Annotated in this window: 29 protein-coding genes (2 of these 29 only partly in view); 24 read left to right on the top strand and 5 right to left on the bottom strand. The window is 55.2% G+C overall.

Going from position 1 to position 57,671, the window contains the following annotated elements; genetic code table 11:
- From EC9_RS13835 to EC9_RS13805, 7 genes are all read left to right on the top strand, one after another.
- Positions 1 to 18,844, top strand: partial view of a dockerin type I domain-containing protein gene (locus tag EC9_RS13835; protein ID WP_145346112.1) — the 3' portion only. Its footprint begins 737 nt before the window's first position; only the last 18,844 of its 19,581 coding nucleotides appear in the window; the start codon falls outside the window, past its left edge; it ends in the stop codon at positions 18,842 to 18,844.
- Positions 18,845 to 19,299: 455 nt separating this feature from the next.
- On the top strand, positions 19,300 to 20,568 hold the full coding sequence (locus EC9_RS13830) for a hypothetical protein (RefSeq protein ID WP_145346110.1): 1,269 nt from the start codon (positions 19,300 to 19,302) through the stop codon (positions 20,566 to 20,568).
- A 104-nt stretch (positions 20,569 to 20,672) separates the two neighbouring features.
- Complete coding sequence (locus tag EC9_RS13825; protein ID WP_145346108.1) at positions 20,673 to 21,407, top strand: toll/interleukin-1 receptor domain-containing protein; 735 nt, start codon at positions 20,673 to 20,675, stop codon at positions 21,405 to 21,407.
- A gap of 278 nt (positions 21,408 to 21,685) precedes the next feature.
- Positions 21,686 to 22,633 carry a sialidase family protein gene (locus EC9_RS13820; RefSeq protein WP_145346106.1) on the top strand — a complete coding sequence of 316 codons (948 nt, stop codon included), beginning with the start codon at positions 21,686 to 21,688 and terminating at the stop codon, positions 22,631 to 22,633.
- Between the two features lie 355 nt (positions 22,634 to 22,988).
- Entirely contained in the window at positions 22,989 to 23,366 is a 378-nt protein-coding gene (locus EC9_RS13815; RefSeq protein WP_145346104.1) for a VOC family protein, read from the top strand.
- Between the two features lie 534 nt (positions 23,367 to 23,900).
- A complete protein-coding gene (locus EC9_RS13810) occupies positions 23,901 to 24,323 on the top strand; it encodes a hypothetical protein (protein ID WP_145346102.1) in 423 nt (140 codons plus the stop codon).
- 164 nt (positions 24,324 to 24,487) lie between these two features.
- Positions 24,488 to 25,648: a metallophosphoesterase gene (locus EC9_RS13805; RefSeq protein ID WP_218934125.1), complete on the top strand. Its 1,161-nt coding sequence runs from the start codon at positions 24,488 to 24,490 to the stop codon at positions 25,646 to 25,648.
- A 257-nt stretch (positions 25,649 to 25,905) separates the two neighbouring features.
- Here EC9_RS13805 and EC9_RS13800 read toward each other — a convergent pair whose 3' ends face one another.
- Entirely contained in the window at positions 25,906 to 27,462 is a 1,557-nt protein-coding gene (locus EC9_RS13800) for an IS1182 family transposase (protein ID WP_145346098.1), read from the bottom strand.
- 200 nt (positions 27,463 to 27,662) lie between these two features.
- On the opposite strand from EC9_RS13800, the gene EC9_RS13795 reads away from it, so the two are divergent.
- A complete protein-coding gene (locus tag EC9_RS13795) occupies positions 27,663 to 28,661 on the top strand; it encodes a hypothetical protein (protein ID WP_145346096.1) in 999 nt (332 codons plus the stop codon).
- Positions 28,662 to 28,890: 229 nt separating this feature from the next.
- Here the strand turns inward: EC9_RS13795 and EC9_RS13790 are convergent, their stop codons facing one another.
- Entirely contained in the window at positions 28,891 to 30,132 is a 1,242-nt protein-coding gene (locus EC9_RS13790) for an IS4 family transposase (protein WP_145346095.1), read from the bottom strand.
- 116 nt (positions 30,133 to 30,248) lie between these two features.
- Between EC9_RS13790 and EC9_RS13785 the strand changes: the two genes are divergently transcribed.
- The 14 genes from EC9_RS13785 to EC9_RS13725 all read left to right on the top strand — a co-directional run bounded on the left by EC9_RS13785 (position 30,249) and on the right by EC9_RS13725 (position 50,161).
- Positions 30,249 to 30,608 (top strand): hypothetical protein, encoded by a 360-nt coding sequence (locus tag EC9_RS13785; protein WP_145346093.1) that lies wholly within the window; start codon positions 30,249 to 30,251, stop codon positions 30,606 to 30,608.
- A gap of 716 nt (positions 30,609 to 31,324) precedes the next feature.
- Positions 31,325 to 32,488 (top strand): cysteine desulfurase family protein, encoded by a 1,164-nt coding sequence (locus EC9_RS13780; protein WP_145346090.1) that lies wholly within the window; start codon positions 31,325 to 31,327, stop codon positions 32,486 to 32,488.
- Between the two features lie 96 nt (positions 32,489 to 32,584).
- Positions 32,585 to 33,691, top strand: coding sequence for a DNA sulfur modification protein DndB (gene dndB / locus EC9_RS13775; RefSeq protein WP_145346088.1), 1,107 nt, complete (start codon positions 32,585 to 32,587; stop codon positions 33,689 to 33,691).
- Between the two features lie 52 nt (positions 33,692 to 33,743).
- Positions 33,744 to 35,225: a DNA phosphorothioation system sulfurtransferase DndC gene (dndC, locus tag EC9_RS13770; protein ID WP_145346086.1), complete on the top strand. Its 1,482-nt coding sequence runs from the start codon at positions 33,744 to 33,746 to the stop codon at positions 35,223 to 35,225.
- A complete protein-coding gene (dndD, locus tag EC9_RS13765) occupies positions 35,222 to 37,267 on the top strand; it encodes a DNA sulfur modification protein DndD (protein WP_145346084.1) in 2,046 nt (681 codons plus the stop codon). The genes dndC and dndD overlap by 4 nt, the downstream gene beginning before the upstream one ends.
- Positions 37,257 to 37,619: a DNA sulfur modification protein DndE gene (dndE, locus tag EC9_RS13760; protein ID WP_145346082.1), complete on the top strand. Its 363-nt coding sequence runs from the start codon at positions 37,257 to 37,259 to the stop codon at positions 37,617 to 37,619. Before dndD ends, dndE begins: the two co-directional genes overlap by 11 nt.
- A 109-nt stretch (positions 37,620 to 37,728) precedes the next feature.
- Positions 37,729 to 40,371: a hypothetical protein gene (locus tag EC9_RS13755; RefSeq protein WP_145346080.1), complete on the top strand. Its 2,643-nt coding sequence runs from the start codon at positions 37,729 to 37,731 to the stop codon at positions 40,369 to 40,371.
- Positions 40,371 to 42,605, top strand: coding sequence for a DEAD/DEAH box helicase family protein (locus tag EC9_RS13750; RefSeq protein ID WP_145346078.1), 2,235 nt, complete (start codon positions 40,371 to 40,373; stop codon positions 42,603 to 42,605). Before EC9_RS13755 ends, EC9_RS13750 begins: the two co-directional genes overlap by 1 nt.
- Positions 42,602 to 42,784, top strand: a complete 183-nt coding sequence (locus EC9_RS26545; RefSeq protein ID WP_218934124.1) for a hypothetical protein — start codon at positions 42,602 to 42,604, stop codon at positions 42,782 to 42,784. The genes EC9_RS13750 and EC9_RS26545 overlap by 4 nt, the downstream gene beginning before the upstream one ends.
- Entirely contained in the window at positions 42,781 to 44,913 is a 2,133-nt protein-coding gene (locus EC9_RS13745) for an AAA family ATPase (RefSeq protein WP_218934123.1), read from the top strand. The genes EC9_RS26545 and EC9_RS13745 overlap by 4 nt, the downstream gene beginning before the upstream one ends.
- A gap of 12 nt (positions 44,914 to 44,925) precedes the next feature.
- Positions 44,926 to 45,468: a hypothetical protein gene (locus EC9_RS13740; RefSeq protein WP_145346074.1), complete on the top strand. Its 543-nt coding sequence runs from the start codon at positions 44,926 to 44,928 to the stop codon at positions 45,466 to 45,468.
- A 58-nt stretch (positions 45,469 to 45,526) separates the two neighbouring features.
- A complete protein-coding gene (locus EC9_RS13735) occupies positions 45,527 to 46,414 on the top strand; it encodes a phosphorothioated DNA-binding restriction endonuclease (RefSeq protein WP_218934122.1) in 888 nt (295 codons plus the stop codon).
- A gap of 211 nt (positions 46,415 to 46,625) precedes the next feature.
- The gene (locus tag EC9_RS13730) at positions 46,626 to 48,005 is read left to right on the top strand and encodes an AIPR family protein (protein ID WP_218934121.1); all 1,380 of its coding nucleotides are present in this window, start codon (positions 46,626 to 46,628) and stop codon (positions 48,003 to 48,005) included.
- Positions 48,006 to 48,049: 44 nt separating this feature from the next.
- Complete coding sequence (locus tag EC9_RS13725; protein WP_145346068.1) at positions 48,050 to 50,161, top strand: DNA phosphorothioation-associated putative methyltransferase; 2,112 nt, start codon at positions 48,050 to 48,052, stop codon at positions 50,159 to 50,161.
- A gap of 711 nt (positions 50,162 to 50,872) precedes the next feature.
- On the opposite strand, the gene EC9_RS13720 is transcribed toward EC9_RS13725, so the two are convergent.
- Together EC9_RS13720 and EC9_RS13715 are read right to left on the bottom strand one after the other, a co-directional pair.
- Entirely contained in the window at positions 50,873 to 51,661 is a 789-nt protein-coding gene (locus tag EC9_RS13720; RefSeq protein ID WP_145346066.1) for an SDR family NAD(P)-dependent oxidoreductase, read from the bottom strand.
- Positions 51,662 to 51,915: 254 nt separating this feature from the next.
- Positions 51,916 to 52,575 (bottom strand): 3-keto-disaccharide hydrolase, encoded by a 660-nt coding sequence (locus EC9_RS13715; RefSeq protein WP_218934119.1) that lies wholly within the window; start codon positions 52,573 to 52,575, stop codon positions 51,916 to 51,918.
- Positions 52,576 to 54,415: 1,840 nt separating this feature from the next.
- On the opposite strand from EC9_RS13715, the gene pstS reads away from it, so the two are divergent.
- Positions 54,416 to 55,465: a phosphate ABC transporter substrate-binding protein PstS gene (pstS, locus tag EC9_RS13710; protein WP_145346064.1), complete on the top strand. Its 1,050-nt coding sequence runs from the start codon at positions 54,416 to 54,418 to the stop codon at positions 55,463 to 55,465.
- Positions 55,466 to 56,259: 794 nt separating this feature from the next.
- Here pstS and EC9_RS13705 read toward each other — a convergent pair.
- On the bottom strand, positions 56,260 to 56,796 hold the full coding sequence (locus EC9_RS13705; RefSeq protein ID WP_145346062.1) for a carboxymuconolactone decarboxylase family protein: 537 nt from the start codon (positions 56,794 to 56,796) through the stop codon (positions 56,260 to 56,262).
- 514 nt (positions 56,797 to 57,310) lie between these two features.
- On the opposite strand from EC9_RS13705, the gene EC9_RS13700 reads away from it, so the two are divergent.
- On the top strand, positions 57,311 to 57,671 hold the 5' portion of the coding sequence (locus EC9_RS13700) for a zf-HC2 domain-containing protein (protein WP_145346060.1). It continues 80 nt past the right edge of the window; the window shows 361 of its 441 coding nt (coding positions 1–361); the start codon lies at positions 57,311 to 57,313; its stop codon lies off the right edge, out of view.

Genomic DNA, 57,671 nt, shown 5'->3' with positions numbered 1-57,671 from the left:
GGGCCCGCTCGGACAGGACGTGCCGTTTCTCGACAGTGACACAGGCCAGACGATCGGCGGCTTCCTGGATCTAGCTGACATTCTGGATGTCTACGTCGTCGACAAGATCCGAAGCCAGTCCAGCGGCACCAAACTTCATTCGCTCGTAAAAACGCTCGATGTCACCGATTCTTCCGGTCCGTTGACGGGTGATGTTTCCGTCACGGGAACGCTGCTGGCCGGCGGCGGAATGAATCTCGATGTGACGCTGGATGTTAGCCGCGTCAGTCCCGTCGAGCTGAATGTTTTCGCAGGCGAACTACAGTCGCTGTTGACGCTGCCCGACGACACCAAATTGTTTGGCGATCTGACGACGCGGGTTCAATGGCAGTTCGAAATTGGTGTCGATGCAGCCGGCAACTATATCGGAAACTTTAATACTGCCGACATGATTGTCACCGCTACGGTCGACGAAAACTTGGACTTTGAGGCGCGAGCTGGTTTTCTAGGTGTTAACGCAGCGGGACCTCTGGATCTGGATATGCAGATCACGGTCGACACCAATAATCTTCCGTCGGTCGACGTGACGACGCTCGGCCAAACGATCCACACCGCTTCGGACGATTTGACGATGTCCTTGGATGTGACACCCTTGGTGGGAATCACGGGCGTTGGAAGTGCATCGCTGCAGTATGTCAATGCGCGCGCTTACGATTCGACAATCGAGCCAAGCATCACAAAAACGAACTTCGATGATATCGAACCGTTCTACAACACGGATGCCGGGACGTTGCGAACGTTACTTGTCGATGACTTCCACTCGCTGCTGCAGATCTTTGGCCCAGCCGCTCTGGCGGTTCCGGTTCCTTACACCGGCGCAATGTTCGCGGACGTCTTCGACCTAGCCGATCTGTATGATCAGCAGATCGTTGACAAATTGCCATTGATTCCCGATGTGGGAGCAAATTTTTCGACGATCCAACAGTTGACTGCGCTTACGGCGCCGGTTCTCAGCGGTGTGAACTACAGCGATCAGTCGATCCATTTCGTGCTGGGTATCAGCGAGACGCTACCCGACTCGCAATACGATCTGATGGTATCCGACTTTGGTTCCTTCACGGGGATTGAAAACGCCAACAAATTGAACGTCGCCAGCCCTGCGGTTGCGATGAGCTTTCCGTTCGAGATGGATCTGACGACCGTCGGTACTCCGTTGGACGCAGCGGCGCTGGTTACCAGCCTTAATGGTGGCGAAGGCGTTAACACAGTCGGATCGATTTCCGGGACGTCGTCTGGTCCAGTTATTGATTCTGCAGAGACGGCCGTCGATGAGTCGACTGTCATGCTGTTCGATGTCGATGCGGAATTTGGTGGCACCGACGCATTGGTGGGCCGCGTGATCGAGATCACTTCCGGGACCGGTGCCGGACAGTCGCGAACCATCGTCGCTAACTCGTTAGACACCATCACTGTCGACAGTCCTTGGGACGTAATCCCCGATGCGACGAGCGCATATGCGGTCGCCGCAGCCGACATGCAAGTGCAGCTGAGCAGCGGTACCTCGTTCACCGTCGATCTCGATTTCGACCCCAACACCGCGACCGTAGCATCATTGGTTGCGAAGATCTTCGACGCCGCCGAAACCGCTGGTGTTAGCACTCCCAGAACCGTTGGAGTGGCGGGCGATTGGGAGTTGGATGTTCAGGTCGAGACCGATGGTCTTGTCTTGAAGGATCGAACGACTTCAGGCTCATCGATTCTCGGCACCGTCGCCGCCGAAATCATTGTCGATTCGGGAAGTGATCCCGATCCCGCCGATAACAATACGCTGACCGGATCGGGCTTTATTGCCGGAGCTTTGGTTGGCCGAACCGTTGAACTACTCGATGGGCCTGGTGGTAATGTTGTCGACAGTCGACAGATCATTGGCAACAGCAACACCGTTTTGACACTGAACGGTCCTTGGGATGATGCCGTATCGGTTGGCACGCACTTTCGAATTCCGACAACCTTCATCCTAGCTGCGCTAAACGGTTCGTCGACGGTGACCGATTTAGGGCTTTCAGGTGCGGGAGCTCAATTGCCGTTTCGTACCACGACCGGCATCAACGTCGCTGGCGGTATGCCGGTTTCGTTGAGCGGTGATGCATCGTCCGATATCACGATCACGTTGGGTGGGAGCACGGGCAGCTTTGGCGTGAATCTCGATGGTGCATCAACCGGACAGGAGATCGTCGACCGGATCCGCGCCGCAATTCCGACTTCGCTGAAGGCCGCCGCGTCGGGCGATCCCGCGAAATTCGAAGTAATCCTTGCCGACTCCGGCGCGATCTATTTGGTCGATCGCGCGGCAGCTGGCACGCGCAGCAGCTTCCAAGTCAGCGGCGTTGCTGCGGGTGATTTGTTTGCAAAACCCGCCGAGATGTTGGATGCGGATCTCAATGACGATCCGGTCGCCGATGAACGTGTGATTGTAATGACGGCGCCTGCCAAAACCATCAGCGGCGACCCGCTTCATGGCGACACACCCGTCAAGCACTTTTACCTTGCCGAGAATGCGGGATCGTTGCCGCATGTTTCTACCAGCTTGAGCGTGAATGCCGCCGCTGCAACGGGGACGGCACAGTGGGGTGCACTTGGGGTAGCCTTCCAAGGCGGCACCGTCACGACGCTGACTCCATTCACCGCCGCCATCACGATCGATCCACGCGATCCAGAGCCGAGTCCAACGGGGACTCCGCTGCCATTGCCAGCGTCGCTGAGTTCGATCAAACAACTGCTCTCCGATCCGAATTTTTTGATCGCTGGTCGCGCTGCCGTCGTGGCCGGTCAGGCGCAGCTGGACCTCGATGTTGTTCCCGATCCTAGCGTTGTGATCACAAACTCTGTTGGCGCCGGTGCTGCGGAAATCCAGACGACGATCGATTTTTCGACCGATACGTCGACCGGTTCGAATCAAATCAGCGTCGTTTCCGCTGATCCGACGTTCCAAAACGTAACGGCCAACGATACGAAGACGCTGCTGGAAGCTGTTCAGGAACTGACGATCGACGATCTGATGTCGGCTCTTCGAGATGCCCGCGACTATCTCCTGGAACTGCAATCGCAATCCGAGCTCGCAGAGAATCTGCCAGGTCTGCCGATTAGCATCGGCGAATTGTTCGACTTTGGCACGAAGTTCCAGCTGCAAATCGATAAACTTGCCGAGGCGGACCCGCAGACGCTGCAAGAGCTTGCCAGTCAGTTAGATACATTGCTCGACGACGTGATCCCATTGACAGCCGCGATGAGTTTTGACGCGGCAGCGCAGGATCTTAAGTTGGCGCTGCGATTGGATCTCGATGCGATTTTGAACGCTCCGTATCCGTTGAACTTGAATATCTCCGACCTGGGAACCGATCTTTCCACGTTGGGGCTTTCAACCGTTGGATCGATCGTTGATGTCACATCCGCCAGCCCGTTGGACGTGACGGCCGATGGCACTATCAAGTTGGATGTCGGCATCGACCTTAGCAACGCTTCGGTTCCAGCCCCCTTCCTGTACGGCGACTCGGCGGCTAACTCGGGAACCGGCGCATCGTTCAGCATCTCCGCGAAGAACGAGAACCTGAGCTTCCCCGTGTTGTTCGGTAGCATGCAGGTCGATGTCGCCAGCGGAAGTTTTGTCCTCGATACAGATGGTTTCGGAGTCGCAACAGCGGGTGCTGAGTATAGCGTGGGCCTGATAAACGACGCGATTCTGGGGACGACGGCGCACGCCAAGGCGGCTGCTCTGCCTTCAAGGACGTCGGTGTCCATTGCTGGAGAGGCCGATTCCCAATTCACCCTGGAGTTTCCCAACTCGGTCATTCCAGCTTCTGCACCAACAGCGATCTTTCCTGTCATCAATGTCAACGTTGGAGATTTGAATGCTCCTGCGTCCCCATCGACTAGCAGCGTGACGACGAACCTTGTGGGAGGTGCCGGGAATTGGCCAAGGTTTGGTTCGCTCGCGCAAAACTTCTCGCTGTCCGATTCGATGAACGGATTCAAGTTAGGGTTTTCGGAACTGTTCACCAAGCTCGATGAGTCGCTTGACACTTCGTTGTTTGGCTTGGAAATCCCGATGGTCGGCACGCAACTGGCCGAAGCATCCGACTTCCTTTTGCAGATTCGCGATACGGTCACGGACAACTTGGGGCTGCTGTCCGATGTGCTGACTCCCGACTCGATTCGCCAATCTCTCTTTGATGCACTGGGGCCTGGCGGGTTGGGCTGGCTGCAGGACAGTGACGATGCGGATAGCGCGATCAATATCGAGGATGTTCAGACCACGTTCGAGAAGACGACTCCGAGCGGCGGTCGTGAACTGGTCGTTGGCGTTGAGTATGATCTCGATCTGATGATGCCGCCCGAATTGCTCGATTTCCCGGTTGCCTTGGACCTGCTGCTCCCTGGACTTGGGCTCGATATCGACGCGTTGGCCCAGGTGATGATCGGTTTCCATCTGCCGCTGAAAGTAGGCATTAGCACAGCGGACGGCGTCTACATCGACGTCAATCTCGCCAAAGATCTCGATGTCAGTCTCGACGTCTCGTTGCCATCGTCTATCGTTTCGATGGCTGGTGATCCGCAACTGACGTTTACTAGCGCGACTGTTTTAAATCCGGAGCCCACACTCTTTCGTGATCGCGGAAGTTGGATTCTCGATGGCTTCAAAGTTGGACAGATCATCAAGGTCGCCGATTCGGATGATGATTCGCAGGTCTTTAACGAAGGCGAATATGTCATCAAGTCGATCGACACCGCTGGAACCACACTGACGCTGTTTGCGAATCAACTGGATGCGGCAGAGATTCGGTCGCAAGGTCCGTTGGAAGATTTCCACGTCACCGTATCCAAGGTTTCGATGACGGGAGGATCGAACCTGACGTTCACTTCACCGCGCACGATCTCACGAGATACGGGAACCTGGTTCGACGACGGTTTTCGAATTGGCGACCACGTGCAGTTCAGTGGCACGGCGAACAACAATACCATCTACACGATCGCGGCGCTTGCTGCCGATGGTAAAACAATCCAGGTCGAACAGACGGTAGCGTCCGAGAGCAATGTCGCCAACGTCTTCGCCAGTATCGGCACGTTGAACTACGCAAGTTCCGGCGCACCGACAAGCTCGGGCAATCAGAGTAGCGAAGCCGATCCGATCGGCTATTTCCACGGCTTCGATGCCACCATGGGCATTCTGCCCTATCGTGTTTGGGATGCAACTCCGGGTGAATCGGAACTGACGGGGACGTTCCAATTTGATCTACTGGACCCGAATGTCATCGGCGGAAAGGAGCGATTGTCGGTCAACGATTTGCGAGGGATCAACACTAGGCAAAAGGCACCTCCAGGTGGCTTCGCAGCCGCACCGCTGTCGAACCTGATGACGATAACGACCGATCCCAACGATCCGGTGGACCTCCGCGACATCATATTGAACATCGAAACGGCGCTGCCCCCGGGATCTGCCTTCGCTCCCTATCGATCGGAGCTAACGATCTCGAATTGGAATTTCTACGTTAACAATTCCCTCTTGACCGAGAACAACCGCACCGAAGGCGAGATCCACTTTGACGATGTGCAGTTCGAATTCGTCAGCTTCATGCGGGATTTTGTCGGTCCAGGCCTACAACGCCTGGACGTTGCCTTCGAAGCCTTTGAACCGATCACCAACTTTCTCGAAAGCGAAGCGTTCCCGATCCTATCGCTGTTGTTTGGGCGATCCAACTATATTTCCGCGGCGGGAACGTTTGGTGGCGAGGCGGAGGTTGGTGATTATCTGGGAGCGTCGGTTGCGATCAAGCAGCTCGTTCATGGCGGAACGCCGTTCGAACGCGATGCGTTGATCGAGTTCTTCTCCGATATATTCAATTCGAATCCGTGGGACGATGTCGCGGTCCTGCCGATTGACCAATTGATCGGCAGTGCTTGGATCGACGTCGGCGGCTTCACCGTCGACTTCGAGAAGGCGCGCGACACTGCGCAGACAAAGCCGATAGCGCCCGTTTCCGATGCGGCGAACGTCGTCGCACCGGCGAACGAGTCGCTCGAAGAATATTATGCGCGGCGAGGTTGGGATGATACGCCCACAAGACTCTTCGGCGACATCGACGATAAACCACTTGCCTTAACTGGCGCCTCGACCTTAACGTTTGAAGCAGGTACCAGCCGCATCGGGCGTGCCAGCAACGGTGCGAAGACGGAGCTGGAAGTTCTCTTTTTGCCAAGCAATTGGAGCGAGGGACAGATTGTTCGCGCGAGCGGGAGTTGGTTGGCAGACGGGTTCCAGGAGCAAATGTATCTGACGTTTGATGCTCAGTTACCTCCTGGCGGTGCTGCCAGTGCTTACGACGGACAAGCATTTCGGATTATCGAGGCCACGGCGACACACCTGACGGTTGAATGGGGCGATGCAGCCGGGCTCACGACAGCCCCGACGGTGGAGTTCGGGACATTTTCAGGGAATTTCGCGACCTGGAAAACCGACGGTTTCGAGGTCGGGCAAACGATTGAAGTGAAAGGAACCGACGAGAATGATGGAACCGCAACCGTCACGGCCGTAACCGCCGCCTACATCACCATTACCAAGACCGGTGGCGTGGTTGACGAGACGATCGATTCACGAAACGGGGTGTCGATTACCGCGGCCAACCCCGACGGTACGAAAGGATCGATCTTCGGCCAAATCATGGCATTGGCTCGCGATCCGCAGCAAGCGAGTCTGGCTGGCGCTGCGGCGAATTCGTTTATCGTGACGCAACTGTTGCCGGGCCGCAACGCGATCGATGGCGTTCTCTCGGGTGCCGGTTTGGCGCTTACGACAAAAATCGATCCGATCGATTTTCCAATGCTCAAAGATGAACGGAATGCTTTTGGCGTTTTGTTAGGAGATACAACGTTCTATGGGGCCGAGGTGAAGGCAACCGGCGACATCCTTCCCGAAGAACGTGTCCTGATTCCCGATGGGTTTGGAAACTTAGACTTTCTCCTGGACGGTTACAATCTGGTCGAGGTGCAGTTGGCCGAGCACGACAGCATGTTGATGAACTACGGCACGCCCGAGCTGTATGTCGCCTTGTATCAAGACTTTCCCCTGAGCAAAGAAAAGTTCTTCTGCGAGGTTCCAGGACTCGGGTTTACGTGCGATGCGATTCCGCTGACAGAAATCGCGCCGACGCCTTTCATCTCGATCAACTTCGAAGCGCGGGCCGATTTTGCAATCGGTTGGGATGCAACAGGTCTCGGGTTGTTCGGCAAGACTGGCAATCCGCACGATTTGGTGGAGGGGTTCTACTTCGATGACAGCGAGGGAATTGCACCGACCCCGAGTTTGCTTGTCAACGATGATCGAAGCGGTGACGAGCGAACCAACTTTGGCAACTTCAGCTACAGTACCGGGCTGGGGGCTGCGAGCACGAGCAATGCCAATTCACTACTGAATGATGAGCCCCAGGCACGTGTTTTGGGAGGGATCGGCGGTGGAGTCTACATTGGATACTCGAAATTTGGACTCAACTTCAAACTCGGGACCGAGCTGACTTTTTTGGTCGGTTGGGACTGGAATCTCCACGACCCCGATAACTCGGACAGCCTGTATCGCGTACGGGCGAGCGAGTTCGATACGCTGACGGGATTTGGAACCGACGCGGGACACGTGGCGGCCGACGCCTACGACGAAGGATTCCGCTTCGAGGTGCGTTGGGATCTCTTCACGAAACTGAAAGTGTTTGTGACGATCGTCGATCTTCGCATCAATATCATAACCGTAGGACGTACCCTCCCTGTCGACATTCCAACGTTCATCGAGCCGAATCTTGGCAGCCTCGATGGTGCTTCCCTGTTAACGCTCGGCTTCTTGCCCACAGATAACGTGCTGTATGTCGGTGCCTATGGCGAATACAATCACGACACAGACCGTCAAGATATTGTCGTCTCCGGGCAGAACTATCACAAAATCTTCCGCAACGTTGCATCGATCTCGGGCGTCGCGGGCGCTGGTGATGACATCGTGATTGTCAGCCAGGACGTCTTGCTGCCGACCTCGCTTAGCGGTGGTTTGGGGAATGATATCCTGATCGCTGGTGGAGGAAGGTCGCTTCTGTACGGCAATGAAGGGAACGATTATCTGAAGGGCGGCCCCGTCGACGATATTCTGCGCGGCGGCGATGGCGATGACACGATCTTCGGTGGCGATGGAAATGACACGATCAGTGGAGGAATCGGACGCGACATCATCCGTGGTTGGCGCGACGACGACGATATCGATGGCGGAGATGACAACGACGCGATCGATGGTGGCACCGGAGCTGACACCATTACAGGCGGTTGGGGAGATGACATTATCCTGGGCGGTCTTGGCCGAGACACTATTTACGGTGGTGACGGCAGGGACACCATCGAAGGCGGCCGCGACGCAGACACCATTTATGGTGACGGTTCCACGACGGCAATCGATTTGGTGTTACATGGCGATGTGATCTACGGCGGCCTTGGCAACGACACGATCGACGGCGGTTCGGGCCCCGATCGGATCTTCGGCCAACAGCACAACGATCGACTGCTTGGTGGAGTTGGCAACGACCTGTTGGATGGTGGCGGTGCCAGCGATCGGATGTTTGGTGGCGACAATGACGACCTGCTTCAATCACGCGACGGCAATGATATCCTCAACGGGGAAGCGGGCGACGACACCTTCCATGTCAACTTCCAAGGGGGCAAAGCGAATTCGCTGATCCAAGTCCTTGAAAGTGGCCCAGCGTCCGATACCGATGTGTTCGTCGCGTTTGGTACGCTGTATGACGACCACTTTCTGCTGCGTGCAAGCGCCGATGGCTCAAACGCCTTTGTTGCGATGTTGAACGATCCCGATCACGACATCACCGATTTGGATTACGACCCCGCCGTGGAACGGATCAATTATCTGGGCGTCGAAAGGATTTTGATCAACGGCAGCCTTGGCGATGACCATTTTGCTGTCGACGATACGGCGGCGGAAATCACGATCAACGGCGAAGCGGGAGATGACACTTTCCAAATCGGTCAGTTGTTCCGCTCGGAACGGAACGAACAAGATGCAAACGTATCGGTCGGCGACGTCTTTGCCACCATCGAAACAACCCGTGGATTCCTGTCGAACGGCATCAGCAAACCGCTGACGGTCAACGGCGGTTTGGGAAGCGACCGGTTTATCGTCTTCCACAACCGTGCGGTCTTATCGCTGAACGGTGATGAAGGGGACGACAACTTTGAAGTCCGCGCGTTCGCTCTGGCGGGATCTCAAGAACCGCAGCGTGAACGGACCGACATCAGCGGCGGCGCAGGAGCCGACTTGGTTCAGTATGCCGTGAACGCGCCGGTAAACATCAATGGCGGCGATGGCTTTGACACGTTGATCGTAATCGGCACGGAATTCGGGGACGATTTTGTCGTGACCGATGGCGGAGTCTTCGGTGGCGGGTTGACGATTAACTTTACGAATATCGAATCGTTGCGTGTCGACGGCGCCGAAGGGAACGATCGCTTCTTCGTCGAGAGTACCGGCGAAACGTTCCTTACCGAACTGTTCGGCGGACTGGGCGAAGATACGTTCAACATGTCCGGCGATACGCCGCCCGTTGTCAGCAACGACTTGAAGGGACACAGCGGCATCATCGCCAACGACGTCACCTACTCGGACGACGTACGCTATAAGGAGCTCACCATTTATGGCGTTTCGGCGAACGTGGCGGACAATGACGAACCGTTTGTTGTGATTCGTGAGAGCAACGGATCGACGATCATCACGGAAGATTCGACATCCAACTTCCTGGACTACTATGATGTCGTTCTGTCCCGAGCACCGATGCCTGGTTTTGATGTCTTTGTAAAAGCGCTGGCACCTCTGTTAACGCCCGATCAGCGAGAAATGGGGGCTTTGGCGTTCCGGTTGCGCGGACCAGCCGGTTCCGACGAAAAGGCGGACGGATCGGCACTCACGTTGCGATTTACTGCGGAGAATTGGTACATCCCACAGCGTGTTGAGATCCTCGCCGACTCCGAGGTCCAAACCGATACAGGCCAATTGTTCACTCGCCCCGAAATCAAGCAGGCGGTTCCTTACGACGGCAGCTTTACCTACGACGATTCTGCATTCGAAGGTGTTCGTTCGGCAGTTATAAATCACTTGGTAACCTCCGTGGTCGCCACCCTCGAGGGCAAGCCGGTCGGTCTGGTGGGAAGCCCGACGTTCACGATCGATACCGACCGTCGGTTCTTCGAATTCCTGGGCGAAGATGTTACGGTGACCCTCGACGACGGTCGGATTCAGACTCGTCGAATCATCGATGCCACGCTTGTCGACGGCCGCATGAAGCTGACTGTCGACCGCGCTTGGCTCGCTGGCACCGGCGTGCCAAACACCACAAGTAACTTCTCGATCGATTTGGATGGGACGCTGCTGAGCGGAAATCCAGCGATCGACGCCACAAATCCAACCTTCACCATTACGAATCCGATCGCCGGAAATGCTGCACTCAGCAGCCCCGACGATTTGCTTGGACGCCAGGTCACGATCATCGATGGACTGGGGATCGGACAGAGTCGATTTATCACGGGTGTGACCGGTTCCGTCGGTGATGCAAACCTAACGCTGACACTCGATCGTGGGTGGTTGCTGAGCGATATGCCCGATACGGACAGCAGCTACCAAATCCGCATCGACGATGCGATCGTGGGCCGTGTCACAGCAATCGATGAATCTCCGACAGCATTGCCCGCCGACAAGAACTTCCTGCCGACGCTCGATAATCGAACGACGTTTAGCGACATCGACACGAACTTCCGACTGACCAGCAACGGCGTGGAAGGGCTGCGTGGTGCGGTGCTGCAAATCATCGGCGGCCCCGGGGCGGGACAAGAACGATTGATCCTTGGCACCGTTGACGACAACACGTTGATTCTTAACGGCTCTTGGCGGACAAATCCCGTCGCTGGCGAAACCCTTTATCGCATCACGCGTTACGATGGGCTTCCCACTGCCAGTGTTTCGGTCGAGATCAAAGACAACGACAAAGCGGGTTTGATCGTCGATGAAACGCGTGGCTATCAGAACGGTGATGTCGCCGATTCAGACACCGTCACCGCTGTCATCGAAGGTGGCGATGGCGACCACTTGGGTGAACAAGATGTCGTCCGAGTGCGGCTGACGCGAGCTCCCGTTGGCGTCGTGAACGTCAAGCTTGTCTATGAAGGAGCACAGCTAGAGCTGCAAAACCTCGACGGCACACCGATCTCGAACAACGAGCTCACGTTCGGAGCGAATTGGAGCGAGTTCCAAGATGTACGGGTTGTCGCCGAGGCGGATGGCCTGCGCGAAGGATTCCACACCAGCCAAATCGATTTTGTGATCAGCGATCTCGCCGGCGGCGGTATCAGCACCGCCAGTGACGCCGACAGAACGCTGGCAACGACCGATCAGTTCATCATTTCCAGCGACGCGCCGGTCGAATTTGTTGGGCTCATCCAACAGCCGATTGCCATTTCGAATGTAACGTACAACAGCCAAACCCTATCGATTTACGACCCGATCAATGCTCCCAAGGCTGGCTCGTCGGGAGCTCCTGTTTACGAAATCGTCAGCAACAAGATCGTCTTCCGCGCCAACGGCGAATATACGACGGTCGTGGGCAACGGATTGTCGGTCTCATACACCTACACTGATCCTGGCTTTGCCGGTGCGTTCACGCGTCCAATTGTTGCGAAGATCAATGATGTCGACGCACCGACGGTCTTGGTGCGTGAAACGGGTGGTTCCACCGACGTGATCGAAGTTACGAAAGTCGACGGCCCCACCAAGCCAAACGAAATCCCTGAATCCTTTCATACCGGCGATTCTCCGTTTGAAGACCTTTTCGAAGTGGTCTTAACCGCGATGCCAGACAATGGTGTTGGCGGCGGCAGCGTGCAGATTCTTGTAACGCCAGACATCACCAAGACAACGCGAACCGGCGGCATTCGCACCGATGATATTCAAGTCGAACTGTTCGATTATGATTTAGTCCTCGGCCCACGAATGGTCAGCGATGGCAACGGCAACTTCTACGTTACGTTTACTCAATCCAATTGGGATGTTCCGGTACGAATCGGCGTCCGTGCCAAGGACGATGCGGTCGTCGATGGTGGCGATACGAAGGTCTTTGCGGACGGTCCCAATACGCTCAGCCAGATCCTTGGGCCTGTCGTTGTCGATGGCGCCGGCGGCGAGGGATCGCTTGTCGGTATTAGTCCTCCGGTGACTTTGCCCAACGAGACGAACGTCAAAGAGAGCACCGGCAATGTCGATACCGTTGCGGGAACCAGCGTTCAGTTCACGTTAGATGCAGCTCAAAAAACAGAGTTAGGCCTACAGACCGATCTTAGCGACATCGGTGAATTGGTGGGCAAAACGATCGAGATCACCGGCGTCACCACGGGGGATCCTAACGATCCGGTTGTTGGACAGTTCCGCTTGATCTCGGCGGCAACCCGCTTGGACAACGTGGTGACTCTGACGACCAACGAAGCCTTTGATGTTAGCGACGACGATCTGATTCGAAGTTACGCGATCACGTCGGAGAGTCTCAATTTCTTCGTGAACGAAGCCGAGCTTGTCGACTTCATGTTCATCCACGACGAGGACAGCCCTGCAGATAGCGACGGTTTCCTGACCGCCAATCGCTTGTGGGGCCTGAACATGGGGCCGGATGTCACCATCGGAAACCGTCTGCGAGCCGGCGGGATCACGTATGGAAACCTTGAAGTTCTGCAAATCGATCTCGGCAGCGGCAACAATAATTTCCAAGTCCTGGGGACTCACACTCGTCCCGAGGATTTGGAGACACCAGAAGTCGAGTTTTTCCAAACTTGGACTTTTCTGAACACAGGAAACGACATTGTTTGGAACGGTGTTCAGGGAGATACGATCACGGTCGATGTCGATGCAGCCGACCAAATCGTCACCTCTGGCAACGTCTCCTCGTCGACAAACGCTACACAGTCTTCCTTCGCCACGCTGCGAGACGCCAGCGGATCGTTCGGCACGACGGACAGCTTGGTCGGCTACAAATTGCTGATCAATCCGGGAACCGGTACCGAGCAGGTCCGGACGATCCTCGGCAACAACGACGACACGTTGACGCTCGACGGCGTGTGGGAAAAGTTGCCCGATACGTCGGATACCTACGCGATCAAGAAACTCGCTGATGGTTCGTTGGCGATCAACGCACAAGACGGAAACGATATCGCCGACGCAAGCGGTTCGACGTTAGGCGTTGTCGTGTTTGGTGGACTTGGCAACGATACGATTACCGGCGGCAGTGGCGACGACATCCTGTTTGGCGATCAAGGCCGCGTCGACTTCTTCAGCGAAGAGGACCTCAACGGGAATTATTCCATCGTCACGCGTCTGGGGACCGCCCCGGCACCGATCACAGGCACGGTCGACGGTGACTTTAACATCTCGCAAAATTTGCGTGACTCGCAAGCCGACTTCCCCGAGGCCGATGGCTTCGACTCGGGACTTGTCGGTCTTTTTGTCGACATCAACAACGGAACCGGCTTCCTGCAACAGCCGCGGTTGATCACAGCCAATACGGACAAGTCGCTAACCATTTCGCCGAACTTCACCGAGACGCTCGACGCGACAAGCGCTTACCGCATTTCGACCTATCCCGAAGATCAAACCGATGGCGTTCGCCGCGAAGCGAACTTGATTCTGACGGTTAACGACGGCGAAGGGGGCAACGATGCGATCATCGGCGGTCTCGGTGGCGATCAGATCCTGGGCGGTGCCGGCAACGACGATATCGACGGCCAAGACGGCGACGACGTGATCTTGGGCGATAACGGTTCGATCGACCGCACTTCGGTCCCCGCCGTTGGAGCGGCAGGATTCAAGAGCCTGATCGCTCAGGTTCGCACGAAATCGCCGGCAATCGGCGGCAGCGATCGGATTTCAGGCGGCAACGACAACGACATCATTCTTGCCGGCACCGGGACCGACTACGTCAACTTCAGTCGCGATGCCAATCCGCTCACGCCCGAATCTGGGAACGATTTGATCGTCGGCGATAACGGCATGGCCGAATTCGATATCGCCAGCGGAGAATCGATCCTTGTCCGGATTGAAACCAATGCTGCCAACCGCGGTGACCAAGACTTCATCACCGCCGGCGCTGGTGAAAAGATCATCTTCGGTGGCGCAGGTGGCGACGAATTGTTGGCCGGTAGCGACAACGAACCAGACATTGTTGTCGGCGACGAAGGAGTGGCGATCTTCGACGACGTCACCGGCATCGTTTCAATTGTTTCGACCGCAACGCCAGCGATCGGTGGCGACGACATCATTGCGGCGGGTAACGCATTAAACATTCTGTTTGGCGGCAACGGAGCCGACGACATTCGTGGCGGCAGCTTGCGCGACATCATCATCGGCGATAACGGGGTTGCTAACTTCGATGCTGCTGGCATCCTCGTCGACATCACCACCAGCGATTCATCGGAAGGGGCTGGCGACAACATCGACTCGGGCGATGGCGACGACATCGTCTTCGGTGGAGCCGGCAGCGACTTCATCAACATCGATCGAACGACGCTCGCTCTACTGGGGCCTGATACCGGGAACGACCTGATCTTGGGTGATCACGGCAGGGCGACGTTTGTCGTCGCGGGTGTTACCAGTTCGCTAACGCTGTTTGAATCCATCGACCCGACCATCGGTGACGCCGACCATATCTTCAGCGGCGGCGGGGAAGACATCGTGCTGGGCGGCACCGGTGGAGACACGATTTTGGGTGGCGACGATCACGACATCTTGCTCGGCGATCATGGCCGCTTGGACAACACGCTTGTCATCAATCACGATCCGGCATCGTATTGCACAGCGATCGACATCGCGCCGCACTCGGCTAACCAACCGGTGCTGTCGATCTTCACTGGCGATTCGGATGGCGGTGGCAACGACACGATTCATGGCGACGCCGGCGATGACTTTATCTTGGGCCAGCAAGGCGACGACATCCTGTTTGGGGATGATGGCGACGACGATATCACCGGCGGTCACAATGTCCTTGGCGGCAAAGATGGCAATGACACGATCCATGGCGGCAACGATTCCGACGTGGTGCTTGGCGACAACGGCTTGATTCTGCGAACCGAGATCACCGTTTCGCCAACAACGTGGGACAGATATCCCGCGCCGCACGCCGACGCGATTCGCCAAGTGCAACGCTTCGATGATATCGATCTGATTTCTGGCGACGACACGATCTTCGGAGACGCCGGACGTGACATTCTTCACGGCCAGCGTGGCAACGATCAGATCGATGGCGGAGCGGACGACGATGAAATCATCGGCGGTCTGGGAGATGACACGTTGCGTGGCGGAGCGGGGCCCGACATCGTGCTGGGAGATGTTGGATACATCCATCGCACACTCAACGCCGATGGCACCGCACGTCTGAATCTCGATGGCACGCCGCATCGCGAAGTCTATCTGGAAGAGACGGCGACTTTGGTCGGAACGATCGATCTCGATACGACACCGCTCCGCTCGATCGATGCCGATCTGGCGGCGAAGATTTTGCAAGCGGACATGGTCGTGCTGGCCGGCAATTACAATTCCGACGGATCGCGAGCGCTGCAGCCGGACAACGACGCTTGGCGGACCTCGCTGCTGCTGTTGGACTTCGAGCCCGCCGGCCACGACACGATTTTTGGCGACGACGGCGATGATGTCTTGATCGGACAACGTGGCAACGACAACCTCAGCGGCAACGCGGGCAATGATTCGGTCTTTGGTGACGGCCTATCGAACCTGTCGCCGATGCAAACCGATCTGCCCCATGTCTTTAATGGCATCCGTTTATCGGGCCTGACAGCTCCGCAACATACTCTGACGACAGCCGATTCGTGCGGTTGGGCCTTCATGAATCCAGCGACTTTGTATCCCGAAGTGATGGATCTGAATTCGGCCTTCGATATCGATTTCAGCTCGGCCAATACTCTGCCCGACGTAACCGACGCCGTGCTGAATCAAGTCGGTGCGGGGCCATTAACATTGCCCGACGGCACCTCGATCAGCCCCATGTTGGCAATCGTTCCCGCTGTTGTGGGGCACGAGTCGGTGCTTCCGGGGAACGACACGATCGATGGTGGCGATGGCGATGATCTGTTGGTTGGCGACAACGGTAGCGTTTTCTCGCCACTGAAGTCGGGGCTATCGGAGATCGATGCCGCAGCTAGCGACGCTCAAGATGCTTTGGCCGCGGTCAAGCACACACTCAGCACCCTGGCGATCGATTTCGACCACGTTCAACACGCGATCCATCAAGTCGCCGTTACAAAGACGATTGAAATCGGTAGAGACAATATCGTTGGTGGCGATGGAGCGGACCAAATCATCGGTGACGATGGCCAAATCGTCGCTTCGTTTGTCACGGGCTTGCCCGTTGAAGAGTCGGACTTCGTCGATGCCGGTCTCGAAAAGCATCAGTCTCTACGCGATCTGCAGCATGCGGCAATCGACCTAGAGAACGTGCTGTTCGAAGCGCATTATCAAGTCCTCAATCAACTGATCGCAGCGAATATCAGTAGCGGCGCAGATCACGATCATCATGATTTGCTGATCGGAAACGATACCATCGACGGTCAGCAAGGCGATGACCTCGTGATCGGCGACCGGGGGACGATCCTAACGCCCGCGGTCAATGGTCAGCGGCTCGATCAAGTCGAGCTCGATTCACCGATCGATGCCTCGGTGTGGCAAGCGGCTCGCGATGCTCTGACCGCACAACAGGCGTTAGTGCACAGCGGCCTGACATCGCATATCGCGACGGATCACAATCGTGATTCACGGACGATTGCGGAATCGACACTGGCCAACATCATCGCAGATTATCGCTACGAATTGCAAATCGGCGACGATACGATTGCCGGCGATCTGGGCGACGATACCTTGATCGGCGACTTCGGCATCTTGATCAATCCCGTTGTTTTGCAGAACCCTTCGACTCCAGCCGAATCGAGTGAACTGGACAACAACCTGTCCGATCTACTGAATGACGTGCATGACTTCCTGGTCGAACGGCACCACGAATTCGACTTCGACGACCTGCACGCACGCTACACGCATCCAGAATTTGCCCACCGCGGTGGCACTTCGCAGGAAGTGAAGATACTGGCGGGCAACGACGTCATGCATGGCGACGCTGGCGACGACGTGATCTTGGGCGATAGCCTTGCGATTCTCACGATCCATTTATCCGAGACGCCCGACTTGCTCTATGATTATCCCGATCCTGGAGCTGTTGAATTTGACTATCTGTGGCGTGAGAACTTTGAACTCGCAACGCAATACCGTCGTGATGGCGGCATGTCGGAAATCAGCAACGATGTGATTTACGGTGGCTTGGGAGACGATTTGCTTTATGGACAACATCGCGACGACGATCTTTACGGCGAAGAGGGCGACGACTTAGTCTATGGCGGCGACGGTGGCGACGACACGGTCGATGGTGGTTCAGGCGTCAACGACGCGCGAGGACGTGGTGACGATCTACCCAAACAGGCTCCACTGCAACGACTTAAGCAACTGGTCTTTGCGACCGTAGGCAAAGTCTTCAGTCCGCTGCTGAAGAACGTGGCAGCTGACGCCGCGCGACAGGGCAACCCGTTGGCGATCGACAACGACCCTGACATTGTCTTCAACTCCATTCTTGCCGAAGGCGTCTGGTTCGAAGCATCCGGTCTCACCCCCAATAGCTCAATTATGTTCGCGTGGGGCTATGAACCGGGACTCACCTTGCTATCGGAATTCGGAGTCATTCTGAGCATTGCGGATCCTTCGGTCACGATCATTGCAACCAGTGATGCCAACGGCAACGCAACAGGAACCGTACCGATCCCGTTGTCAGCGATTGGGCAGGAGTACTTGTTTCAAGCCTTTGAGGTGGCTGCAACACCCACGGCATCAAATCTCGCCCGCCTGAATTTCGCTGGCGCACCGCTTGTCGTCTCAGAAAACAACGCGGCCCCTGAATTGGTCGACGAACTGCCAAGCTTTGTTGCAACCGTGGGCGAGCGGTTCACTTTTGATATTGCCGACGACCCATTTGTCGATAGCGATTCGGACCATTCATTGATCTACGAGACACGTTTGACCGATGGATCGCCATTGCCAAGCTGGCTATCGTTTAATCCACACGACCTTTCATTCGATGCGGCTCACATCCCCAGCGATGGTTCGTGGTCGATTATCGTGACCGCAATCGATCGAGGAACGCCCGTCAAATATTCGAGTACCACGTTTGCCCTGCGAGCCTACTCCGACAGAAGCATTTGGCAAAACGCGATCAATCAAACCGACGTCAATCAAGACGGCATGGTCACTGCGGTCGATGCCGACTTGATACTCGACGGCCTACGCTCTCGCACATTCCAGTCGCTGCCAGCGCAACGCACCGAATCCGAAGGGCTGCTCGACGTCAACGGCGACCAACGCTTAACGCCAATCGATGCCCTGCGAGTGCTAAACATTCTGAACGCGGAACAACTGCACAACAGCACAAGCGAGACAATCACGCCCCCCGTTGCCGACAGTAGCCAGCGGGATGCGTTTGAAGAGGCTGAATGGATCGATCAAGAATCGTCGGCCAGTTTCTTGCGAGTCGACAAAGCAACTCAGTTCCCAACCCCCACAGCAAACCGATATTCGGGATCGATCCCCGTCGATGCGGTGGATGCTGCATTAACCGACGATGAGCCGACATCGCAGGAAGAGTGGCATGAGTTGATCGACACGGCTCTGGGAGAATTTAACAACTAGGCGACCTTGAACGCTGCAACGCGAGGCACAGGAAATCTAATCACCGCGCAGCAAAGTCCCAGGACCAAGGCAAAAACACTGGTCTACTTTGGGCATTGATTGGTAACCCGATGCGTAAGCGAGTCCCCCGTGAATTCTTCGCCTACGCGTCGGGTTACCTTTGCCTCTGCCATGCCGGTTCGAATCACGGATTTGACCTGGACGTTGAACGCCGAATGTTGACACCGCCCCCAGAACGGGCAAGAATAGCCGCCAGAGAAGCAGCAAACGGCAAGTTGTTGCAAGTCACTCAGGCAGGTGGGGACAAACAGTTTCCTAACGCGCCGCATGGGGCTTAGTATCAGTTCGCAAGCGTCGCATTGATTCTCAGCCACGACCGGTGAAAACAGGTGGGAATCCGATATTCCCGCCCGGACGTGCAGATGAACAAGATAGTTATCCCACAGAAGCTTGACATGGATGAATCGCTTGCCGTTCAACTGTTCGCCAACGCGTTTCGGTGTGAACCGATTGAGACAGAACACAGCTATTCCTTTCCGGTTGGTTCCAGAACTCCGCACAGTGTTTCGATCACCAAATCGGACCTAGGAATCGTGATCCCGTCACTTTCTGAAAAATCTACGTTCGCTGACTTGTGGCTTACCGACGACAAGCACCTTGAAATCCTTGTTCGTGAAGAAGGATACGGCCCTTCCCGGTCGCTTCGTGGTGATCCGCTCGTCGTAAGAGACGATGACAACGGGGTCACATACACAGTGGCAAGTCCGTCAGATGGGTACGTCCTGTTCTTTCTGCATCAAATATCGCAACATTCCGACCCTCGGCTTTTCATGCGTGGCTTCCCTGCGCCAATGCTTGATCGCATGATGCAGGAGAGTGATTCCCAAGTCTCGATCTTCGAAATTCTTACGCGTGCGTACTTGCGAATCAAAACGGTTAACATTCAGTGCGACTCAAAAACAACAGTCAACCGCATGTCGACATTGGCGAATGCCTTCCTGTTTCAGCTTGCCTTTAACACTGATATTGCACTCGTCCCACAGCGAGAAATGGACGGGTACGCGCGGGCAGGTAGAATTTCTCGGATGCGCCGGAATCGTCCCGCCGAAATTGATCCACCTCGGCGTACATACAACCCAGATTTGATTCACCATTATCTTCTGGCGGTATCGACTGACAATCCAGTTGTAGAATATCTATCCCACTACCATACGCTGGAGCATTTCTACGAGGCGGTGTTTCACGACGATCTGATCTTGGCCGTTCAGAATCAAGTAACAACCCCTTCGTTTTCCTACCGCCGAAAGAAAGACATTCGCGACCTGATAAAGACCGTTCGGAAATCACTCAAGGTACAGAATGACACGGTGACCTTCTCAGAGGAACAAGCCTTACGGCTAACACTCAAGAAATTTGTCGAGCTTACGGCACTCGTCAATGATCTAGATGCCTACGACGATTCTTTGGTTCCGTACTACAAGGGCAACAAGGTTCGTTTTTCTAATGGCCCGGAGGTCGAGTTACATGATGCAGATCAGGACAAGGTTTTGAAAGCCCTTGCCCAAAGGATCTATTCAACTCGCAATGCGCTCGTGCACAGCAAGGATGGCGAAAAAGCAAAGTACACGCCGTTTGCGGACGACCACGAGCTGGCAAAAGAACTCCCGTTACTAAGGTTCATCGCAGAACGCACAATCCTCTCCAATTCGACCATGATTGAGTAGTTGGATAGCAAAGGCATCAACGCGGAGCCGCAGACAAAGCGTTTTCAAATAGTGCATCAACCGTGGCGGCACGGTAATGCCAAAAGTTATGCTTGAAGAATCCAATGACCGGCGTATTTCTTAGTCACTCATCACCCGACAAGCCGTTCGCACGCCGAATCGGAAACGACCTTCGTGCATTCGGAACAAAAGTATGGATCGACGAAGCAGAAATTCGTGTAGGCGATTCTCTGATACAAAAGATCTCTGAGGGAATTGACAATGTTGACTTCTTGATCGTCCTGTTAAGCCAAGCTTCCTGCAAATCAGCTTGGGTGGAAAAGGAAGTCAACATAGCCCTGACGCAGGAAATCGTTGGGCGGCGAGTGAAAGTGCTACCGTGTCTTCTTGACGATTGCAATATTCCTACATTTCTCACTGACAAAAGGTACGCTGACTTCCGCGACGCAGCAAACTACCTATCGCAACGGGACGAGCTCGCTTTGGCGATGGGCCTTGCAATCCCACCCGCGCAGCAAGAGTTCTTAAACAAGTTTGTGTATCACGACCTCACAGACCTAAATTCGGGATTTGACACCGCATCAATGAAAAATTTTTCCGCTGGAGACTTTTTAAAGGCCTTGAAACGATTTGAGACGTTTAACGGCAAAGTGTTCGGAATCGAGACGTGGCCGGATGGTAAGTTCGGCGATGTCAAGGTTTACGAGGAATATACAGACGACGCCGCAGACTCCAATTGGTACCTGAAGGCCTTTGAAGATTTCAAGCACGAGGGATTAACGTCGCATTTTACAGCAAGCGGTATGATTCCTGGCGATGTGGTTGACCGGTTCTTGTAGCACCCAAGCCATTACCCATGGATTGAACGCGGATCCGCCGGTCGCGTTTTTTCTAGTGGAGCACCACCTGCGGCGGGCCAGTTCTTCCACCCGTTGTTGTGTCAATGAGGCTTGCCAATTGAAGCTTGATACTTTCACCGGATTGATAATCGCTGCAGTGCCATTGATGGGCGGCTAGTCGGCGGTCGCGGGTGAGGGCAGTCCCACTCGGATCATGGTACCGGCACCCGAAGACGCCCGGTATTGTCACTTATCGTAGCCAAAAGTCATCAAAGCGGATGATGGCAGCATTGTCGTCGCCTACATCGCGGGGAGGAAACACGTCAATGGTGACGCTTGCCCGCCGTGTCGGTGTCCAACGATGGCGGTACAGTTTCACATCGCCTCACGGGCTGAAGACTTTTGACAACACAATGCGGTATCAGCATGCTGCCAACCTAGCTATTGGGAAAGCCGAGGATGGTGCCATCGTTCTGATGGCGATGGCTTTCACGGATGACCTTCGCAACCATATCTACGGTTGGCGATCCGAGGATCACGGCAGAACCTGGAAAAGTACCGACACGTCCGGGATTGGAGACAGCAAAACGGGATCGGTCTTCGGCCATCTATTTCAGGTTCCGGCAGAAGGTCTGGCGGCGTGCGGCCACTACCGAAAGCCACGCGGAGAGGGTCTGTGGATCGCTTATTCCAAAGACAATGGCAAGAACTGGGGGCCGGCGAAGACGATCTCCACAAGGAAATATTTTGAACCAACTTTCATCTTCTCGGGTGGGCGTCTGGTTGGGTTAGTTCGCGAAAACGCTGCCCATGCCTACCATCAATTCGTCAGCGATGACCAAGGCGCGAGTTGGCAATTTCGACCGAGTGTCATCCAAGGGAACGAAAAGGCGGTCCATCCGAGCCCTTTCATCGTTGCCGATCCGACGCAACCTGATCGGCTCTACGCGCTGCAGACCGAAAGAATTAGCGATAATCGGATCAACCTGTGGCAAGCCGAGAGAGATACGCTTCAATGGCAGGAGAACCGTGTCCTGACTACCTCTCCCGATGTTGAAGATTTCGGCTATCCCTGGATGACGCACCTCTCTGGCAACGATTGGTTTATGGTTCACTATGCGGGTGAAAAAGATGGCCCCAACTCGATCTACGGCCGTGTCATCACGATTGCGCCACGGGAAAAGGGAAATGATCTCAACACGCCAATACGGGCCACGCGGGATTGACTCCATTCAACAATCCTAGATGAATCAAAGGTGCCACGACTCTTTGAACGCCCCTGTTTATCACCGTGACCTGACAGTCTTGTCCTGGTTCGCCCTTCATCATTCGCTTCGACTGCTTCTAATGTTCACCAATTGTTGTGCCGATTTCTTTAACGCAGAGGCGCAGAGAGCGCAGAGCCCTGTCGCGTGCGCAACTCTGCGCCTCTGCGTTTCAAAACCGTCGCCCCCTTATGTCGCGTGGTTCGGACGAATCAAAGGCGACAGGATTCTTCCGGAGGCCTAAGGTATCACGGTGTGCAGGGACCATTGACCTTGCGCACGCTCCCTCGACTTCAAGTACTTTCGAAAGTTCACAATGCAAACGAATCCCGTCGGCTGGTTTGAGATCTACGTGCAAGACATTTGCCGTGCTACGAAGTTCTACGAGACAGTGCTTGGCATAAAGCTCAACAAGCTCGAAGCCCCTGTGCCGGCAATGGAAATGATGGCCTTTCCGCTCGACATTGAACGCCCCGGTGCGTCGGGAGCGCTGATGAAGATGGACGGGTTTGAATCGGGATCCGGCGGCACGATCGTCTACTTTGGCTGCGACGATTGCGCTGTCGAAGCTTCACGCGTCGAAGCGGCCGGCGGGAAGATCAAAAGCCCGAAGATGAGCATCGAGGAATTTGGGGCGTTTGCGCTTGCTATCGATACCGAAGGCAATATGTTTGGCCTCCATTCCATGCAATAGCATGCGGCGGACAACCATGCGGTAGATGTATCTGTGGTGTCAGGCCTCTTTTAACGGCCCCATTTCTGGAAAGTCCTGACACCTTAGACCTTCCCGTTACGCTACGAACCGCAAATTACTAGCGACGCTGTTGAATGGAACTTTGGCCGCCAAGCGTCTTCCGCGTCGATGGTGACCAACGTTTGCAAAATATTAACGCAGAGGACGCAGAGCCTTGTCGAGTTCCTGCTCTGCGCTCTCTGCGCCTCTGCGTTTCAAATCCGTCGGCATCCCCTTCGGTCTGGAAGTTCGAGCGGTTGACGTTTGCGAATTGATTGGGGCTAACTTCTCGTCTGTTTCGTCGTCAAATCGCGCGTCTTGCACGCGTCAATAGTTGCTCCGCCCAACTTCGGTCATCTACAATCCCTATGCAGTGTTAGACATGCTGGACAATCTGTTGGCACCGTTTCCAGGTGCCGTGATGTTACCACGGCATGCGCTGGAGCACGTCATCTGACGTATTTGACATGGACAACCAACCCACCGTGCCCAGTGATGGCCAACGTTAACCAGCGCAAGATCTTGACGAAATACCGACGGTTGATCTTCGCCGGATTCGCTATCGTTGCGATCGTGATCGCCTGCTTGATCGGGGGGCCACGTCTTAATCGTCGCATCGTTGGTGAACACCAACGCAACGTGATCCGTGAGTTGGACCGCTGGGCTGACGAATACGCGGTCGTGACGGATAGGGACTCCGCAATTCGTTCCGCCAACATGATCGGTTATATTTCGACCCATTACACTCCTTGCGATGGTTATCGTTCGGATGATGCAACGGAGCAACGATTGCAAGTCGCACGCCAGCGCTCCATGACACAGATCGCCGATGCACTTTCCGAGTACACAGGGATTGCGGTAGCGGATCCGTTGGATTGGCCGGCCGAGATGAGTGACAACGCTGCGGGGCCGCCATAAGTCGATCAACGAAGCGCTGAACGCCGTTGGGACGAGTAAGTGAGCATTGAACCCAAACCGTGCTGCGATAGCCGGGTCACGTCCGTCGTTACCTAGGTTGCCGCTCGCCCCGTGGACGATGAATTCCATGCACCGCGTTTTTCCCGGCGTGGGCCAACTTCCGTTTGTCGCCCTGGCACTTTGGGGCCAGCTGCTCGCTAGTAGAAAGGACTATTTTGAAACGCTCGATTTTGCTGGACTTGGCCCTACTGCTGCTTTCTTGTTGCACACCCGCTTCGGCAAAGGGGCAAGACCGTCCGATAGTCGCGATTCCTGGTCACGCCAGCGGATCGACGACTCCAGCGCACGAAGGCTCCGGACGCGATTCTGATTCCTTCACTCTGGTCGTGCTGCCCGACACGCAGGGCTACGCCGATGTCAGGCATAAGGAGACACAGAAGCACTGGCCCGACATTGGCGATCAACGCTCCTGTTTCTTTCAACAGACGGAGTGGATCAAGCAGAATCAGCAGAAGTTGAACATCGCGATGGTGGTGCATGTGGGAGACATCACGCAGACGGATCACGATGACGAATGGGAGATTGCGGATACGGCCTTCCGAGTGCTCGACGATCATGTTCCCTATGTCGTTTGTTCCGGGAATCACGACATGGGGTATTCGCCGCAACACCGAGGCACCAGTTATTCGCGTGACAGCCGGTTCAACGCCTATTTCGCTCCGTCGCGTTTCACAAACAATCCGTTGTATCGCCCACATTTCGGCGTGGATGCGAAGCAGCACTTTCGGGAAGAGGGGAAGATCGAGAACTATTACCTTTTTCTAAACGCCGGTGGAATGAAGTTTCTGATTGTCATTCTCGAATTCAAACCACGCGACGAGACCCTTGCATGGGCAAACAAGATTGTTTCGCAGCATCCGGATTGCCGCACCATCGTTGTCACCCATGCCTACCTCACGAGCAAAACCGGGCAGCGGTCGAGTGCTGACAATTACAAGGTGCAAGGCAATTCAGGCGAAGTCATCTGGAATAAATTTGTCAGCCAACACAGAAATATCTTTATGGTGCTATCGGGGCATGCCATGGAGAATCGATTGACTAGCAAGGGAAAGCATGGAAACCTTGTCCATCAGGTTCAGGCCGACTACTGGTACTGGGACATTCCCAAGATCAAGGCAGGGAGTGGATTCTTGCGGATCATGACTTTCTATCCCGACAGGAACAAGATTGAAGTCCAGACCTATTCGCCTGTACTGGATGAGTTCCTCGTACGTCCCCGAAGCACATTCTCGTTGGATTACACCATGTCTGATTCCGGAAATTAGAATGTTCGCTTGGCTGCAAGCGGAGGCATGTTTGCGGCGAAGAGAGGCGTGAACCAATGGACTGGCTGACGTCTTTGCGGGACCGGGGGGGCCGAAACTCTTGACGGCCTGTCGATATAAGTGGTCTAGGTTCGTTTTTTTCTTGGTTTCCTCCTTACCTCCGCTGGCGATGACGGCGTAGCGGTAGCTACAAGTCATCGAGAGCAGGTAGGAGGAGAGGCGGACAGGGAAAGGCACGGTGCCGGTGAAGTCGAACGTTATGGAACGCACGCTCGTGCAAGATGGGGAGCCAGACACAGCAAGCGATGAACATTGTGAGCGATGCACAACCATTGCCACTCGCAACGAACCTTCTCTAGGCCGCGCACAAGGAACTCACGAACACCAAAGTGATGCTTGATCAACGCGAAAGGACGTTCGGTTACCGCCGCTCGAAGAGCGTATTTTGTGCGTGAGCAGTCCCTCTGCATCCGACGCGTGTGCGAAGTCTTGGCTTGTTCGTGGACACCGCACTCGATCCGGCGACCATATTGATTGCGACTGTTCTTGAAACACTTCGTCCGAAGTGAACAACCCGAACAGTCTCGCTTGTCGGCTCGGTAAAGGAAACGCTCGGCACCGGTGTGATCTTTGCGCCGGCTCTTGCGCTCAAGTGTCTTGCCCATCGGGCAGTAGTAAACGTCCGCCTCGGCATCGTACAGGAATGCTGTCTTGTCAAGCGTACGCTCGTCCTGCTCACCCTTCTTCGGCTTCTTGCCGCGAACAGGAAGTCGGTCAATCTTTTCGGCTGCGATCGGTTGACTTGGATCTTTGCGGTACGCCGGGTTCTCCGGTCCCGCTGGCGTGTAGAAGTCGACGTGCTTGTCCTTGCAGGCAGCAATGTTCTCACCGGTTGCCATCAATCCGTCGGCCAGCACCTGGACCTCACGCTCGCGGTCGCCTTCCATGAAGTTCTCGCGAACCTGATCGATCGCCCCGTGCATGTGGCTCTGTTCATCAATGCCGCTGATCACATCGGCTGCGGCGATCAGCCCGCTATCGGCATCGACCGTGGCCGTTGGGTTATAGTTCGGTGCGAAGCCGCCTTCCTTGTTTTTGGCGATCCGGCTTTGCGGGTCGGTGATCGGCAAGCGATCGGGAACCTTCTTGCCTTCGCTTTGAATCCGTTCGAGCTCGGCAAGGGCCGAGTCAATCTGCTGGCTCTGGCGAGAGAGTTGCTCTTCTTTGTCGGCTGCCGCCGCAGCGTCGAAGATTTCGTCTTCGCTGTCCTGAGCCTGCTCAACGGCTTGGCGATGTTCTTCAAACTCGGCGGTGAGTTGCTTCTTGGCCTGGCGAAGTTCGTCCGGCGTCCGCGTGCCGATGCGGCGGTTGCTTGCTCGCAGGCGTGTGCCGTCATAGCCGAGTGACCGCAATGTGAGATGCCCCATCTGTTGAGCAATCAGGCCGATTTGAACAAACAGGTCGCCGATAGCCCCGGCGTTGGAGGTGCGAAAGCGGGCGATGGTGCTGTGGTCGATCGAGCGTCCTTCGGCCAGCCAGCGAAAGTCCAAGCGAAATTGCAAGGCTTCCTCCAGTGCCCGGGAGGTTCGCACGCGTTTGAGTAGCCCGTAGAGAATGACTCCGGCGATGACGCGAGGATGAATTGGCGGCTGTCCTTTGGTGAGGTCGTAGCTAGCCTCCCAGTTCGACCAATCGATCTTGCCGAGCATCGCATCGATGGTGCGAACCGGATGCTCGATAGGGACGGCGTCATCAAGTTTTTCAGCGAAAAGAACGAGCTGTTCGCGATTTTCTTTCGGTTGTGCCCAGCCCATCGCTCTTCTCCAAACTGACCGTACGATTGCCCCGTAAAGAGTTTAGCGCTATCCAGTTCCATGTCGACAGCGAATGACTAAATCGACAGGCCGTTGACGACTTCCGCTACGCCAGAGATTCCCTCACTCCCAGCACCTCCACTAAACTAGCGAAACGAAAACACCATCGCAGCTCCTGAAACGAAAACGGAAACGAACACATGTCGTGGTTTCAACAATTGACAGGGATCGACGAATCGACGCCGCAGCAGGTGCGGGCGCAGTTGAGTGTCGATGGCGAACAGCTCGTCTGTCCCGATGGCAGACGAATCGCCTGCGGGCGTTTGCAGACGCCGACGCTCGCTGAATTGCGTGCAACAGCGGATGCGACGAGCCCGGCAACCGGTCGTTTATCGCTGCGAGAGATCGTCGCTGACGTGCGGCAACTGCATGCCGACCCGAGCAACGCCGACGCGCTTTTCCAAGTCGCATCGCAATTTAATCTGCTGGAGATGGCCGCCCCCTCGGTGACTCCCGAACGAGGTGTGGGGATCTACGAACACGACCACACCCAGGGGCCGGCCTGCGCTGTCGCGTGTGGAGCTGGCACGATCTATCGCAACTATTTCGCTGCCGTGGGAGATCGCGTCGGCCAATCGCACGACCATCAGATCGATTGCAGCGCGGACCTCGGCCGGCTGTTGGGGAATCGAGCGAATCAGCTTTGGCGAATGCAAAACGGTTACCTCTTTCCGACCGATTCGGGGCTGCGGCAGATCGACCGGACGCTTGAATCTGCCACCGCCGGCGAACGCGACAGCTATCGCGACACGTTGCGTATCGGGCTGCAATGGAACACGGCGGTGACGCTTGCGGGATCCAGCCACCGCGTCTCGCAAGCCTATTGTTCGGCGCTGCCCGTCGCTTATGGAAGCCAACCCGCGGCGGAATGGACTGCGTTTGCGAAACTGGTTTTGGAAGCTGCCTACGAAGCGACCTTGGCCGCAGCGGTCGTCAACCTCGCCGAAACCGGATCGAACAAGCTCTACCTGACGCTGTTGGGAGGCGGAGTGTTTGGGAACCGGAACGAGTGGATCATTGCAGCCATCGAGCGCGCGGTCGCCAGCTACCGCGAAACCCCGTTGGATATCGCGATCGTCTCCTACGGCGCATCCCATCCCGCCGTCGCCGATCTCGTCAAGAAGTTCACTGCACCGTAGTGGACGAGGTCACAAGCTGTCGATTACCCACAAGTCATTGGTCTGGTCCGAAGGCTTGCCAGCAGAGGGCGAAGTCGAGCATTCGCCGCGTGCCTCGCCAGATCACTTCGGCTCCCGGCGGACCGTCGCCTTCGCGGTGATTGTAGCCGCCAAGGGTCGCAATGAGTCGAGACAGCTCAGGAGCCTGCTTTGGGGGAGCCGTCTTTTCCACCACTTTCCAGACCGACTTCTATTCCGCTTCGCTGAAGACGACATCACAGGGAAGCTCTGGACACTCGCGGCCTAAGAAGGTCACAAACATGATCCGCCATGCGATCACTTTGTAAAACATCAACGCGCGGATCAGTCGGTCTCTCGCTTCGAGTTGAATCTCTTCGACCCGGCAGCCAGTTTTGAAAACTCGAAAGAATACTTCGATTGGCCAACGAGCCACATACAAATCCACAATCCGCAGCGTCTGGGCAATCGTGTCGACCGGCAGAGAACTCAAAAACAGCCAGTCGACTTCGGTTCCGTCGCCTGGGCCATCGATCTCGCTCACCCAAACGACACTGATCTCGACCGGCGGCATCGAAGACTGCTTGTTGTGTGGCGCACGAAGAGTCATCCGCTTCGCTCGAATTTCTAACTTCGCAGTGCGTGCTTCACGGCCGGGGTGTTGTTTGTTTCCTGATCCTTTGGTTCGCTCGGGCGTTTGGGGAAGCTGGACTTCGCGGTAAGCGACCGGCTGGGCGGATGCGATTTCGGCACGCATTTTCTTATAAGCCGCAGGCCCGCCATCGGGGTCTTTCTCCGGCAACGAGCGTTTTCGCTGCGAGCGAATGACGAACTGAGCCGGTGTTTCATGCTGATCGGCTTCGACGAAAATGTCGTAGATGTCTCCTTCGCGATCGGCCAGCGAAACGATCTGAGTTTCAGGACATTTTCCGGCGATCTCGCAGGCCTTGCGGTAACCATCGAGCCATCGTTGCCCTTCGCCGGTGTGTAGGGGTTGGCCTTCTCGCTTCTTGCTGGTGCCGAGCGCTTCTTTGTCGCGATCGTAGAACTTAACACCGACCACCCCGAGACAAAGTTTCTCCGGCGTGAAGGCGATGTGGGAATGATCGTAAAGTCCACGGCGGCCTAAGCGATCGAGATTGCGGACGCCTTCGGGCGGATGCGCGGTGTAGTCCAGTTCGGTGGTATCTTGTGCGATGCAAACGGTGTCTTGGGCTTTGATTCGTTGGAGTGTCTTTTCAGCGTGAGCCCCGAGAATGGCTTCGGGATCGACGTTGGGGTTATCCAATAGACGGTAGGCGGCTTTGGTTTCGTCCCAGCCACTGCAAGCTTCGTTGATACTGGCCGAAGGGTTGGCCGCCAGCGAGGCGAGCAACGCTTCGGCTCGATCGTTGAGACGTTTGTCTCCAAGTTGAATATCTTGAAATTCGTATGCGATACTGGTCGGTTGCATGCTTTCACCTTGAGATTTCATTGTGCAAAATGAAATACTACAAGCGCAAATACCGTGCCAGAACGAGCTGTTTTTGCGGCGACTTGTGGGTAATCAACAGGAGGTCACAAGTCCCCAACAAAACAAAGGAACGATCCGTGAACCTTTCGCAGCCGTTGATTTATTCGGTAGGGACCCAAGTCGTGGCGCAGCGGGATGTGATCGCGGCCAACGATCGGATCGCAAATCCGGCCAGCGCGGCCAGCGTGATCGTTTGCGCTCCGCAGGACCGCAGTCATAGTTATCGCGTCCGTTTTTCCAACGGTTTCGAAACGCAGCTCCGCCACGACCAACTCGTCCGCTTGGCGGAATTTAAAGCCGCTTCGATCCACGGTGGGGCTGTGACGGTGATGAGCGGCGATCTATACGATCCCGTAACTGATACGAGTGATTCATTGGTCCCGACGCTTACGTGTTCCCAATGTTCCGCGGCGGCACTCCCCCTCGCAATCAAGTAAGAAACGCAGAACGCCAGGCCTCAAAGCCATGTCCCAGCAGCGAAAAACATCCAGCAGCTTTACCGGACGATCCGCCAAGCGTTTTCGCAACGCGTCATCGACAATGGCCTGATTACCACTTCGATCGGCCTTAGCCTGGTGAGCCGGGGCACCCGCCACGCCAACCATCTCGAATTCGTCATCGATGACGAAATCTACTCAAATGGTTTTCGTTTGACGCGGCTCGTCTTATTTGTCGAAGGTTTCTTGGGCCAATGCGTCGGTTGTGCGTAGGCTTGCCCATTGCTGGTTTTTCGTGGGCTGAGGCTGCTCGGCCTTAATTTTCTTTTGACGCGGGCCGCCTGGACTTTCCGAGTCGGTTCGATTTTCGCAAGTCGTTTTGAGAGCTTCTTCTCCTGTTGGGGCTGCTGTTAAGAATCGTCTTGTTCCTGCAACGGAGAGGAGCAGGCTTGAACCGCGTAGGACGCAGTGTCGCCGACACATCAACATTCTTTGGCCACACCAGTTGTTGGACGCTAAGAAAAAGTGTGGTCGAATGCTATGGCCTTTTTGTGTTTTAAGAGTTTCAGCAAACGCTTCGCTATTATTTTTTTCTCTGGGCGATTTGCGTTTGGGGAGGCGTGTTTTGCGAAGGTGGGTGTCAGACCGCTTCCAGCGCTTCCGGCCAGGGGTAAAATGCGGATAAACCGCCAGTGAGACTTGAACTGAGTAAGAACATGACTGCAAAGCCCATTTATCTGGACAATAATGCGACAACACGAACTGACCCCGTTGTTGTTGCAAAGATGTTGCCCTACTTGACGGAACACTTCGGGAATGCATCTAGCGTTACGCATGAGTACGGGCTGGTTGCGGGAGCTGCAGTGAGTGAGGCGCGTGAAGCTGTCGCAAATTTGCTTGGTTGTGACGAAAAAGCGATTGTCTTCACGAGTGGAGCGACCGAGGCCAATAACCTTGCTTTGTTTGGCGTAATGCGAGCTGCAGCAAACGGGAAGCATTTGATTGTCAGCGCAGCTGAACATAAGACTATTTTAGATCCTGCCCATAGGCTCGAACGTGAGGGCTACGATATCACCGTTTTGCCGGTGGATGAGTACGGAATGGTTTCCCCGAGTACTGTACGGGCTGCAATTCGCAAAGACACCGCGCTTGTGTCGGTTATGCACGCCAACAACGAAGTTGGGTCAATCAATTCGATTTGCAAAATTGGCGAGACGTGCAGACGGGCGGGTGTGTTATTTCATACGGACGCAACGCAGACCGTTGGAACGGTGAGGTTTGATCTTTCCAGGATGCCCGTTGACCTACTGAGCTTGTCTGCTCACAAAATGTATGGACCAAAAGGAATCGGAGCACTCTATGTTCGCCGAGGAACGCCCCGTATTAGGGTTGAGCCTCTATTCGAAGGCGGAGGGCATGAGAGGCGAATGCGAAGCGGGACGTTGCCAGTGCATCAAATTGTCGGGCTTGGGGAAGCGTGCCGGCTTTGTAAAGCAAACCGCGAAGTTGAATCAAAGCGTCTGGCAGAGATTCGCGATCAACTTCGCCACGGTCTTGCGGCATCGGTCGTCGACATTCAATTCAACGGGCATCAAACGGAACGCATGCCAGGTAGTCTCCATGTCTCGATACCTGGGGTGAACAGTAATGCGCTGATGCTAAATCTGCGAAACGACCTGGCGGTGAGTTCAGGATCGGCTTGCACGACGCTTGCGCCGGAGCCGAGCCACGTACTTATCGCGATGGGAATTGAACCCAGCCTGATTCCATCAAGCCTGCGTTTCGGCATCGGGCGATTCAACACGATGGAAGAAATCGAACGAGTTATCACACTCGTTTCGGTTGCTGCGAAAAAACTTCGCAAACTTAGCGTTCGTTGAACGAACTTGGAAGCCGAAGATCGCTGTGCAGTTGACTTCCAGTTCAGGTTGGTTTAACTTCCGGTGCTTGGGGTTTAACTTCCGCGGAGGTGAGGCATGGGATCTGAAGACAATGTGTTGACGTTTTCCGCGATTCGTGGTGTTCAAGCTGGTCGCGAGTATTACGGCGCGATGTGTCCGCTACGTGTGGTCGCAAAATTTTTCGTGTTTGATGAAGAAGAAGTCGGAGCTGAGCTGCGCGCGCAGAGATCAATTAATCGTTCTCGTGTGCCGGAATTAACGAGATATATCGTCGAAAATCCTAAAGACTACATCTTCTCGTCCATTACCGCATCCATTGATGGCAATGTTGAATTCAAGCCATTTGAGGCGAATGGGGCTGGTAAAAACCTTGGGAAATTGAGCGTTCCAATGACGTCACGCTTTCTGGTGAATGACGGGCAGCATCGAAGGGCGGCTATTGAGGAAGCTGTTAAGGAACGTCCTGAGTTAGGGGATGAAACAATTTCCGTCGTGTTCTTCCACGATGCAGGGCTAAGACGCAGTCAGCAGATGTTTTCAGATTTGAATCGGCATGCAATACGGCCGACTAAGTCTTTGGGCATATTGTACGATCATCGCGACCCACTGTCTCAACTTGCCCGTCACGTTGTCGACGAGGTAAGTTTCTTTGCGGTTCTTACAGAAACAGAAAAGACGACAATTTCTAACCGAACTAACAAGCTTCACACTCTAAGCAGTATTTACCAAGCAACGCGAACGCTGTTAGGAAAATCCAAGCGTTCAAAGGTTGCTGCTCACGAAAAAGACCTGGCAGTTAGCTTTTGGGAAGAAACGGGTAAGCTGATTCCGGATTGGGGGCTTGCCGTCGATAAAAAGGTCGCGTGCGCCGAACTTCGTCGCGATTTTATTCATGCGCACGGGATTGCATTGCAAGCGCTTGGCGGTATGGGAGCGTCGTTGCTCGCAGATGACCCCAGCGGTTGGAAGCGGCGATTGAAGCCGATCGCGAAAATCGATTGGTCGCGTAAGAACGGCGAAGTTTGGGAAGGTAGGGCACTGGTTCGCGGTAAGATAAGCAAGGCGCTGACGAATGTAGTGCTAACCACTAATTATTTGAAGCAGCAGCTCGGACTTTCTCTATCCGCAGCCGAACAGCAACAAGAAGCGAAGCTCCAGCAATACAAACCTTCCGAACGATAAGTCGCTAACAAATTTGGCCGAGACTCGCTACAAGCTTGGCCTCCAATCCATTATGGCAAAGATCAAGATCCCCGCAGTCGCAAATGAGCGAAACTCGATTTTCGATTTAAAACCGATTGACGCATTCATCGCAGAAGTGCAAGACGTTTACTTGGCTGACAACGCCCCTTGGGTACTGGGCTACAGCGGTGGCAAGGACTCGACGGCGACACTGCAGTTGGTTTGGATGGCGATTAAGGCCCTCCCACTCGAGAAACGTCAAAAGACTGTTTACGTCATTTCATCGGACACATTCGTCGAAACACCGGTCATCGTTGGGCACATCGACACTAACCTCGATGCAATTAATTCAGCCGCCAAAGCCGAAGGCTTGCCTTTCGAGGCGCACAAAGTTGTTCCTGAAGTCTCCGATACCTTCTGGGTTTGCCTGCTAGGAAAAGGTTACCCCGCACCGACGACACGTTTCAGGTGGTGTACCGCACGAATGAAGATCAGCCCGGCCGATAAGTTTATTCTTGGCCGCGTTGCTGAATTCGGCGAAGTTGTGATGGTTTTGGGGGCACGTCGTGGCGAGAGTGCAACGCGTGACCAGGTGATGAAGAACCGCGAGATTCATGGTTCCCGTCTGCGGAAGCACTCCACGCTTTTAAACGCATTCGTTTACGCACCGATTGAAGAGTTTTCAACCAACGACGTTTGGACGTATATCCTCCAAGGTGACAATGGACGATCACCATGGGGGGCTGACAACAGCGAGCTCGTCGGAATGTACAAGAGTGCGGCTGGCGGTGAGTGTCCACTCGTCGTAGACAACAGCACGCCGTCATGCGGCAACAGCCGCTTTGGATGCTGGGTTTGCACTGTCGTCGAGAAAGACCACTCGATGGAGTCGCTCGTAGACAACGGCGAAGAGTGGATGGAACCGCTGCTGGACTTCCGCAACAAGTTGGCAACGCATCGCCTTCCCGAGGTAAAAAGGAAAATTCGATCAATCAAACGACGCGACGGGCGAGTATGGCGTAAGAAGAACGAAGATGGATCGGAGGGAACGCCAATTCCTGGTCCATATCTATTCGAGTTCCGTTGCGAGATGCTCCGCGAGCTATTGGAGATCGAACAACGTATCCGTCGCGAAGGGCCAGACCCCAATGCACGATTGATCCGCGAGGATGAACTTGGTGAGATTCGCAAAATCTGGCGAACCGAGGAACAAGATTGGCGAGACTCGGTTCCGAAGATATATCGCGAAGTCACCGGCGAGGAACTTCCTGGCGTTATTGATGATGTCACAAGCCTGACCAGCGCCGACGCATCTTTGCTGCAGGAGGTTTGTTCAAGGCATGACGTACCGACTCGGTTGGTTGGCAAGTTGCTAGATCTTGAACGTGACATGCAAGGGATGAGTCGCCGTGCTGGCATCTTTAAGCAGATCGACAGAGTGTTTCGCGAAGACTGGAAAGAAGAGATACGGGCGCGAGCGGAGGTGGATGCATTGATTGCAGCATCTGAGGCCGATGACGAGGACAACGAGTGAGAATTCATACCCTACGACTGAATAACTTTGGCCTCTTTCGAGGTGTGACCGAATTTGATTTGCTACCCAAGGTCAAATACAACAAAGAGCGTCCTGTTATACTGGTCGGTGGCAAGAACGGCGCCGGCAAAACAACGATCCTCGAAGCCGTGCGGCTCTGCCTATACGGGCCATTGCTGCTAGGCTCCCGCGTATCGGCACGCGAATACGAAGAGTACCTTAGATCTCGCGTTCACCGCAACGACGACGCTCTGGTGATGAATACAACCGCTTCGGTTGCGTTAGAGTTTGAACATTCCGAGCTCGGCAAAAGCCATCGCTACACGGTCGAACGAAGTTGGGACATCGGTACCAAGAAGATTAAGACGCATCTGCTGGTTCAACGCGATGGGGACCCGATTGACGATCTCGATCACGCACACGCCGACGATTTTTTGCGTGATCTGATTCCGCCCGGTGTGTCTCAGCTCTACTTCTTCGATGGTGAAAAAATCCAAGAACTTGCCGAATCCGATGACGACGACGCTGCGCTGTCCGACGCTATTCGTAGTTTGCTTGGTCTTGATTTGGTGGAACGTTTGAGTGGCGACTTGCAAATTTATGCTAACCGACTACAGAAGCTCGACAATATCGACACGCTGCAAAAAGAGCTCGACAACGTCGAGAAGGAGATTCAAGACAAACAAGACCGTCACTTGAAATCCCGAATTGCCCTCGATGAAGCTCAGTCGCGTGTTGACGACATTGCCAAGCAAATCGCAGCCACTGAAGCCCGCATCGCGAAAGAAGGCGGTGCGTTCGCCGATGTTCGTGGGAAGCTTGAGTCAGATCGGAAGCGATTGCGGACCGCGATCGAAGATGCCGAAAATCAACTGCGACAGCTAGCGGAAGGCTTGCTACCATTTTCGCTCGCTAAATCTCTTTGCCGAGACCTCACGAACCAACTCAAGAACGAAGACCGCGTCCAAGGCTGGCGCTCGCATCGAACACTTCTGCAAGAACGCATAGAGCGACTTCACATAGCGACCCGAAAAGAACTTGCTGGAATCGACGGCCTGACCGATGAAACGCGTGGCGTGCTTGCCGACCGAATCACACAGATGGTTGGCAAGTTGGGCGAACCACCCGAAGGCTTGCCTGATGTGAAGTTGGTCCATCGTTTGTCCAGCGATCTTAAAGAGTCATTGTTTGAAGGCATAAGAGGTGCAACGGAGTACGTACCTGATAGGGCAAAGAAGGTGATCGGCCAACTCGAAACCGACACTCGCGATTTGCAAAAAACTGAGGCGGCCTTAAAGAAGGCTCCGAAGGAGGACCAATTGCGGCCACTTGTTGAGCGGGTAAACGACTTGAACCGCGAGATTGGCGGCGCGGATGCTGATCTAAAAAGAGCATTAGCTGAGTACAGCAGTGCCGAATTTTCCCTGAAGGAAGAACGTAGTCGCAAGGCGAAACTGACAGACAAAAAGAGCGAAGCCGAGAAACAAGGCGAACGCGAACAAATGGTGGAAAGCGTGAACGCGGCACTTGAGGAATACGTCAGGGAGCTCACCGCCGACAAGTCCCGCGAGCTCGCGCAGTGTGTCCGCCGCCGCTTTCAACAACTTTGGCGAAAGGGCGATATCGTTCGTCGCATCGAAATCGACCCGATCTCATTCATTGTCAAGCTCTACGATCGTCACGATCGCGTAGTCCCCAAGACCCAGCTATCGGCCGGCGAAAAACAGATGTATGCCATTTCTATGCTTTGGGGACTGGCCGAAGTGTCACGACGCCCCTTGCCGATGGTGATCGATACGCCCCTGGGCCGGCTCGATGGCGAGCACCGCTCGCACTTAGTCGAGCACTATTTTCCCGAGGCGAGCCACCAAGTCATCATCCTCAGCACCGACACGGAAATCGACGAAACATACTTCAACGACCTCAAGCCTCACCTCAGCCACGTTTACCACCTCAGCTACGAGCAGTCCCAAGGGCGAACCGTCGTGAGCGAAGGTTACTTCTGGAACCATCGCAACCAGGAACTGACGAATGCATCTTAACAAAATCAAACTGACCAAAGATGCGTCCGATCGTTTGAAGCAACTTAAGGCAAGAACTGGGCTGACGCCAAACATCCTAAGCCGCATCGGTTTTTGTATGTCGCTAAGCGATCCAGCCATTCCCGATCCAGGCGAGTACCCAGAAGAGGATCGCGAGTTCAATCGCTACACCTTGCTTGGTGAGTGGGACGCGTTGTACGTCGCAATGCTTCGGCAAAGGATGCTCAACGACGAACTGCCCGATGACGCCGTTGAAGTTGACTACTTTCGCGCTCACTTGAATCGGGGTGTGATTGCATTGAGCCGGCAAGTAAAGTCAATTGCTGACCTGGCTTCTCTGGCCATCACTTAGGTCGCCGCGTGCCGCTGAACTAGGTGGCACATGGACATTCGGTCGCGTAAACTGTTGCCTGTCTTAATCTTCAAATCCCAGGACCTTGATCTTGCCCAGCGATGGAACCATGATTCGATTGCTCTGCGCTTGCGGCAAAAAGCTGCGTGTACCGAGAGAAGCGTCGGCTCGATCCAGCAAAGGTAGGTGCCCGGCGTGCAAGGCTCCCTTCCGCTTTGTGAACGACAAATGGGTCTGCGTGACATCAGAACCGAAAGATCCGAAGCCCTCGCCGCAGGACGCAGTCGTCAGCCGTGTCGTTATGACACAAAAACGAGAAGACGACCGACGGGAAGCTCCAACAGCTAACCAAGCCGTTGCCGAACCTGAACTACGCCCGGCCGTTCCTCCTTCAACGGTGAGTGATGAGCAACGAACGCTTGGGGCATCTAGCTCCACCGGTAGTGGGGACAGCGAGATTGCATCAGCCCATGGCTCGAGTGAAGTAGGTTCAAACCTAGAAGCTGACACCGATGCGATTTCGCCCGCAGGCTTCGACAATGCGTCACGCTCGACCGTAGCGGTCGCACCGGCATCTGAACCAGTCACCGTCAATGGCCTGCACTTAAGGCAGTTCGATGACTTGCGGTCCAATTGCGTTGGCATGAAACGGCTTGGCGTAGATACGCCGGCGGTCGCAGCCACTGATCCGTTAGTCAACGAGAGCTTATCCGCGTACGTTTTAGCCAGACCAGCTTCTATCCCGCCACAAAAAGCTGTGAGCAGCGAGGATCATTCGCACCAGCTTCACCGCGACATACGTGAAGCAATTTGCGAGTCGCTGCGACTGGGTGAGCGTTACACTGCAAAGCAGGCCGCTGCGATATCTCTCGCTTGCCACCCTTGGCCCGATCAATGTCTGAGGCGGCAGACGCGACTTGCGATCGCCTCTGAACTGCTGCCCGGATTCAACGCGAACCACCCAAGCTTCATCGAAATAGCGGCGGACCGCCTATTGCGTTTCGCCGAAGCGGTCAGGTTCGAGGGAGAGGACTCGCTTGCGATTGATTTTAGCAATGCTGCGCGAGCGTTGATTGAATATCAAACCGGCGGCGAATCATTTGTAAATCCATTGAAACAAAACATTAGCGTCCGCAGCGTCGTTGCCTCACCTACGGGGGCGATAGTACCGCAGTCCGGGGCACCAGACGTGAGTTCTGACCATCCAGAGTTTGATTTCGGCGAAGTCACTGATGGGGCTTACTGGAAGAAACTGGTTCACGCCCTGCTTAGCGGCGCCTATCAAAGCAAATCACGGGATGTCGGCGTTATTTGCGGTGCCTCTGCGATCGGGATAGAGCTAGATGCGCTCGCGGTGCATCTGGGCGTCAGTTTGCCAGACGCGTCATTTGACACATTCCTGAACAGCCTCAGCACGCGAGACTTTGACATCCTAAAATCACGGAGTTACGTACTCGGTTCCGTTGAGATACTTGAATCGATCGCAGGCAGATGGGGAGTAACTCGGGAACGAGTTCGTCAGATTGAAACGAAGGTGACAAATTCGGTGGAGATGCAGTTTTCCAATGTCTTCAAAGGCGTGGGCGAACAGGCGCTTCAGCCACTTCGAACGCGAGTTGTTCGGACGACTGAATTGCACTCCGCCGCAACCGCAATTGCTGAGAAGAGTGAACACGCGGAAATGTTGGCGGCATTCATGCTCAAGTTGTTTGGTCCGTGGAAACAGAGCGGAAATTGGAGTATTCATGAATGGATAGCCGATGATGTTTCGTCGCTTGATCAATCACTCGCCTTGGAATCAGATCAATATGGATTTATTGATGATTGCCATGTCGAGTCGACCTGCTCGGAGTTGTTTTGCAATGATGCTGATCGTGATGAGTATCTATTGGAAGTCCTCGGCTTAGGGCGTTCTTTCGGCAATTGGACCATCAAGTCCACCATGAAATGCCTGGCGGCCTCCGCGATCAAGAAGATCGGGCGACCGGCGACCAAAGAAGAGCTTTCTGATCTGATTGGCCTCGATGGGCAGAGGATTACAAATATCCTGGGGAACATTGAAGGTGTTGCACGTGCGGATCGTTATCGTTGGGGGTTCATTGAATGGATCGACGACGTTTACGACGGAATCGTCGGCGAAATTGAACAGCGGATCGATGCGTACAACGGGTCGGTCCCAGTCCATGTGTTACTGACGGAGATTCCGTCGCAATTCGACGTCGCCGAAGGTTCAGTGCGGTCCTATCTAGCATCTTCGGCTTTTGTCGTTGAAAACGATATGGTGCGGCGGGCGGAAGGAGATGAATACTCCCCGCGGCATCCAGAGACGTGCAAGGACGCGATTCGGGTCGGCGACTATTGGGGATACCGTTCGTTGGTTTACGAACGGCACTTCAACGGATATTCGCTTGGGGTCAACTTTGACGTGGCTTATGCAAATGGTATTCGTCCTGGTGATGATTTGGTTGTACCGATTGAGGGAGCCGACGATGAGGCCAGCTTGATTTGGCGCCCCCATAGCCTGAACCGATTAGTTGATGTCGGTCGCGTGTCCGAATATTTGAAAGCGGAAGACTACCGGGCAGGTGATCGGATCTTGATCGTTCCAAGCAGCGCGGCAATAAAGCTGATCCGGGAAGACCGTGAACCGGAACTTTCGTTTGGCGACGACAGTGACATTGACACAGCCGAATCCAATGGTTCTGTTGACAAGGTATCTGATCCGCTCTTGGATCTACTTGGTGGCTTCTGATGAGCGATTCGTTGCCATCTTGGGAGCCCAACTGGCGGCGGCGATACAACTCCCCGCCTGACAACCTGATCCAAGACTTCTACCGTCCCGCCCTTCATCGAAGCGTTCGCTACGACCGCGCTGTTGGATTCTTTTCATCGTCGCTCTTGGCCGCAATCGCACCAGCTTTGGACAAGTTCGTTGGCAACGGAGGGCGAATGAGACTGATCACTTCACCTGCAAATTTAAGCGACGATGACCTTGAAGCGATGGGAAAGGGGCGAGAGCTTCAAAAACGGCTCGAGTATGATCTTCACTCTGAAATTCGTCGGTCGATTCCAAGCTCGATACAATTGAATCGCTTGAAGCTGCTGACTTGGATGATCGCCGCTCGAAGACTCGAAGTGCGAATTGCACTTCGTGAACACCCCGATTGCTATTCCTTGTTCCATGAAAAGATTGGGGTATTCACGGACGCAGATGGCAATTGGATGTCCTTTTCCGGCAGCCCAAACGAAACCGTTGGTGGCGTGCTTCGGCACTCAGAATCTTTTCCGTTGCATCGAAGCTGGAGCAGCGAAGATCAGAGAGCCTTTGCTGAAGAAGAACGATGCCGCATTGATGCCGTCTGGCATGAGCAAGTCGAGGGCGTAGTTACATGGTCAGTCACCGAATGGCTAGAAGCACCGATGCGAGATGCCTTCGGGGTCCGCGAACCGCAACCCGAATCTGTCGTCGCCAAATCCACTCGCCGGATCACCCTTCCACCGATCGAGGAGGCGAATGCGTTAATGAATTCATCTTTTGAAAAGGTCTCCTTGGTCCCGTCGCTGCCAGAGGATCTTCGGCTTCACGACTATCAACGAATCGCTGTGAATGATTGGCTGGCTGCCGGCGGGCGCGGCACGTTCGCGATGGCGACGGGAACGGGCAAGACGATTACTGCTCTCGCAGCAGCGACCCAGGCGGCTCTCCACGCCGCCCGAAGCAATCGACCGCTTCTGGTCCTTGTCGTTGTACCGTTGATCGACTTGGTTCATCAGTGGAAAGGTAACGCGGAGTGGTTTGGCTTTCGTCCGGTCATTTGTCACGGTGCTCTGAGAAAGGCTGAGCAAAACAAGTTGAAAGCTGCGTTTTCAGCGGCAAGATCGGTGTTCGACAAACGGGCTGAGATGGTGATCACGACTGCGGGAAGCCTGACCCCTGTTGGTTCAAAAGATGTGACTGAACACTTCTTGCAACGACAGCTGCAAAGGCACAACGGACCGATTTTGGTTATCGGTGACGAGATGCATTCGCTTGGCACACCCGAAAGAATCGCCGCACTGCCCAAGTCGCCTGACTATACGCTTGGCTTGTCGGCGACGCCCAAACGCCATGGTGATGAGGAGGGAACCGATACGCTTTTGGGCTACTTTGGTATCCCGGTAATCACCATCAACATTAAAGATGCGATCTACAAGTACGAAACGCTCGTTCCCTACGACTATTTCCCTTGCCGAATTGACCTGACAAGCGATGAAGCGGATGAGTACAGAAAACTTTCCGCCAAGATTGCGGCAGCCTACGCTCGTGGCGACGACCAAGTTGCCGAGAACTTTATTCGGCTTCGCAATCGTCTAAAGCAGCACGCTGTGAACAAAATCGTTCGGCTTCGCGAACTGATGCAGTCTGGACTTAGCAAAAAGACGCATCAAATCATTTACGTCGCCGAGGGAAGTCGTCCCGAAAGTGACATCAAACAGCTCGATCAAGTGGAACAGATTCTTCGAGGTGACTTTGACATGCGAGTGGCTCGCTACTACGGCGAAACCAGTACTGAACAAAGGGATGCCTTGCAAAGTTCCCTGGCGAAAGGGGATGTCCACGCTCTGTTGGCGATGAAGTGCCTGGATGAAGGTGTTGATATACCCTCCGTCAAAATCGGGATCATTACGGCATCAACGCAGAACCCTCGGCAATTTGTCCAGCGGCGAGGAAGGCTGCTTCGCCGCGACCCGAAGAATCCGAAATCACACGCGACGATCTACGACTTTATCGTCCTTCCACCGGAGAGTGACGGTCCAATTTCTGATTCCGAGAAAACCATGATTGGATCAGAGCTGGCCCGTTCGGCTGAGCTAGCCGACGCAGCTCGGAATCATGAGGTGCTGTTCGACATTCGGGACTGGGCCTATCATTACCAACTTGACCCAGAGAAGTATGTCTGGATGCAACTACAGGGCGAAGACGAAATGCAGGAATGGACATCATGAGCGCTTTTCAGGACCGAATGAAAAAACTCGCCGGCGATCTGTCGCCGGAGGCGAAGCAGATTGTGAAAAAGGTATTGGCGGCGGAGCACCAGAAGCGCTTCTCAGACCGGTCGAAGCTGCCCGACGAGTTCGCGACGTCGGCGTTGCAACTCGCGAAGCAACAGGAGGCAGCGTCGTGAAATTCGTCTCGTTGAAGATGCGAAACTGGCGTTCATTCCATGGCGAACACGAAATCGTGTTTTCCGTTGACCCAGAGCGACCAGTAACCTTGCTCCTTGGGCCGAATGGAGCGGGGAAGACCGCTTTGTTAAATGCGTTCACTTGGGCAATCTATGGTGAATTCACTGAGGGCTTTGACCATACCGATCGCCTGGTCAATCTGGGCGCGTCAGAAATTGACCCATCCGCTGAAACATTTGTCGAGGTTCGATTGCAACACGAATCCGACGAGTACTCGGTTCGCCGATCAACCAACGCCAGTCGTCAAGTCACATCTGACTATGATTTGGTTGTGACGCGAAACGGTGAACGTGCGGTCGAGGCGGACATTCACCGCATTTTGCCTGAACCTCTCAAAGATCTATTCTTTTTCCCCGCAGAAACGTTTAGCACTGCAAACGTGCTTAAGGGCGATCGCGGTGGTGAGGGCGCTGCGTTTGATGTTGGACGAGCGATCAGGTCCCTGCTGTCTGGCGACATTTATGAGCACGCGAGCGATGACATTCGTGATGCCAAGAAAAGCAGCACATTGAAGGTTCCAAGCGGTGGCCAGGGCCAAGAGGCGGTCAACTTGGCTCGCCACAAGTACGAACAAGCCGAGGCGAACCTCGACGCTGTCACGGAACGCAAAGACATCCTTCCGCAACTCTTGTTAAAAGCGAAGACGCTGGCCGCCAAGGCGAAGTCAGAAGCTGATCGCTATGATCCGAATGAGATCAAGAAGTGGTCGGATAAGAACACCCGACTGACAAAATTGGTCACTGACGCCGAGCAAATAGTGGTTCGCGCTGATGCCCTCTACGTGGATCTCTCCCGAGGCTCTCATTCGCATATGGCTCAGTTCGTTTGCGAGTCAGCGATTCGTCGGCTCGATTTGGCAGAGACGGCCGGCTTGATGCCTCCACGGATTCACGAGTCCGTACTGGAAAAATCTCTTGAAACGGGGTGTTGCGCTCTTTGCCGCACGCCGCTTGACGACCAGACAAAAGACCGGGTTCAAAAGCTCCGTGACCGAGTCGGTGACGCTCAAATTGCGGTGCGAGGACTTGAAGCACGAACGACTTTGAAACAGTTCTTGGAAAGAAGAGGCACCGAGGCAGATCGTCTTCGTGAAGAAGTTGAAAAGTTGGCCGTCGAATTGAAGCTCGATCCACCTCCCAAAGAAGCCAGTATTAAGATACTCGCTTCCGTCGTTAGATCTTGCATTACGGTAAGTAGCAGTCTTCACCGCCAAGCGAAACAAGACCTAGACGACTTCGTAACTGAATCGAAATTTGAACGTCCTGAGATTGGTGAAAGCCCAATCGAGCTATATATAAACGCCCAAGATCGTGTGAACGCGATCAGCGACGAATTGACCGGAATCCATGTCAAATTCGACGAGTTGAAAAAGATACATGACGACGCGTTGAAGAACCTTGAAGAGAAGTCCGGTCAATCCGTTGAGCATATGCAGAAAACGAAAGCTCTCAAAATTCTGACGGACGCCAAAGGCTATTTCGACGCCGCCCGCCAAGGTCTCAATGAATTTGGGCGAGAGGACTTCGAGCGAGCGATCAATGAAACCTACAACGATCTGATCGCGAAACCTTACGTTGTCAAAGTCGATTCTGGGTTTGGCATTCGGGTCAAACTCACAGAGGGCGGTGCGACGGTGCCGCTGTCCCAGTCCGAGAAGGTTCTGTTGCTGATCGCGTTTCTCGGTGCAATCGCTCGCTTGGCACCTCACTATGAGGAGATCGCGAGGGAAGGGCAACAATTGGCGATGACCGGCAACGTTGAGACGTCAAAACGCACCGGATTTCCAGTCGTTTTAGATGCCCCGACCAGCCCGCTAGACGAAGAATACGAGGTTGATGTTGTGCAGGCATTGCCGAAGCTCCTGCCGCAGATCATCGTCCCCGTATCCGCCAAATCGGTGGCGGTGTGGGAAGCCATTGCGGACAAAGTGGGCAAAGCCTACGTGATGGAGTTGACATCCAATCAGACCAGCAACCGGACCGTAACTTGGGGCGGGAAGGACCACACGTACAGCATCAATCATCCCGAAGTTTCCTCCGCCCGCACCCGTATCGCCTTACTTGGTTAGGATCAACTTATCATGGCGAATGCCACTATTTATGCCGAGCATCGCGATATTCTCGATGCGCTCATTGCCTCCGGGAAGGTTTCGTCCCTGGCTGGTTCGACCAAGACTGGTCCATTCAAGGATCAAAGAGACGCCTATGTTTTTGCTGCATCGATAGCGATGGCGCTCAACTCACCGACACCAGCCGAGTCGATGCCAAAGGCTAAGAAGGACAACACGTCGATTCGTGACTCTGTGTTCATTGGTGCCGCTGGCGCAAAAGAATTGGCAACAGCTGTGGCACTGATTGCCGAAACCGATCACGACACGGTTCCGCAATCGCTGTCGTGCCAACTGGATTTGATTTCTGAAGAGCGAATGGCGGAGCGATTGGAGCTGCTAGATCGCTTTGCTCACGCCGGTTTCAAATGGCTCGACGACCGACGTTCTGACGAAAGTGGAATTCGGGATTTGATGTTGACCGCCATGGGCGAGATAGACTGCGTCAAAATGGATGAGTCGGCCACCGAAGACGTCCGCGACCCGCTGCTGGATATGCTCGACATGCAGTTGTAGGTTTTTGCCTGGTTGTGCATATAGGAGTCATCGGCATTTGGCGACAGAATATAATTCGTTGCTCGATCAGTTCCGAGCCTTGAAGGTCTGGCAACGGGGCGATGAACGTGCTCCGCACAAGCCGCTTCTAGTTTTGCTTGTCCTGGGCAAGTACGCATTGGGGGCCGAGCGACTCATCCCGTACTCGGAAATCGACCGACCGCTTAGAGAGTTGCTTGAAGCCTTTGGTCCGCCGCGAAAATCGTATCACAGCGAGTACCCGTTCTGGCGTCTCCAGAACGACGGGATTTGGGAACTTGTAAACACTGAAAACGTTGAAAGCCGGAAAAGCAACAGGGACGCTAAGAAGAGCGAACTGCTCAAACACGATGTAACCGGTGGGCTCACCGCTGACCTGTACGATGCAATCCAGCTTGATCGATCGTTGATCAAGCGAGTTTCCTCAGACCTGTTAGACCGGTGTTTTCCTGAATCGTTCCATCAAGAAATTCTTAACTCCGTCGGCTTAGAAGACGCAGTCGAGCTTATCCAGCGACGGAAACGTGATCCAAAATTTCGGGACCAAGTTCTAACTGCCTACGAGTATCGTTGCGCAATCTGCGGGTTGAATTTGCGAATGGGCGGCCGGGCGCTTGGCCTAGAAGCCGCCCATATCAAATGGTACCAGGCCCGCGGTCCAGACACGGTTCAAAATGGGCTGGCATTGTGTTCCTTGCATCACAAGCTTTTCGACCGGGGGGCAATCGGTCTCTCCGACGATCGAACGTTGTTAGTTTCGGAGTGGGTGCATGGGACGCAAGGTCTTACGAACTGGCTATTGAACCATCACGGTATTGAAATCCGTCCTCCACAAAGTAAGATTCATTCACCGTCGCCAGACTTCATCGGCTGGCACCGAAAGGAAGTATTTCGGTCTCCCGCGCGCCGACTTTCAATATTTCTTTGAACCTCGGTTCAAAGACTTGACCAATGTATGTTGGGTGGGTACCCTTTTGGGGTGGCTGCATGTGGTGGCCCGACCCTCCCGGAAGAGAGGGTTTGTTCCCGGATGGGAACTAGGTTTAAGTTAGTCGGTAGACTGGCTGGAAGTTTCTGCAACGACATCGCTGTGTCGCGGGATGCTACCCGGCTGGTCTCCAGGATTTGGAGACATTCTTTTGAAAAGTTCTGTTATCGTACGTTTCGACGACTTTAAGGCTTCACAACACAAGCTCAATCGTATTCGCGGAGATGTTCGTGCACCTTCTTTCATTGACTTAATCACGGGGGCAGACCTCGAGGCGAACCCGCGTGTCGCCAAGAAAGGGGCCGTGACGAAAGAAATTGAAGACTGCCTTACCGATTGCCCGGAGCTGTTCCACTATAAGAGCAAAGGTTTGTTAGTTGCTTGCCGTGAGGTGGAGTTGCTCGAGCGAAATCGAGTTAGGCTTCGATTTGAAGATCCCGAACTCGAAGGAATACTTGATGGCGGCCACAATACTTTGGCGATTGCTCGTTATATCCTTCGGCAAGCACTCGGTGAGGAAGCCGATCTCGTTCTTCGAAAAGTTAAAACGTGGAAGGAGTTGCAACCTGTATGGGCGAATTACCTTGACCAGATAGAAGCCATTCGCGACGAAATTGATTTTCTTATTCCGATGGAAGTTATTTATCCTATTGATGAATCAGATGGATGCGACGAATTCACAAACGCGATTCTTGATATTAACCGTGCTCGAAACAATAACGCTCAGTTGACGGAATCGACCAAGGCCAATAAGTCGGGGTATTACGAAGAGATCAAGAAAAATCTTGACATAAATTTGGCCAGAGACGTCGAGTGGAAGTCCAACGATGGTGGGAGGATCAAGTCACGAGACTTGGTGGCATTGAGCCTTATCCCCCTGTCTGTATTGCCAGAAGATGTTTTTTCAAGTGATGCTTCGCTTAAAAAAAAGATTGACAATCTCTCTACGATGATTTTTTCTTCAAAAGGCAATTGTGTAAGTCTTTACAACGAGATGCTTCAGCATGAAGGTATAAGCCAAAAAATTGAGAATAAGGGTGAGATTATCGAAGTGGTGCATGAGGGGGTTCAGAGCGCACTAGTAATGATGAAGGACATGCCGAAGCTCTACGATTTGATTTATGAAAAAATGCCAATCTCTGCGAACAACAACGGGAAAAAATTTGGGAAGATCACAGGCGTTCGTTTTTTTGAAGCTGATAACGTTCGGTCTGATAATCCCAAGCATTTGAAGCGGCCACCAAAAACAAAGTTCTATTCCCGCGAAGTTAAGTTTGACTACGGTGAGGGATTTATCATGCCGTTGGTTTTTGCTCTTCGTGAGTTGATGGAATGTAAACAAGGGGTTGTCAGCTGGAAGGTAAATCCCTACCGGTTTATAGAAGACCACCTGGATACGATCGTCGATTCGTATTACGGTATGATGCAAGGGCAGAATTTCGATCCAGCAAAGGTCGGCAAGCAACAGAGTTCCTACAAGATCGCTCAGGATTCCTTCAAGGTTCAGGTCATGCTTCATGCAAACAAGTAGTTGGGGATGTTTGCGGCCCGAGTCGTAAGTGGCTCGGGCTTTTTATGGTTGGTGGGAACCTTGTTTCTGATAGGTGGAGAAGGTATTTGGAGGTCAAGCGTCACAAGGCTGCCATTCGCCGGCATGAGCATTCGCTTCCCGTGAAATGTTTGGTCCGTGACCAATTGGTTAACAAGCATCGGGCGATGTTCGATTTCGGTTGTGGCCACGGTGATGACTTGGCCGCTCTAAAGGCTGAGGGAATCGAGTGCGGTGGGTTCGATCCTGCGTTTCGCCCCGATGCGCCTAAGTTGTCTGCGCCGGTCGTAAACCTCGGGTTCGTGCTGAATGTTATCGAAGACGTCCAGGAGCGAGCGGACACCTTGAAAGAGGCCTGGCAGCTAGCGGAACAAGTGCTCTGCGTCGCGGCACGTATTCTTGTCAGCGACCAGAGTGGCGGTGACGTCGAATATGGCGATGGCGTTCTGACCCGAATCGGTACGTTCCAAAAGTATTTCACGCAAGCCGAACTGCGGCAGTACGTGGAGGCGACGTTAGGACAGGAGTGTTTTCCGGCAGCTCCGGGCGTGTTTTACGTTTTCCGCGACGAAGAGCTGAAGTCGAACTATTTGGCTTCTAAGTATCACCGCAGAATTGCCGCGCCACGAAAGCGGATTGCGGAGGTTCGGTACGAGGCACACCGTGAGGTTCTCGATGCGTTGATCGAAGCGATCACGGAACTGGGGCGGCTGCCAGAACCCGATGAGTTTGCATTGTCGGAACAGGTTGTCGATACGTTTGGGTCGCTCAAACGGGCGTTTGGGCTCATCCGACGCGTTACTTCGGAGGATGATTGGGAGCGGGTTCGCAAGCAACGCAGCGAGGATTTACTGGTCTATTTGGCGCTTGCGAATTTCGGGGTGCGACCCAAGTTTTCCGAGCTGTCAATCAAGTTCCAGCGGGACGTCAAAGCGTTTTTCGCCAACTATAAGAACGCATGCAACGAGGCCGACCGGCTGATGTTCCGTGCCGGCGATCCAGACGAAATCGATGCCGCATGCAAGCGATCTTCGATTGGACGGCTGTGCCCCAGTTCGCTCTGGATACACGAGAGTGTCCGAGATCAACTTGAACCCTTGCTTCGGATCTACGAGGGGTGTGCTCGCGCCTATCTCGGCAGCATCGAGGACGCCAACCTCATCAAGCTTCACCGCTTTTCGGGCAAGGTCTCCTACCTCGCTTGTCCTGACTTTGATTCGGTGCCGCATCCGATCACAACCGAAACGACAAAGGTCTGGCTACGGACGCTGCGAGTCGGCTACTACGAAACAAAGAGTCGAATAGACCCGCCACTACTGGACCGCAAAAATCGGATGCTCGATACCGAGGATGATCGGCGGTCTAAGTTTGAACGGCTGACAAATCAGGAGGTAAAGCATGGTTTGCTTCGCGATGAGGACGACTTTCTTACTCAATCGGTTTGGCAGGAAAACTTGCAGGCGTTGGGGTTCGAACATCGGGGCCATCGATTGATCAAGTCGTCGCAAAACCAGTCGAAGCCGAAGGTGTCGCTGCCAAAACGATGCCCGAGGTACGGGGTGGGCAAACGGATTGGTGGAGCGGTTTACGTCCATCGGCAATACGAACACGTGCTTGGCAAAGTGGTGGTGGAGGCCAAGGGCAAACTACCCGCTGAGTTTGAATACACTGTAGTCAAACACAACGAAATGAACGGCAACGTTAGTTTCATTCATTGCCCCGACTTCGACACTGCCCACGAACCGTCTACGGGGGGCTATGCTGTGGTTCATCTCGACGGGGGGATCAAATTGCATCCAGCGTTTGCTGATCCGTACATCTACCATCACAAATGGCTGTTTGTTGCCGACGACTATCAAGGCTTCGACATCGCAGAGAGTCAGCAACGCTCGCTTGAATGGATGATGCTCGATCATGTCGACAAGTCGCGGATCGGAAGGTTGAGCTATTGGAACACGGAGGTCGAGCCTCGGCTGACCCAATCACCCGACCAAGGCTGGCTTCGCAGCGCCGAAGTGCGAAAGCGACTGAAACTGACAACATGTGCGTTGGCGCATCTGCGTGACTCGGGAAAAATTCGCTTCAAAAAGAAAGGCAATGCCTACCTTTATCGAGTCGATGATCGTTCGGACGAGTAGGCATTGCGTTTCAAGGACGCCACGGAAGGTGCCACGCTTTTCGGATAGGGGCTGAACAAGGGGCGGCTGTCTTGCGGGGACGCAGCTGTTTGGCGTTGGGAAGAGCGGCGTGAATCGCTGCAGCTTAGGTCGCTTCTCGTGGAAAGCGAAGCTCGGCCGTTGTGTCGGCCTCCGGCCTGGGGGCGGTTGGCATGTTGGTGACCGGTGGTTTATGCCACCGGCAGCCCGTGTGCCGGCCTCTGGCCTCCGCGCGGTTGGGTGTCGTTGGGGGGCGGTCTTGCTTGTCGAGATGACGCGTGCTGGAATTTGGACTTTGGGAATGGTTTGGCTGTGGGATGCCAGTGGCTTATGACACCGGCATTGGGGGGCGTCCTTTGGGCTTGCGGGGCGAGTATCCGTTGGTCGGTGGCTTTAGGCCGGAGGCCGGTAAAGGACCTGCCGGTGGTGTAAACCACCGGAACGAATCCTCGTGCGAAACCACGAGGCCGAAGGCCGGCACAGGTTTTTGTGTCGGCCTCCGGCCTTTAAGAAGGCAGGTTGTTTTGCGGTGACCGGTGGCTTATGCCACCGGCAGGTCGTGTGTCGGCCTTCGGCCTTTTTTACGGCGCGTTGGAAGGCGGTTCTGCCTATAGAAATGAGGCGTGCCGGGCGTCGGCCTCAGCGCTGTGGGGCGGTGAGGCGGAGGGGCAGCATTGGAGCCGCGGGGGCTGTTTAGAAGCAGGTGTCGACGAGGCCGCCGTCGCAGCGGAGGGCGGCGCCGGTGGTCGCTGAGGCGCGTTGGCTGACGACGTAGCTGACAAGCGATGCCACCTCTTCGACGCTCGCAAAGCGTTGGATCAACGATCCGCCGCGGGAGTCGCGAAAGAAGTCACGCTTGACCTGTTCGATGTCCTGGTCGCCCGCCAAGCTCTCGACAAACTGTTCCACCCCTTCGCTCCACGTCGGCCCGGGGAGGACGCAGTTGACGGTCACGCCGGTGTCTTTGAGCGTCTTGGCCAAACCGCGAGAGATCGACAGTTGAGCGGTTTTGGTCATTCCGTAATGGACCATTTCGGTCGGGATGTTGATCGCCGATTCGCTGGAGATGAAAACGATCCGTCCCCAACCCCGCTGCTGCATCGATCCCATCACCGCGCGGCTCATCCGCACGCCACTCATCACGTTGACTTCGTAGAACCGCTGCCAATCCTCGTCGCTGATCTCCGCAAACGGCTTCGGTTCAAAGATCCCCGCGTTGTTGATCAGGATATCGATCGGCGCGATCGCTTCGGCTGCGGCGACCAGTGCCGCGCACCCGTCAGCTGTCGAGACGTCCGCCGCGACGCCATGCAGCGAATCGCCGCCGCCGAGTTCCTTGATCGCGCGGTCGAGCGAAGTTTGGCTGCGGCCGTTGATCACCACCGTCGCCCCCTCGTCCAACAGCGACTTGGCGATCGCTTGGCCAATCCCCGAGGTCGATCCGGTGATCACGGCGAGCTTGTTCTTGAGTCCCAAATCCATCGCGGAGGTTCCTGTGCAAGAAGGTGAATCAATACTGGCCTGCGTCGATCCGCCGTCGCAGCCAATGTTTCCACATTCAATAGATCGGATTCCCCCGCCGCCGTCGAGTGTATGCCCGTGGGCCCGCAGCACTGCATCGTGTCTGTCAGCCGCCACGCGTTAGCGTCTGGTTCTATTGCGTCGACGCGGGACGATGGAACCGGACGCTAACGCGTGGCGGCTGATCGGGCGGTTGATAGCGCGTGTGCTGCCAATCAGTCGGCTAGCGGTTGGACTTCGGCTTTACGGATCGCGACGGTGCTGCCTGGGTCGTGCTGTTGGAAGGCGAAGTGGCCGGGGCCGTAGGTCTTTTCAAAGTCGAGGTATTCGTACAGCTCGTTCCCGTCGACGGTGATCTTGATGCGAGTCATCTCGCGGCCGCGCCAGACGTCGTCGCGAACTTCGATCTCATAGGTGAACCAGGTTCCCGGTTTAACCAGTTGTGGATAGACGTGGCAGAAACCGTAGAGCGATCCGGTGCGGATCGGGTCGGTGTGGGTGCTGTCGATTTGAGCTTCGTAGCCGTCGGAGAATCCGGGCTTCCGAGTGGTGCGGAAGTAGAGGCCCGAGTTGCCGCCGTCGTTGATCTTCACCTCGGCGCGATAGTGGAAGTTTTTGTAAGGGCCGGTTGTGTTGACCAGCATCGAAGGCGTTCCCGATCCCCAAATCGCTCCCTCTTTGACTTCCCATTTGCTGCCGTCCGAACCGACCTTCTCCCAGCCCTCCATCGACTTGCCATCGAACAGCGAGATCCAAGCCGCCTGGTCGCCGCTCGATTTGTTCTCTTCGGCTGTCACAGCGACGCTGCTGCAGAGCGCGGCAAAAATCGCAAAAGCGGCAACGGCGGTGTTTCGTGTGAGGCGGTTCATTTGCATCGTGTAGTCTCTCGATGTGGAGGTTGAGTTAGTGTCTTTCATTAGGGGGATGAAGAGCCTAATCGGATCGACGATCGACTGCAAATTTTCGGCTGACAATTTTTGCATGGGAGCGATTGAGGATTGGGATGGTAGGGGCGCGTCTTTGCGGCAGCGGTGGTTTGGGAGGCCGGAATGGTGCTCGTCTTCACCCTCCCAAAAACGCAGTTTGTAGGGGAGGGTCGAACCAGCGCAGCGAGGTTCGGGGAGGTGTGTCGCGCGGCAATTCGACGTCGTTCGATCCCATGGGATGGCCCTCCCCGAAAAACTAGCTAAACGCTCGTTTTTCGACCCTCCCAGCTCCGCCGGGCGGGTGAAGTGATTGGTTGCCGCCGAGGATTCCTGGGACTTGCGTCCCCTGGCTGTTGCATGGCGTGGCTTCGCCACTGCAACGCACCTCAGTCGTGAAGCGAGGAGAGGTGTTAGCCTGGTGACGCAAGTCCCAGGTCTAAGAATAAACGCGTCACCACGAGTCGCGAAGCGACGACATGGGGGCGGTCCTCTTTGCCTCACCGGTGGTTTGCACCACCGGCATTGGATGTGCCGCACTGCGGGCTTAGGAGACAGTAGGTGAGAGGTAATGCATTGGGAGTTTTCTAGGCCGGAGGCCGACACATTCCCTGCCGGTGGTGTAAACCACCGGATCGAAGCACCAGCAAAAAACACCAGGCTGGAGGCCGGCAGATGTTTGTGTCGGCCTCCGGCCTTTGTGCAGCGCGGCTCTGCGGTACCGGTGGTTTACACCACCGGCATTAGATTTGGCGCCCTCCGGGCTCCGGAGGTAACAGCGAGGAGGTAATCGGGGGGGGGCAGGCCAGAGGCCGTCGCATTCTCTGCCGGTGGTGCAAACCCTGGCAGTTATACGTAAGTCATTGTGAGTTGTCGCGACCGAACGCTTGCCAGTCTAGTGAGAAGTCTTTCGTTCGTCGCAGGCCGTTCCACATCGCATTCATCCGAGTCCGGGCCGCAGGCTCGGCCATTTGCATAGCCCAGGCCATCGGCCTGGGTTCTAGTGGCGATGATTGACGTGGTTGGGCTGTAGGCCCGGTCGATTGTCACCACCTACCCCGGGGCGTTGCCCCTTCGCCCGTTGTGAAATGAAACAGGGCGCCGTCGGCTGATACCCAGCCCTGCAGGCTGGGCTATGCAAATTGCTGGACCTTCGGCCCGCGCCAGGCCTGTGAGGAATGTTCCTGTCCCTTTCGCCGTTGTCGGCGACTTGCGTATAAGTGACAGGGTGCAAACCGTCGGTTTGCAGTGAACCACGTTTGGGCAGCAATGACCGTTGGGGGTGTGAAGAGCGGGTTAAGGAAGCGTTAATTTTTAAACGCTCCAGACGCAGGCGGCCAAGGAGATCGGGAGAGAAGCGGGAAACCGCTCCAGTGGTGTATCTTGACAGGCGACTTGCCTATTAATATCGTCGATCGTAGATCAGCGATTTGGTCGTTGGTTTGGTTTGCGGTTGTCCCATTGCGCGGGTTTCGGAGTGAGCCCGACGCGTTCGCTCCGCTGGGGATGGCTAATGCATCGGTCCCCGGTCGCCCGATTGGGATGGCACGTTCGCGTTTACATCGCTCATTGGAAGCGCTATGTGGGTAGAGCGGCGATGCGGACATCGCTGGGGATTCCGATGCGAGTCGGTAAAGGTGATTGTTGTGGGGCCGTCGCGTGGGAAGGCAAATGGCTGTTGTCCGTAAAAACGTGGTGCGCATTTTTGCGAGCGGTTCCAAGATGCAAATCGTCGCCGGTCGGCGCTAACCGTTTTAGATTGATTCAAAAATTGGCAAGAGGGATCCGATCGATGAATGTCCGAATCAAGTTGATGTTGGTAATCGCCGCGATGGCTGTTTTTGTCGGCTGCAACAAGCCGGCTTCCGACAACCCGGTGGATGAAACGTTGGGGATCCGTGGCGCGGGGGCGACCTTTCCAGCGCCGCTCTACAAAAAATGGATCCAAGAGTATCAGGCGGCGTTCCCCGATCGGCATGTCGCTTACGCTGCGACGGGGAGCGGCGATGGCGTCGATCAATTTATCGCTGGGACCGTCGACTTTGGCGGTAGCGATGCGGGGTTGTTGCCCGACGAAGAGGCGAAGGTCTCGCCAGGGGCGGTGCGGATTCCGGTCACCGGCGGCGTTTTGGTCCTCGCTTACAACCTTCCCGATTTGACCGAACCGCTGAAGCTGAGCCGCGACGTCTATGTCGACATCTTCCTTGGGGAGATCAAGCGTTGGAACGACAGCCGGATCGTCGACGACAACCCCAACTTGCAGCTGCCCGCCTTGGACATCGTCGTCGTTGCACGTCAGGACGGCAGCGGGACGACGTATGCGTTTACTAACCACTTGAGCACGATCAGCGAACAATGGAAAACGGAGGGACCGGGGACGGGGAAGTTGATCGATTGGCCCGGTTCGACGATGTTGGCCAACGGCAACGGCGGCGTCGCCGGCCAGATCCAACGCTCCCATGGATCGATCGGATATGTCCAGTACGGGATCGCCGAACACGCCAAGCTGCAGATGGCGTCGCTGGAAAACCGAGCCGGAAAGTTTGTAGCTCCCACCGGCCAAAGCGGGATGCAAACGCTCGAGAACGCCGAGCTGCCGGAGAATTTGCAGGCCTTCTTTCCCGATCCAAAGGGAGACGATTCGTATCCGATCGTGACGTTGACTTGGTTGTTGCTATACGAGAACTACGCCAGTTCCGAGAAGGGGGAAGCTGTCGAGCATTTTGTCGCCTGGTGCCTCGAAGAGGGACAAGGCTTCAGCGACTCGCTCGGCTACATCAAGCTCTCGCCGCGCGTGCTAGAGGCGGCGACCAAAGCGCTCAACCGCGTGTCGAGCGAGTGACAAACCGCCGCTGGCGGATATCATGCAAACCACGCTTCACCGCTCCCCCAAACGCAGTTTGAAAGGGAGGGTCGAACCAGCGCAGCGAGGTTCGGGGCTGGCTGTCACGCGGCCAATCTGCGTCGTTCGATCCCATCGGAAAGCCCTCCCCGAAAAACTAGCTCGGCGCTCGTTTTTCGACCCTCCCGGCTGCCGCCGGGCGGGTGAAGTTATTTTGCCGCCGAGGATTCCTGGGACTTGCGTCCCATGCTGTTGCATGGCGTGGCTTCGCCACTGCAAATCAGGTCAGTCGCGAAGCGACGAGATGTGTTAGCCTGGGACGCAAGTCCCAGGTCTGCGACAAACGATCCGCCACGAGTCGCGAAGCGACGACATGGGGGCGGTCCTCTCTGCGGCACCGGTGGCTTACACCACCGGCATTAGATGTGCCGCCCTCCGGGCTTAGGAGATAGTAGGTGAGAGGTAATGTATAGGGAGTTTTCTAGGCCGGAGGCCGACACATTCCCTGCCGGTGGTGTAAACCACCGGATCGAAGGACCAGCAAAATGCACTAGGCCGGAGGCCGACAGATGTTTTGTGTCGGCCTCTGGCCTTTGATGCAGCGCGGCTCAGCGGTACCGGTGGTTTACACCACCGGCGTTAGATGTGCCGCCCTGCGGGCTCAGGAGATAGCTGGTCGGGTAGAAGCACCGGTGGTTTACACCACCGGCATTAGATGTGCCGCCCTCCGGGCTCGGGGGCCGGAGGGCTCACATTGCGACGGGGCGACGATGGTGGCGACTCTCTCTATCTCTTTACAGTTGTTCGGCGGCGGGGAAGTCGAGTTCCGTGCCGTTGACGTGGTTGAAGAGGTTCGAGAAGGTCGCCAAGCCGATGTAGCCGACCGCTTCGGCAATTTGGCCATCGCTGTAGCCGGCTGATTTGACACCTTGCAACTCCTCGTCGCTGACAAATCCCCTGCTGGCGATCACGCGGCGGACGAAGGTAAGTAACGCTTCGTGCTTGGGGTCGCTTGATTGGAACTGCCGCGCGGCGCGGATCGCGTCGTCGGCTAAACCAACCCGCTTGGCCAACATCGCATGCGCCGAGACGCAGTAATGGCATCCGTTCTGTTCGCTGACCGCCAGGTAGATGATCTCGCGATCCTCCGGCGAGAGATCGCCTTCGGCCAGCGCAGCGGACATCGACAGATAAGCTTTTAAGGCGGCGGGGCTGTTTCCCATGCCTTGAAAAATGTTGACGACCTTTCCCATCTGGGATGTCAAATCGTCGTAGATTGCCTTCAACGGTGGCTGAGCTTCGTTGGGGCCAATTGTTTTTAGACGTGGCATCGTAGATCTTTCCTTTGCTTGAAAAACAGGGGTGAGCGAACTGGGGGTGGCTGCCGGTCGATTTGCGGTTTGTCTTGCGGCAAACCTGCCTGAGCGCAATCGCGAGCCATCTGCTGGAGAACCGGAGGCCACCGCGTGGTGAATGGCATCGTTGGTGGAAAACCAGGATCGGAGCTAAATCGCCTTTGAGGAAAACTGCAGCGTCGCCCTTGTGTTCAAGAGATAGACGCGTAACCGTCGCCATCCTTACAGGGAAAAGTTTACCGCCAAATCGACAGGGGATGTTCTTGCCGTGACGGTTGAATATGTTCGGTGCCAGCCCGTAGAGCGAAATTCCGCACGAAGAACTATGTGAATGTGAGCTGCTGCACAGACCGGAATCGTTGGGAAATGGACGATTGGTCAGAGCGGACGTCATGAAGACGCTCGCCCGGAACCATTCGCGGCGGATCCCCGCCCCTTGCCGCCGGTTCCGCTCCCGCCCCCACACATCACTCCAGAAGGAAATGGTGTTATGAATCATCAAGAGCCTCCCACCCCGTTCGGAAGGGCGGATGACTGGACGCGCTGCGCCCCCGGCACTCTCAGCCAATTCGTGCGACGCCAACGCCGCGAGCGACGACGGAAAACGGTCCGACGCGTCGTCTTGCCAACGCTGCTGGTCGGCTGTCTCGGGCTCGGCGTCTGGGCTCAAACAGACCCTAACGCTCCGACGCCCTGCCCTTTTGGGGTGATGGATTGCGGCGAGATTCAGGCGCAATTGCCGCAATACGTCCGCGGCGATCTGGAGCCGGAAACCCAGGACGCATTCCAGCGACACATCGAGCAGTGTCCTGCCTGTTCGGCAAAGATGCGGGAGTTGGAGAATCCGCAGT

Source organism: Rosistilla ulvae (assembly GCF_007741475.1).
Classification (GTDB): domain Bacteria; phylum Planctomycetota; class Planctomycetia; order Pirellulales; family Pirellulaceae; genus Rosistilla; species Rosistilla ulvae.
Note: the sequence above shows the minus strand (reverse complement) of the source record. Positions and strands in the feature narration are given on the sequence as shown.

Bases quoted from the DNA above. Each gene is read 5' to 3' on its own strand.
- EC9_RS13830 (WP_145346110.1), top strand. From the start codon at position 19,300: ATGGATGAATCGCTTGCCGTTCAACTGTTCGCCAACGCGTTTCGGTGT.
- EC9_RS13825 (WP_145346108.1), top strand. From the start codon at position 20,673: ATGACCGGCGTATTTCTTAGTCACTCATCACCCGACAAGCCGTTCGCA.
- EC9_RS13820 (WP_145346106.1), top strand. From the start codon at position 21,686: ATGATGGCAGCATTGTCGTCGCCTACATCGCGGGGAGGAAACACGTCA.
- EC9_RS13815 (WP_145346104.1), top strand. From the start codon at position 22,989: ATGCAAACGAATCCCGTCGGCTGGTTTGAGATCTACGTGCAAGACATT.
- EC9_RS13810 (WP_145346102.1), top strand. From the start codon at position 23,901: ATGGCCAACGTTAACCAGCGCAAGATCTTGACGAAATACCGACGGTTG.
- EC9_RS13800 (WP_145346098.1), bottom strand. From the start codon at position 27,462: ATGGGCTGGGCACAACCGAAAGAAAATCGCGAACAGCTCGTTCTTTTC.
- EC9_RS13795 (WP_145346096.1), top strand. From the start codon at position 27,663: ATGTCGTGGTTTCAACAATTGACAGGGATCGACGAATCGACGCCGCAG.
- EC9_RS13790 (WP_145346095.1), bottom strand. From the start codon at position 30,132: ATGAAATCTCAAGGTGAAAGCATGCAACCGACCAGTATCGCATACGAA.
- EC9_RS13780 (WP_145346090.1), top strand. From the start codon at position 31,325: ATGACTGCAAAGCCCATTTATCTGGACAATAATGCGACAACACGAACT.
- dndB (WP_145346088.1), top strand. From the start codon at position 32,585: ATGGGATCTGAAGACAATGTGTTGACGTTTTCCGCGATTCGTGGTGTT.
- dndC (WP_145346086.1), top strand. From the start codon at position 33,744: ATGGCAAAGATCAAGATCCCCGCAGTCGCAAATGAGCGAAACTCGATT.
- dndE (WP_145346082.1), top strand. From the start codon at position 37,257: ATGCATCTTAACAAAATCAAACTGACCAAAGATGCGTCCGATCGTTTG.
- EC9_RS13755 (WP_145346080.1), top strand. From the start codon at position 37,729: ATGATTCGATTGCTCTGCGCTTGCGGCAAAAAGCTGCGTGTACCGAGA.
- EC9_RS13750 (WP_145346078.1), top strand. From the start codon at position 40,371: ATGAGCGATTCGTTGCCATCTTGGGAGCCCAACTGGCGGCGGCGATAC.
- EC9_RS26545 (WP_218934124.1), top strand. From the start codon at position 42,602: ATGAGCGCTTTTCAGGACCGAATGAAAAAACTCGCCGGCGATCTGTCG.
- EC9_RS13740 (WP_145346074.1), top strand. From the start codon at position 44,926: ATGGCGAATGCCACTATTTATGCCGAGCATCGCGATATTCTCGATGCG.
- EC9_RS13725 (WP_145346068.1), top strand. From the start codon at position 48,050: ATGGTTGGTGGGAACCTTGTTTCTGATAGGTGGAGAAGGTATTTGGAG.
- EC9_RS13720 (WP_145346066.1), bottom strand. From the start codon at position 51,661: ATGGATTTGGGACTCAAGAACAAGCTCGCCGTGATCACCGGATCGACC.
- EC9_RS13715 (WP_218934119.1), bottom strand. From the start codon at position 52,575: ATGCAAATGAACCGCCTCACACGAAACACCGCCGTTGCCGCTTTTGCG.
- pstS (WP_145346064.1), top strand. From the start codon at position 54,416: ATGAATGTCCGAATCAAGTTGATGTTGGTAATCGCCGCGATGGCTGTT.
- EC9_RS13705 (WP_145346062.1), bottom strand. From the start codon at position 56,796: ATGCCACGTCTAAAAACAATTGGCCCCAACGAAGCTCAGCCACCGTTG.